The sequence below is a fragment of the Mucilaginibacter terrae genome (genome assembly GCF_042679325.1).
GTDB lineage: Bacteria > Bacteroidota > Bacteroidia > Sphingobacteriales > Sphingobacteriaceae > Mucilaginibacter > Mucilaginibacter terrae.
In genome coordinates this window covers 115,343-173,013 of sequence record NZ_JBHTMJ010000011.1, presented here as the reverse complement: position 1 = coordinate 173,013, position 57,671 = coordinate 115,343, and the positions used below count along the sequence as shown (strand labels likewise).

Annotated in this window: 52 protein-coding genes and 1 tRNA gene (1 of these 53 cut by a window edge); 27 read left to right on the top strand and 26 right to left on the bottom strand. The window is 40.9% G+C overall.

The genetic code is table 11. The features are described 5' to 3' along the window. Window positions 1–32 precede the first annotated feature (32 nt). The gene (locus tag ACFQ3S_RS10345; protein WP_377164031.1) at window positions 33–602 is read left to right on the top strand and encodes a thiamine diphosphokinase; all 570 of its coding nucleotides are present in this window, start codon (window positions 33–35) and stop codon (window positions 600–602) included. Window positions 603–704: 102 nt separating this feature from the next. Here the strand turns inward: ACFQ3S_RS10345 and ACFQ3S_RS10340 are convergent, their stop codons facing one another. Then, entirely contained in the window at window positions 705–1,457 is a 753-nt protein-coding gene (locus tag ACFQ3S_RS10340; protein WP_377164029.1) for a LytR/AlgR family response regulator transcription factor, read from the bottom strand. A 57-nt stretch (window positions 1,458–1,514) separates the two neighbouring features. Next, on the bottom strand, window positions 1,515–2,588 hold the full coding sequence (locus ACFQ3S_RS10335) for a sensor histidine kinase (RefSeq protein WP_377164027.1): 1,074 nt from the start codon (window positions 2,586–2,588) through the stop codon (window positions 1,515–1,517). A 310-nt stretch (window positions 2,589–2,898) separates the two neighbouring features. Here ACFQ3S_RS10335 and ACFQ3S_RS10330 point away from each other — a divergent pair, with 310 nt between their 5' ends. Continuing rightward, window positions 2,899–6,045 (top strand): SusC/RagA family TonB-linked outer membrane protein, encoded by a 3,147-nt coding sequence (locus ACFQ3S_RS10330; protein WP_377164024.1) that lies wholly within the window; start codon window positions 2,899–2,901, stop codon window positions 6,043–6,045. A 21-nt stretch (window positions 6,046–6,066) separates the two neighbouring features. Beyond that, entirely contained in the window at window positions 6,067–7,569 is a 1,503-nt protein-coding gene (locus ACFQ3S_RS10325) for a RagB/SusD family nutrient uptake outer membrane protein (RefSeq protein WP_377164022.1), read from the top strand. A 51-nt stretch (window positions 7,570–7,620) separates the two neighbouring features. Here ACFQ3S_RS10325 and ACFQ3S_RS10320 read toward each other — a convergent pair whose 3' ends face one another. The 3 genes from ACFQ3S_RS10320 to ACFQ3S_RS10310 form a co-directional block, all read right to left on the bottom strand. Continuing rightward, the gene (locus tag ACFQ3S_RS10320; RefSeq protein ID WP_377164020.1) at window positions 7,621–8,181 is read right to left on the bottom strand and encodes a DUF922 domain-containing protein; all 561 of its coding nucleotides are present in this window, start codon (window positions 8,179–8,181) and stop codon (window positions 7,621–7,623) included. 62 nt (window positions 8,182–8,243) lie between these two features. Continuing rightward, window positions 8,244–8,822: a hypothetical protein gene (locus ACFQ3S_RS10315; protein WP_377164018.1), complete on the bottom strand. Its 579-nt coding sequence runs from the start codon at window positions 8,820–8,822 to the stop codon at window positions 8,244–8,246. A gap of 103 nt (window positions 8,823–8,925) precedes the next feature. After that, window positions 8,926–9,861 (bottom strand): SPFH domain-containing protein, encoded by a 936-nt coding sequence (locus ACFQ3S_RS10310; RefSeq protein WP_377164016.1) that lies wholly within the window; start codon window positions 9,859–9,861, stop codon window positions 8,926–8,928. 82 nt (window positions 9,862–9,943) lie between these two features. On the opposite strand from ACFQ3S_RS10310, the gene ACFQ3S_RS10305 reads away from it, so the two are divergent. Next, complete coding sequence (locus tag ACFQ3S_RS10305; protein WP_377164014.1) at window positions 9,944–10,123, top strand: hypothetical protein; 180 nt, start codon at window positions 9,944–9,946, stop codon at window positions 10,121–10,123. 147 nt (window positions 10,124–10,270) lie between these two features. Here the strand turns inward: ACFQ3S_RS10305 and ACFQ3S_RS10300 are convergent, their stop codons facing one another. After that, on the bottom strand, window positions 10,271–10,831 hold the full coding sequence (locus ACFQ3S_RS10300; RefSeq protein ID WP_377164012.1) for a C40 family peptidase: 561 nt from the start codon (window positions 10,829–10,831) through the stop codon (window positions 10,271–10,273). Between the two features lie 276 nt (window positions 10,832–11,107). On the opposite strand from ACFQ3S_RS10300, the gene pdhA reads away from it, so the two are divergent. From pdhA to ACFQ3S_RS10285, 3 genes are all read left to right on the top strand, one after another. Further along, complete coding sequence (gene pdhA / locus ACFQ3S_RS10295; RefSeq protein WP_377164009.1) at window positions 11,108–12,103, top strand: pyruvate dehydrogenase (acetyl-transferring) E1 component subunit alpha; 996 nt, start codon at window positions 11,108–11,110, stop codon at window positions 12,101–12,103. A 46-nt stretch (window positions 12,104–12,149) separates the two neighbouring features. Then, window positions 12,150–13,850 (top strand): 2-oxo acid dehydrogenase subunit E2, encoded by a 1,701-nt coding sequence (locus tag ACFQ3S_RS10290; protein WP_377164007.1) that lies wholly within the window; start codon window positions 12,150–12,152, stop codon window positions 13,848–13,850. Window positions 13,851–13,932: 82 nt separating this feature from the next. Next, window positions 13,933–14,607, top strand: coding sequence for a hypothetical protein (locus tag ACFQ3S_RS10285; RefSeq protein WP_377164005.1), 675 nt, complete (start codon window positions 13,933–13,935; stop codon window positions 14,605–14,607). Window positions 14,608–14,963: 356 nt separating this feature from the next. On the opposite strand, the gene ACFQ3S_RS10280 is transcribed toward ACFQ3S_RS10285, so the two are convergent. Continuing rightward, window positions 14,964–16,883 (bottom strand): vWA domain-containing protein, encoded by a 1,920-nt coding sequence (locus ACFQ3S_RS10280; protein WP_377164003.1) that lies wholly within the window; start codon window positions 16,881–16,883, stop codon window positions 14,964–14,966. A gap of 85 nt (window positions 16,884–16,968) precedes the next feature. Between ACFQ3S_RS10280 and ACFQ3S_RS10275 the strand changes: the two genes are divergently transcribed. The 4 genes from ACFQ3S_RS10275 (at window position 16,969) to ACFQ3S_RS10260 (ending at window position 21,047) form a co-directional block, all read left to right on the top strand. Continuing rightward, window positions 16,969–17,541, top strand: a complete 573-nt coding sequence (locus ACFQ3S_RS10275) for an RNA polymerase sigma factor (RefSeq protein WP_377164001.1) — start codon at window positions 16,969–16,971, stop codon at window positions 17,539–17,541. Further along, window positions 17,531–19,105: a TonB family protein gene (locus ACFQ3S_RS10270; RefSeq protein ID WP_377163999.1), complete on the top strand. Its 1,575-nt coding sequence runs from the start codon at window positions 17,531–17,533 to the stop codon at window positions 19,103–19,105. Before ACFQ3S_RS10275 ends, ACFQ3S_RS10270 begins: the two co-directional genes overlap by 11 nt. 171 nt (window positions 19,106–19,276) lie before the next feature. Further along, window positions 19,277–20,002: a DUF885 family protein gene (locus ACFQ3S_RS10265; RefSeq protein ID WP_377163997.1), complete on the top strand. Its 726-nt coding sequence runs from the start codon at window positions 19,277–19,279 to the stop codon at window positions 20,000–20,002. Continuing rightward, window positions 19,977–21,047 (top strand): DUF885 domain-containing protein, encoded by a 1,071-nt coding sequence (locus tag ACFQ3S_RS10260; protein WP_377163995.1) that lies wholly within the window; start codon window positions 19,977–19,979, stop codon window positions 21,045–21,047. Before ACFQ3S_RS10265 ends, ACFQ3S_RS10260 begins: the two co-directional genes overlap by 26 nt. 221 nt (window positions 21,048–21,268) lie before the next feature. Here ACFQ3S_RS10260 and ACFQ3S_RS10255 read toward each other — a convergent pair whose 3' ends face one another. Continuing rightward, entirely contained in the window at window positions 21,269–22,288 is a 1,020-nt protein-coding gene (locus ACFQ3S_RS10255) for an aldo/keto reductase (RefSeq protein WP_377163993.1), read from the bottom strand. Between the two features lie 142 nt (window positions 22,289–22,430). On the opposite strand from ACFQ3S_RS10255, the gene ACFQ3S_RS10250 reads away from it, so the two are divergent. Further along, window positions 22,431–22,760: a hypothetical protein gene (locus tag ACFQ3S_RS10250; protein WP_377163991.1), complete on the top strand. Its 330-nt coding sequence runs from the start codon at window positions 22,431–22,433 to the stop codon at window positions 22,758–22,760. A gap of 152 nt (window positions 22,761–22,912) precedes the next feature. Here the strand turns inward: ACFQ3S_RS10250 and ACFQ3S_RS10245 are convergent, their stop codons facing one another. After that, window positions 22,913–23,893, bottom strand: a complete 981-nt coding sequence (locus tag ACFQ3S_RS10245; protein WP_377163989.1) for an acyl-ACP desaturase — start codon at window positions 23,891–23,893, stop codon at window positions 22,913–22,915. 57 nt (window positions 23,894–23,950) lie between these two features. After that, window positions 23,951–24,988, bottom strand: coding sequence for a glycoside hydrolase family 5 protein (locus ACFQ3S_RS10240; RefSeq protein WP_377163987.1), 1,038 nt, complete (start codon window positions 24,986–24,988; stop codon window positions 23,951–23,953). Window positions 24,989–25,176: 188 nt separating this feature from the next. Here ACFQ3S_RS10240 and ACFQ3S_RS10235 point away from each other — a divergent pair, with 188 nt between their 5' ends. The 4 genes from ACFQ3S_RS10235 to ACFQ3S_RS10220 all read left to right on the top strand — a co-directional run bounded on the left by ACFQ3S_RS10235 (window position 25,177) and on the right by ACFQ3S_RS10220 (window position 32,189). Next, on the top strand, window positions 25,177–26,526 hold the full coding sequence (locus ACFQ3S_RS10235; protein WP_377163985.1) for a sensor histidine kinase: 1,350 nt from the start codon (window positions 25,177–25,179) through the stop codon (window positions 26,524–26,526). A 21-nt stretch (window positions 26,527–26,547) separates the two neighbouring features. Then, window positions 26,548–28,626, top strand: coding sequence for a cellulose biosynthesis cyclic di-GMP-binding regulatory protein BcsB (locus ACFQ3S_RS10230; protein WP_377163983.1), 2,079 nt, complete (start codon window positions 26,548–26,550; stop codon window positions 28,624–28,626). A 93-nt stretch (window positions 28,627–28,719) separates the two neighbouring features. After that, window positions 28,720–30,627: a glycosyltransferase gene (locus ACFQ3S_RS10225; protein ID WP_377163981.1), complete on the top strand. Its 1,908-nt coding sequence runs from the start codon at window positions 28,720–28,722 to the stop codon at window positions 30,625–30,627. Continuing rightward, on the top strand, window positions 30,627–32,189 hold the full coding sequence (locus ACFQ3S_RS10220) for a hypothetical protein (protein WP_377163979.1): 1,563 nt from the start codon (window positions 30,627–30,629) through the stop codon (window positions 32,187–32,189). Before ACFQ3S_RS10225 ends, ACFQ3S_RS10220 begins: the two co-directional genes overlap by 1 nt. Window positions 32,190–32,344: 155 nt before the next feature. On the opposite strand, the gene ACFQ3S_RS10215 is transcribed toward ACFQ3S_RS10220, so the two are convergent. Then, entirely contained in the window at window positions 32,345–33,826 is a 1,482-nt protein-coding gene (locus tag ACFQ3S_RS10215) for a hypothetical protein (protein WP_377163977.1), read from the bottom strand. Window positions 33,827–33,956: 130 nt separating this feature from the next. Between ACFQ3S_RS10215 and yiaA the strand changes: the two genes are divergently transcribed. Beyond that, window positions 33,957–34,424, top strand: a complete 468-nt coding sequence (yiaA, locus tag ACFQ3S_RS10210) for an inner membrane protein YiaA (RefSeq protein ID WP_377163975.1) — start codon at window positions 33,957–33,959, stop codon at window positions 34,422–34,424. A 264-nt stretch (window positions 34,425–34,688) separates the two neighbouring features. On the opposite strand, the gene ACFQ3S_RS10205 is transcribed toward yiaA, so the two are convergent. The 4 genes from ACFQ3S_RS10205 to ACFQ3S_RS10190 form a co-directional block, all read right to left on the bottom strand. Beyond that, window positions 34,689–37,100 (bottom strand): TonB-dependent receptor domain-containing protein, encoded by a 2,412-nt coding sequence (locus tag ACFQ3S_RS10205; RefSeq protein WP_377163973.1) that lies wholly within the window; start codon window positions 37,098–37,100, stop codon window positions 34,689–34,691. A 55-nt stretch (window positions 37,101–37,155) separates the two neighbouring features. After that, complete coding sequence (locus ACFQ3S_RS10200; protein ID WP_377163971.1) at window positions 37,156–38,436, bottom strand: sensor histidine kinase; 1,281 nt, start codon at window positions 38,434–38,436, stop codon at window positions 37,156–37,158. Beyond that, window positions 38,433–39,107, bottom strand: coding sequence for a response regulator transcription factor (locus tag ACFQ3S_RS10195; protein WP_377163969.1), 675 nt, complete (start codon window positions 39,105–39,107; stop codon window positions 38,433–38,435). The genes ACFQ3S_RS10200 and ACFQ3S_RS10195 overlap by 4 nt, the downstream gene beginning before the upstream one ends. Window positions 39,108–39,275: 168 nt before the next feature. Then, window positions 39,276–39,350, bottom strand: a tRNA-Val gene (locus ACFQ3S_RS10190). Between the two features lie 254 nt (window positions 39,351–39,604). Here ACFQ3S_RS10190 and ACFQ3S_RS10185 point away from each other — a divergent pair. Both ACFQ3S_RS10185 and ACFQ3S_RS10180 read left to right on the top strand, forming a co-directional pair. Further along, window positions 39,605–39,844: a hypothetical protein gene (locus tag ACFQ3S_RS10185; protein WP_377163967.1), complete on the top strand. Its 240-nt coding sequence runs from the start codon at window positions 39,605–39,607 to the stop codon at window positions 39,842–39,844. 77 nt (window positions 39,845–39,921) lie between these two features. After that, window positions 39,922–41,010 carry an AI-2E family transporter gene (locus ACFQ3S_RS10180; protein WP_377163965.1) on the top strand — a complete coding sequence of 363 codons (1,089 nt, stop codon included), beginning with the start codon at window positions 39,922–39,924 and terminating at the stop codon, window positions 41,008–41,010. Here the strand turns inward: ACFQ3S_RS10180 and recO are convergent. Together recO and ACFQ3S_RS10170 are read right to left on the bottom strand one after the other, a co-directional pair. Beyond that, a complete protein-coding gene (recO, locus tag ACFQ3S_RS10175) occupies window positions 41,007–41,732 on the bottom strand; it encodes a DNA repair protein RecO (protein WP_377163963.1) in 726 nt (241 codons plus the stop codon). The genes ACFQ3S_RS10180 and recO overlap by 4 nt on opposite strands. Beyond that, on the bottom strand, window positions 41,722–42,132 hold the full coding sequence (locus ACFQ3S_RS10170) for a diacylglycerol kinase family protein (protein ID WP_377163961.1): 411 nt from the start codon (window positions 42,130–42,132) through the stop codon (window positions 41,722–41,724). Before ACFQ3S_RS10170 ends, recO begins: the two co-directional genes overlap by 11 nt. A 126-nt stretch (window positions 42,133–42,258) precedes the next feature. Between ACFQ3S_RS10170 and ACFQ3S_RS10165 the strand changes: the two genes are divergently transcribed. Then, entirely contained in the window at window positions 42,259–43,035 is a 777-nt protein-coding gene (locus ACFQ3S_RS10165; RefSeq protein ID WP_377163959.1) for an SDR family NAD(P)-dependent oxidoreductase, read from the top strand. Between the two features lie 19 nt (window positions 43,036–43,054). On the opposite strand, the gene pnuC is transcribed toward ACFQ3S_RS10165, so the two are convergent. The 4 genes from pnuC to ACFQ3S_RS10145 form a co-directional block, all read right to left on the bottom strand. Continuing rightward, the gene (pnuC, locus tag ACFQ3S_RS10160) at window positions 43,055–43,687 is read right to left on the bottom strand and encodes a nicotinamide riboside transporter PnuC (RefSeq protein WP_377163957.1); all 633 of its coding nucleotides are present in this window, start codon (window positions 43,685–43,687) and stop codon (window positions 43,055–43,057) included. A gap of 719 nt (window positions 43,688–44,406) precedes the next feature. Continuing rightward, window positions 44,407–45,030: a gliding motility lipoprotein GldD gene (gldD, locus tag ACFQ3S_RS10155; protein WP_377163955.1), complete on the bottom strand. Its 624-nt coding sequence runs from the start codon at window positions 45,028–45,030 to the stop codon at window positions 44,407–44,409. Beyond that, on the bottom strand, window positions 45,003–45,803 hold the full coding sequence (locus tag ACFQ3S_RS10150) for a shikimate dehydrogenase family protein (RefSeq protein ID WP_377163953.1): 801 nt from the start codon (window positions 45,801–45,803) through the stop codon (window positions 45,003–45,005). Before ACFQ3S_RS10150 ends, gldD begins: the two co-directional genes overlap by 28 nt. A 62-nt stretch (window positions 45,804–45,865) precedes the next feature. Beyond that, complete coding sequence (locus tag ACFQ3S_RS10145; protein ID WP_377163951.1) at window positions 45,866–46,627, bottom strand: phosphosulfolactate synthase; 762 nt, start codon at window positions 46,625–46,627, stop codon at window positions 45,866–45,868. Between the two features lie 205 nt (window positions 46,628–46,832). Here ACFQ3S_RS10145 and ACFQ3S_RS10140 point away from each other — a divergent pair, with 205 nt between their 5' ends. Next, the gene (locus ACFQ3S_RS10140) at window positions 46,833–47,894 is read left to right on the top strand and encodes an AI-2E family transporter (RefSeq protein ID WP_377163949.1); all 1,062 of its coding nucleotides are present in this window, start codon (window positions 46,833–46,835) and stop codon (window positions 47,892–47,894) included. A 108-nt stretch (window positions 47,895–48,002) separates the two neighbouring features. Then, window positions 48,003–48,392 (top strand): DUF6804 family protein, encoded by a 390-nt coding sequence (locus ACFQ3S_RS10135; protein ID WP_377163947.1) that lies wholly within the window; start codon window positions 48,003–48,005, stop codon window positions 48,390–48,392. 71 nt (window positions 48,393–48,463) lie between these two features. On the opposite strand, the gene gltX is transcribed toward ACFQ3S_RS10135, so the two are convergent. Next, a complete protein-coding gene (gltX, locus tag ACFQ3S_RS10130; protein WP_377163945.1) occupies window positions 48,464–49,984 on the bottom strand; it encodes a glutamate--tRNA ligase in 1,521 nt (506 codons plus the stop codon). 170 nt (window positions 49,985–50,154) lie between these two features. On the opposite strand from gltX, the gene ACFQ3S_RS10125 reads away from it, so the two are divergent. Continuing rightward, on the top strand, window positions 50,155–51,378 hold the full coding sequence (locus tag ACFQ3S_RS10125) for a sensor histidine kinase (protein ID WP_377163943.1): 1,224 nt from the start codon (window positions 50,155–50,157) through the stop codon (window positions 51,376–51,378). After that, entirely contained in the window at window positions 51,378–51,890 is a 513-nt protein-coding gene (locus ACFQ3S_RS10120) for a DinB family protein (protein WP_377163941.1), read from the top strand. Before ACFQ3S_RS10125 ends, ACFQ3S_RS10120 begins: the two co-directional genes overlap by 1 nt. A gap of 140 nt (window positions 51,891–52,030) precedes the next feature. Here ACFQ3S_RS10120 and ACFQ3S_RS10115 read toward each other — a convergent pair whose 3' ends face one another. After that, window positions 52,031–52,414 carry a DUF6249 domain-containing protein gene (locus ACFQ3S_RS10115; protein ID WP_377163939.1) on the bottom strand — a complete coding sequence of 128 codons (384 nt, stop codon included), beginning with the start codon at window positions 52,412–52,414 and terminating at the stop codon, window positions 52,031–52,033. 261 nt (window positions 52,415–52,675) lie between these two features. Here ACFQ3S_RS10115 and ACFQ3S_RS10110 point away from each other — a divergent pair, with 261 nt between their 5' ends. The 3 genes from ACFQ3S_RS10110 (at window position 52,676) to ACFQ3S_RS10100 (ending at window position 54,979) form a co-directional block, all read left to right on the top strand. Next, window positions 52,676–53,257: an RNA polymerase sigma factor gene (locus ACFQ3S_RS10110; protein ID WP_377163937.1), complete on the top strand. Its 582-nt coding sequence runs from the start codon at window positions 52,676–52,678 to the stop codon at window positions 53,255–53,257. Next, on the top strand, window positions 53,254–53,751 hold the full coding sequence (locus ACFQ3S_RS10105) for a hypothetical protein (protein ID WP_377163935.1): 498 nt from the start codon (window positions 53,254–53,256) through the stop codon (window positions 53,749–53,751). Before ACFQ3S_RS10110 ends, ACFQ3S_RS10105 begins: the two co-directional genes overlap by 4 nt. A gap of 379 nt (window positions 53,752–54,130) precedes the next feature. Beyond that, window positions 54,131–54,979 carry a DUF2911 domain-containing protein gene (locus ACFQ3S_RS10100; protein WP_377163933.1) on the top strand — a complete coding sequence of 283 codons (849 nt, stop codon included), beginning with the start codon at window positions 54,131–54,133 and terminating at the stop codon, window positions 54,977–54,979. Between the two features lie 141 nt (window positions 54,980–55,120). Here ACFQ3S_RS10100 and ACFQ3S_RS10095 read toward each other — a convergent pair whose 3' ends face one another. The 3 genes in view from ACFQ3S_RS10095 to ACFQ3S_RS10085 are tightly spaced (at most 6 nt apart) and all read right to left on the bottom strand, a layout consistent with a single transcriptional unit that may run on beyond the window. Then, complete coding sequence (locus ACFQ3S_RS10095) at window positions 55,121–55,999, bottom strand: glycosyltransferase family 2 protein (protein ID WP_377163931.1); 879 nt, start codon at window positions 55,997–55,999, stop codon at window positions 55,121–55,123. Next, entirely contained in the window at window positions 55,996–57,093 is a 1,098-nt protein-coding gene (locus ACFQ3S_RS10090; protein WP_377163929.1) for a glycosyltransferase family 4 protein, read from the bottom strand. Before ACFQ3S_RS10090 ends, ACFQ3S_RS10095 begins: the two co-directional genes overlap by 4 nt. A 6-nt stretch (window positions 57,094–57,099) precedes the next feature. Further along, window positions 57,100–57,671: the 3' portion of a glycosyltransferase family 2 protein gene (locus ACFQ3S_RS10085; RefSeq protein ID WP_377163928.1), read on the bottom strand. The gene runs 172 nt beyond the window's last position; only the last 572 of its 744 coding nucleotides appear in the window; its start codon lies beyond the right edge, outside the window; it ends in the stop codon at window positions 57,100–57,102.

Genomic DNA, 57,671 nt, shown 5'->3' with positions numbered 1-57,671 from the left:
CGGGTTAAAGCCCTAAAGTAACCTTTATAATTATGTCGTCTCATCATATTGTACGCGAAAAACAGGAGCCGGCCTTACTCGTATTAGGGTTGGCTCATTTTACCGATGACGAATTGGGCCAGCTTTTGGAGTGGAGCCCTACACTTATCACTTCTCCAGTATTAGCCGAACAACTGGCCGTTTACGGTATTAAGATAGACTATGTAGTGGCCGATAATGCTGGCGATATAAACCAATCAGATGTAAAATTAATCTCTTCTTATAAACAGCCACTATTACAAGCCGCGTTAAATCATTTGGTTTCACAAGGCTATCCAGCTGTAAATGTAGTGACCGATGAACTGGATTTGTTTGTATATGAACAGTATGCTACGCAGATCAACCTTGTGATTTTTTATAACCGGCAAAAGATCTACGCCATCAATTCGGCTTTTAGCAAGTGGAAACCGGCAGGAGAAATTATCCGAATCCTCACCCCCGATGTAGTTATTGAAACTGAAGGACTGAAACAACTATCTCCGCAAGAATATCAAACCGCAAGTGACGGTTTTTTCAATTTAACGTTTAATGAAACAGCGATATTTATTTCTGAAGAACAGTAAAGGAGAAAGTCTTGAGTCAAGAGTCCATAGTGGGAAATACACAGGAAAATAGTCAAAAGTATAAAATCTGTATTCTTGGTTCTGTACTCTTGACTCCTCCCACTATATATCAAACCGTTCCCTCAATGCTTCGCTATTAGAGCGGCTGGACGTAAGTTTGCTACCCGAGGTATTATTCATAATAAATACCAGCGCACCATTAAAGCCTTTGCGTATTTCTTTTATACATTCGGTATTAATAATGGTACTGCGGTGAATGCGTACAAAACGTTCGGGCAGTTTTTCTTCGAGGCCGGTAATCGTAAAATCGGTCAGATGTTTTTTGCCATCGCTGGTATGTAAAAAAACGTATTTCTCTTCGGCCTCTATAAAAACAATATCGTCCAGTTTAATCAGAAGGATTTTATCACCAATTTTTACGGTGAGTGTTTTAATATCTTTTTTCACCATGAGTTGCTTTATCAAAGCTTCGAGAGGTAATACGGCCGTAGGCTGCTGCATACTTTGCTGTAGTTTTTTAACCGTTTTTTCCAAACGCTCTGTTTCAACAGGCTTTAGCAGGTAATCTATCGTTTCTTCTTCAAAGGCCTTAATAGCGTATTGATCGTACGCGGTAGTAAAAACAACTTTGGGTTGATGCTGTAACCTGCTCAGCATTTCAAAACCATTGAGCATGGGCATCTCAATATCTAAAAATATAAGCTCAGGCTTTAACAGTTCGACCTGTTCCAGTCCATCGGCACCGTTAACCGCTTCGCCAATAATTTCAAATTCTTCAAAATTCTTTAGCAGGCGTTTAAGACGCTGGCGAGCCAGCTGTTCATCATCTATAATTAAGGTTTTCCAGGTTTTCATAGTTAGTTGATTGATTGCCGGGGGGATATGCATGTATTATATAAAGGTAAAAATTCCTTATAAAGCCAGAGAATTTGCAGGCAAGCTAATGTAAATGTGTTTGTGCGGTGTATTAATCAGTTGCATTTCATAATCATCGCCGTAAAGTAAGTTTAACTTATCATAGGTGCTTTGCATGCCGTAGCCCATGTTCAGTTCATCGGGGAAAGGGCTGCCATTATCGGCCACCTCAATAACAAGCCGATGGTTTTGCTGGCGCAGGTTAATATTGAGCGTACCGTTTTGTGCCGTGTGATTAAGGCCATGTTTAAGGGCGTTCTCTACCAGGGGCTGTATTAAGAAACGTGGAATTGACTTGTTTAATAAACTATTGTCTATAGATGAATTAAAAGTTATACGATCCCCAAAACGCACTTTTTCAATAGCGAGGTAAGTGTTCACAATCTCCATTTCATCTTTCACCAAAGCCATATTCTCCTGCTGCGAGTTAATGCTGTACCTGAAAAGTTTAGAAAGTTTCAATGTCATGTCTTCAGCTTTATCGGCATCTTCATGTATGAGGCTGGCAATAGAGTTTAGTGAATTATACAAAAAGTGTGGATTGATCTTAGATTGCAGGGTTTGCAGTTCGGCCTGTGTTTTGAGCTGTTTAATACGTACCAAATCCAGTTCCTTTTCTTTTAGCCGGGCGTTCATAGTGGCTTTTTGAGAATTGTAAAAGTAGATAATCGTTCCTACGATCAGTACAACAACAAACGTAAATTTATAATCGCTAAAGTGGGCCAACGGCACATACGAGGTTCTAAAAATAAGCGATACTATCATGTACGATACTTCGATACCTATCAGCATACCCAGCAAGTTACATCCGTAATACACTAATATAAATTGCCACAAATTAACCTTCTGAGGTTTTAAAAAACGCTGGTATAAAAATACGCTGTTGGTTATGCTTAATGAAATCACCATACTAAACAGCATATTAAGTAATACTCCCTTTAACGAAAGCAGCCGATCATTAAAAGCCGATTGAATTACGGAGATGATGACACCAACACCAATCCCTATTAAGGCATTTTGCTTGTTAATCCTAAAAAATGTGCCGCTAAAATATTTGTATTCCCCCTTCATGTAAAGCAAATCTGCTGAAAACTAAACATACAAATAAATAAATTTAGATGAATGGTTGATATTAAATGATGAATGGTGTTACGAAAAAACACTAAAAATTAACTTATTTTTATTGTTTATACACTTTCAATTTAAAAAAAGCAGCATAAAACCCAAAAATGTTCTGCTTTTTTTATTTTTTGTCTTAAAAAATGCCATGTTCTCTATTTTTACAGCAATAAAATGTGATTTTAATAAAATTTGTAAAAATTTATTGTGATTTACAGCTGAAAAGCTCTACATTGTTCACGATTAACTAAACTATTAACTAATGAAAAAAACTTTACAAAGATTTTTGTGGGTTTTACTGCTTATAAGCACACAAGCTTATGCACAAACCCGCACCGTAACTGGAACCGTGACCGGAAAAGATGACGGACTTCCTATTCCAGGTGTAAGTGTAATGATTCAAGGTTCTAAGTCTGGAACACAAACTGGGCCCGATGGCTCTTATTCTATTAAAGTAGAAACCGGACAAGCCATCGTATTTAGCTATATTGGTTTTACAGCCCAAACAGTTACCCCATCTGGCAACAAGCTCGATGTATCTTTGGTAGGTTCGGCCAGTACATTGAATGATGTAGTGGTAATAGGCTACGGTACACAGCTTAAAAGAAATGCCGCCGGTAGCGTTGGAAACATTAAAGGCGATGCAATTTCTGATGTACCCGTACAAAACTTACAACAAGCGTTAGGCGGTCGTGTGGCAGGTGCCCAAGTAAGTATTCCCAATGGCGTTCTTAACTCAACACCTGTTATCCGTATTCGTGGTACTAACTCCATTAATGGTAGCTCTCAACCCCTTTATGTAATTGATGGTGTTCCCAGTTATAGCGGTGATTTTGGTGGTACCGCAGCAGGTAGTGCATTAGGATCTATTAACCCTGAAGACGTTGAAGATATTCAAATTGCAAAAGATGCGGCCGCAACAGCTATTTATGGTAGCCGTGCATCTAACGGTGTTATTTTTATCACCACTAAAAAAGGTAAAAAAGGTAAAACTACCGTTAGTTTGGATAGCTGGTTTGGCATGAATAAGCCTTTTGGTTTGCCAGAAATGCTAAATGCTTCGCAATACAATGAAATTAAGAACGAAGGTTTGAGAAATGCTGGCGTTTATCAAAATACAGGTGCAACAAATGACAGGTATTATGCTACTCAAATTGGTGGGCCAGACGGTCAACCTGTTGACACGAAATGGTTTGATTACATTTACAGAACAGGTTACTCTCATAGCAATACAATGAGCCTTTCGGGTGGTACGGATGCTACTAACTATTATGTATCTGCCAACTATACTGATCAAAATGGTTTACTTAAAGGTAACAGCTTCACCCGCAAAAATGTACTGGCAAATATTAACCATAAGGTTAGTAAATATTTAACCCTTGGTGCTAAATTATCTTATGCTAATACTGATAACAAAGCTACCACCAGTTCTGGTTCACAAAACGGTGAGGCTTTTGGTATTACAGGTTTAGGACGTATTGGTATGGTATTGCCTCCAAACATTAGCCCATACAATGCCGATGGTAGTTATAATGTAAATGGTAATGCTTTAGGTTTAGGTGCTAACAGAGGTACTGCAATTGGTTATTATAACATTGCAACTTTAATGGATCTTAACCGTTCAAATAACGAGTTAAATCAAATAGCTTCAAACATATATATACAGGTTAAGCCTGTATCATGGTTAACCTTCAAATCGCAGTATGGAATAGATTACATATACCGTGATTTTGATACATTCCAAAATCCTTTACAGGGGGATGGGGCCCCAACAGGTTCGGCTACTGGTACATTTAGTAAGAGCAAGCGCTGGGTGTGGGATAATACACTACAATTTGACTATGTACTTGCGGGTAAGCATACATTTAGCTTATTATTAGGTAACGAGCAGCAAAGCAGTAGTAACCGTGGTTTTGGTATTAATCGTACTGTGATTTCTGAGCCAGCCTTAAATGTTATACAAGCAGGTTTTGGCACCAACGTACCATCAGGCTTAGCTTACGGTGAAAATTACCTGGTATCATTCTTCGGTCGTTTCAATTACGATTTTGACAAAAAATATTTTTTGAATGGTACTTTAAGACGTGATGAATACTCTGGTTTTGGTGCAGGTAACAAAAGCGGTTATTTCCCAGCCGGTGAGTTTGCTTACGAGATTGCCCGCGAAAAATTCTGGAGCGATATAAAATTTGACAAAATTTTCAGCAGCTTTAAATTACGTACCAGCTACGGCCGTGTAGGTAACCTGAATGCTGTAGGTGATTATGATTCTTATGGTTTATATGCAAGTGGTTTATATAATGGTTCTGCTACATTAGCATTTAATCAAACAGGTAACCCTAACCTGGGCTGGGAAACAATCACAAAATTAGATATTGGTGTAAACTTTGGTTTATTTAATGACCGCCTTACAGGTGAGGTAACTTATTATAAAAGTGATATTAAAGATCTGATCCTGAATCTTCCGGTTTCACCATCTGCAGGTTTACCTTCAAGCCCAGCCATTAACGTCGCTTCAATGTATAATAAAGGTTTAGAAATTGCATTAAATGCTGAAGCTATACGTACAAAGGATTTTAGCTGGAGTCCTTCGTTTAACATAGCTTTCAACCGTAACCAGTTAACTTCGTTGGCTGATGGCGTGCCTCGTTTAACCACATCAACATCGGGTACCGAAACTACTAACATTAGCGAAATAGGCCACTCCTTAGGTAGCTTATACATTGTACGTACTGCTGGTGTTGATCCAGCTACAGGTCGCAGAATATTCTTGAATGCCGCAGGCCGCGAAGTACTTTATCAGCGTGTCCCTGCTACAGGGCGCTTTCAATGGGAATATACTGATGGTACACGTGCACCGGCAATTACTCAAAACGATGATGCTGTTAATTACAGACAAACTCAACCAAAAGCTTTTGGTGGTTTTAGTAATACATTCCGTTATAAAGCTTTTGATGTAAATGCATTGATGACTTTCCAGGTAGGTGGATGGAATTACTACGGTACCCAAGCAGGTTTACGCGATCAGCGTTTTTGGAACAACTCGACAGATATAATTAACCGCTGGACCTCTCCTGGTCAGGTTACCGATATTCCACGTTTAGTTGCTGATGATAACGTATCAAATGGTTCATCATTACCTATTTCAGCTAACGTTTATAAAGGTGATTTCTTAAAACTCAAGAGCTTTGCTGTAGGTTACACTCTTCCTAAAACTTTTGTAAGCAAAGCTGGCATATCAAATCTGCGTTTTTATGTAAGCGGATTTAATTCTATCATTATCACTAAATATCCAGGCCCGGATCCGGAAGTATCATCAAACGGTACAAGCAACACGGCTCAAGGTGTAGACAGAAATACTGCAGGTAACTCAAGAACATTTACAGCAGGATTTTCAGCTAAGTTTTAATTATTTAATTGAATTAAAAGAATGAAAAAGAAGATATTACTAATAATAGGTTTAGGAGTTATGCTTAACTACTCTTGCCAAAAAGATAAACTCTCGCCTGTAAGTCAAACACAGGTTGAGGAGACTCCTGCGGAGTTATATAGTACACCTGCCAGGGTTTTAAGCCAGTTATTAGGTTTATATGGCGCGGGAGTAAGAGGTATCGGTGGTTTTGCCAGTTTTTACAGTGGCCGTGTGCAGGTTTACGGCGATATTAAAGCTGAAAACTGGATTAATACATCAGGTAACCAAATTACAGGCTCAAATACCTGGTCTCAAAACGTTAACACTACCAGTGATGAAGTTTTAAACATTTGGCAACAAGGTTATTATGCTATTAACAATGCAAACCAGTTTATTGAAGGTATGGCTGCGTATGGTACCACTACGGTAAATAACCCTGTACTAGCAGCAAGCTATGTAGGTGAGGCAAAATTTGTAAGGGCGTTATCATACTACACCCTGTTACAGTTATATGCACGCCCATATGCTGATGGTAACGGAGCGCGTCCTGGTTTGCCGTTGCGCCTTACTGGAAACAGGGTATTTGCAAATTTTGATATGGCAAGAAGCACTGTAGCCCAGATTTATGATCAAATTTTAAAGGATTTGAACGAAGCCGAAACTGATGTGCAGTTGGCTTACTCAACTGCAGCGTTAAATACTACACGTGCTCACCGTAATACAGTTATTGCTTTAAAGGTACGTGTACTTTTAACTATGGGCCGCTATGCTGATGTCATTACTGAGGCTAACAAAATTGTTGGTACAACTACATTTACAGCAACAGCCGGTACAGGCCCTACAGGCCGTGTTGCGAACGCTTTGCAACCAAATATTGTGAATGTGTTCAGAACGCCTTATACTACTACAGAGTCGATTTTTTCTTGCCCATTTGTTGCCGGTACTGAAAACCCTGGTACACAAAATGCCCTGGCTTACTATTTTTATCAAAATGGTAACACACCGGGCGTATCGGAGTTTTACCTTAATCCGGCAGGTGCTCTTAGCGATCCTAACTGGAAAGCTACCGATGCCCGTAAAACAGGTTTAACATTTACCAACGCTACCAACAGCCGCGTATTTATCACCAAGTTTAACTCTATTAGCCCTTACCCGGATTGGGCTCCGGTTTTACGGTACTCTGAGGTGTTGTTGAGCTTAGCTGAAGCTATCGCACGTACTTCTGGTGTTGATGCACGCGCTATAGCATTATTAAACGCTGTACGTGGCCGTTCAGATGCCACTACTGTATTTACAGCTGCGAACTTTGTAAATGGCACAGCTTTGGCAGATGCTATAATTCAAGAAAGAAATATCGAATTTTTGGGTGAAGGTTTACGCAACATCGATTTGATGCGTACATTAAGAACAATTCCTGCTAAAGGTTCAACTGTTCAGGCTATACCTACAACAGATCCAAGATACATTTGGCCTATCTCTGGTAACGAGCTGTTATATAATAGATTAATAGTAAATAATTAAAATAATAAAAAACCCCCGGAAGCAAAACACTTCCAGGGGGTATTTTATGCTTTACTCATTCATAGCCAAGTTACCGGCTAACGCTAATTCCCGGTTGAGATAGGTTGCCCAGGCATCTTGCTGCTTGCGGTTTTGCATGTGTTGGGTGTCATTATCATAGTCGGTGTTCATTCGGCGGTATTTATCATCAATGCGGTTAAACACATTGTTGGCCTGGCGTTGATAATCGCCCGTATAGCGTTGTAGGTTAAGTTCACTGATCATTTCCTGCTGCATTAAATAGGCAATCTGATAATGCCCTTGCTCGTGGCGTAAAACCTCGGCCATCATATCGGTGTTGGTAATCATTTGCCTGTTAAGCCACGAACGGTTTGGATTAAATTGTAGCCGTATATTAAAGACAATTTTATAATTACCTTGTTGCTGGCGGCGTACATCGTAATTCATGGTCACATTACAACTTGTATGCGCTACGTAAAAGCCGCTTCCTTGTGGTACCTGGCCGGTAAAATCATTAGGAGTTAACTGTTGGTAGGGTTGAGCTGTAGCAGCTATAGAAGCTGTAAGGCAAAGTGCCAGTGCACATATCAATCTCACGTATCGTAGCTTCATTATTAGATAGTAATTTATATTTTGACTGTGTGGATAGGCCGTTGGTTTAATGGGTATTTAAATTATGCAACCCAATGTAAAGCTATTATAATGATCCATTGCCCATTTTGGTTCTTAAAAATATAAGTGCAACCTTGTCCAGCTTCATCTACCTTAATTAACCCATATTGTTTGTTTGATGTAAACACAGGTTTGGAAATAACATAAAAGTTTTTTTCCTCTTTGGGACGTTTATTATAAGCAGCAATCCACTTTTTTATTAATTTTTCTGCTTTTTTTGAACGGGTATTTGGTTGTGTGCGAATTGGTATGATACCCCTTTTTTCTAAACTATCTATAATGTATTGGTCGGTGCTTGCAGGTACATATTTGAAAACGCGGGTAAGGCTTACGTTTTTTGGTAAGTGATAGCGGTCTACATATCTTGCTTTAGGTAATGGATAGCTACTCCATTTGAACGGCAATGTATCTCTATTGATAACGGTCAGAAAATTATTGAAAGGAATGTTTTTAAATTCGTTAGGTATGCTCCGTTTAAAATTATCCAAGGCATCCAAGTCAAGCTTTAGTATTTTAGCCTCATCTAACACATAGTAATATTTATACGAAGTATCTATTACCTGTTTATAAATGTTATTCATAAACTTCACTATGGTGCTATCTGTGGCATAAGCACAATTGCACCATAACAATACTATAATTAAAGCTAATCTTTTCATTAGCAATATTTAATGAAATAGTTACTTACTTCACATCCTTAACCGCATCGGTCTGCAAACTGTGCATGGCCATCATTTCTTTCATAGTTTTTTGCATATTATCGGCCGATCCGTCCAGGAAAATCACATTACCCTTGGAGTTTTCGGAGAAATGCTTAATGGCCTCGGTCCACATGGTGAACAGGATTACCGAGGTATCCATATTGGCCTGGTGCATTTCTTTGGCAGCAACGGTCATACCTTTGGCCACTTCCTCCCGGAAGAGAGCCACACCTTGTCCGCGTAATTGCGATGCCTGACGCTCTGCTTCAGCGGCTATCTTAATGGCGTTACCCTCGGCTTCGGCAGCTTTGGTTTTGGTAATTAGCAGGGCTTGTCCTTCGTTTTCGGCAGCGGCTTTCAGGTTATTGGAGGCAACCACCTGGCTCATACTTCTCATAATTACATCATCGAAGGTAATATCATTCAACTGCAGATCTTGCAGATGATAGCCCCAGCCTTCTAAAATATTATCAATCTGATCTTTTACGTGTTCTACTATTTCGCGGCGCAGTATCAGTACATCACTCTGGCGTTTGGTGGCTACATAAGCACGGATGGAACCTTCTACTGTGCGTACCAGCGCCTGCATGAGGTTGCGTTCGTCTACAAACTTAAATGCTACAGCTTTAATGGCTTCCTCGCTTTGGTCAAAAACCGAATACAATATCATGGCTTTAAAGTACACATTGGCCTGATCTACCGTTACAGCCTGAAATTCCAGCTCTACCGAACGGTTTTGAATAGAGATACGCGATTGCAGAACTTCTATCAATGGGATCTTAAAATTTAGTCCCGGCAACAATATGCGGCGGTATTTTCCAAAAATAGTGACCACCCCAACGGTGCCTTGTTTAATGGTTACAAACGAGGTAAACGCTATAACTATTAAAATAAAAATAATAATCCAAACGGCAATCATAAAAATGTGTTATATAATCCAATAAATATAAATGTTTATTATCTCTTAAAGCACTCACACTCTAAAAATAATTATTATGAACATGAAACGTACTTTTGGTGGCGTACTCACGGTATTGGGTATTATTGGCCTTATTTATACTGGCATACAAGTTATTAACCATACCGGCAATACTACAACATTAATTGTAGTAGGCTTAATTTCCATATTATTCTTTTTTTCGGGCATTGGCCTGGTAAAGAATACTAAGGATGAAATGTAAGAAAGATCCCCTCCCAACCCTCTCCGGGAGGGAGGGGATTTGTATTTAAACAGAGGCGACATAAGGTATTGTGCCACTTCGTGAGTATTACTCACAAAAAAGCCCCCGTTCGTTAAAACGGGGGCTTAGTAATGGATATTCAATAGTTTAATTGTTTTGGGCAGTTTGGGTGGAGGTTTCGGCCAATAAGCGGCCTCCTTTGTAATAATAACGGGTCCAGTATGGATCGGCCAGGTAACTGATCATTACACCTTTGCTCGATGAAGCATGTGCAAATTTACCGTTACCTATATATACACCAACATGAGTAATGGCGCGACTGTGAATTTTAAAAAAAACTAAGTCTCCTTCCTTCAATTCCTCTTTACCAACCGGGTTAACCATACTGAAAATATTTCGGCTGTTATTACCAATAGCTGTGTTAAATACCTTAGTATAAAGCTGATAAGCAAACCCTGAACAATCTATACCGCGTTTGGTATCGCCACCTAAATGATATGGAGTACCTATCCAATCATAAACAAATTGAAAGAGTTTAACGTTTGACGTAGCAGACATAGCTACACCCATTATTTGCGAGAAGTAATCTTTAGCTAAGGTTTCGTCTTCGTCCACCTCTTTGGTAGCCTGGTTTGGAACGTTTTTTGTTTGGGCCTGAGTGGCTAAAATACTCAGAGTTAGGGCAATAGCTAAGGACAATTTCTTCATCTAATCAACAGTTTTCAGGGTTGTAATAGTTGCTTGTTTATTAAAATGGACACTGGTGTCTATTGTTGAATACAAAGCTATATAATATTTTGAAAAAACCAAATGTCGAAAAATATTTTTTTCCAAATTAATTTTACTGTGGTTAAAGTTAATTGAAGCCGGGTGAAAGCCGGCTCGATATAAATTATTTTGAACAATTATGTTCCAAAATCGATTTTTTTCAAGGATATAATTAGATTTGTGCATCCCAAAAAACAGTAATTGATTCTTTAATAAATGAGTTCAATCGAAATAACTAAAGACACCTACCTGATGTGGTACGAACTAATGCTGCTGATGCGCAAGTTCGAAGAGAAAACAGGCCAGTTATATGGCCAGCAAAAGATCAGGGGATTTTGCCACTTATATATTGGCCAGGAGGCTGTATTAGCCGGAGCCGTATCGGCCTTGCGTCACGAAGACAGTATGATCACCACTTACCGCGATCATGCTCATGCATTAGCTAAAGGCACTTCACCAAGTGCCATCATGGCCGAAATGTATGGTAAATCTACCGGTATCTCTAAAGGTAAAGGCGGGTCGATGCACATGTTTGACAAAGCCAACCACTTTTACGGCGGCCACGGTATTGTAGGTGGCCAAATCCCGTTGGGTGCCGGTATTGCATTTGCCGAAAAATATAAAGGCACCGAGTTTTTAAATGTATGCTACATGGGCGATGGCGCCGTACGCCAGGGTGCTTTGGGCGAAACATTTAATATGGCCGCTCTCTGGAAACTGCCGGTTATTTTTGTTTGCGAAAACAATGGTTACGCCATGGGTACTTCGGTAGCCCGTACTACTGCCGATGTGGATATTTATAAATTAGGTTTGCCTTACGGTATCCCTTCATCGGCTGTTGATGGAATGGACCCGGTTGCGGTACACAACGCCATGGACGAAGCCGCTCAGCGTGCCCGTGCCGGCGAAGGACCAACTTTCCTGGAAATGCGTACGTACCGCTTTAAAGGTCACTCTATGAGTGATCCTCAAAAGTACCGTACCAAAGAAGAGGTAGAAAGCTACAAAGCAAAAGACCCTATTGAAATAGTAAAACAAGCTATTGAGAAAAATAGTTATGCTGATGAAAAATGGTTTGAAGAAATTGCAGCCAAAATAAAAGCACAGGTTGATGAGGCAGTGCAATTTGCCGAAGATTCACCGTGGCCGGAGGCTACTGAGCTTTACACTGATGTGTACGTTCAAAGCGATTATCCGTACATCCGCGACTAACCCTTATTAAAAGATATTAACCCTATACTATTCATTAATACTATATATGGCCGAAGTAGTTAAAATGCCCAAAATGAGCGATACCATGACCGAAGGGGTCATCGCTAAGTGGCATAAAAAAGTTGGCGACAAGGTAAAATCCGGCGATTTACTGGCCGAGGTTGAAACCGACAAAGCCACTATGGATTTTGAATCGTACCAGGACGGTACCTTACTTTACGTAGGTATTGAAGAAGGTAAAGCTGCTGCCGTTGATGCCGTTATTGCCGTTATTGGTAATGAAGGTGAAGATTACAAAGCACTATTAGAGGGCGGCGATGCTGCACCTGCTCCTAAAGAAGAAAAACCAACTGAAGATAAAGCACCACCTGCTGCTCCAAAAGAGGAGAAAGCGCCTGCCGCTGCCGAGCCTGCCGTTGATTTGTCGAGCATACCTGCTGCCGTTATTCGCATGCCGCTTTTGAGCGATACCATGACCGAAGGCATCATCAACAAATGGAACTTTAAAGTTGGTGATACTGTTAAGGCTGATGATTCACTAGCCGATGTAGATACCGATAAGGCAACTATGGAAGTAGTGGGTTACGAGGAAGGTACCCTGCTTTATATTGGTGTTGAAGAAGGTAAAGCTGCACAAGTAAATGATATTATTGCCATAGTAGGTAAAGAAGGAACTGATATTACGCCTTTGTTAAAAGGTGGAAGTGCTGCTCCTGTTGCTAAGAGCGAAGTAAAGCCGGAAGCTGCTGCTGAAGAAGCTGCTCCTGCTGCAGAAACTGCATCTTCGTCTCAAGACGATAGCCGTGTGAAAGCATCGCCGTTAGCACGTAAAATAGCTAAGGATAAAGGCATCAACTTAAACGATGTAAAAGGCAGCGCCGAAGGCGGCCGCATTGTAAAAAAAGATGTAGAAGGCTTCACACCGTCTGCTAAATCATCATCTGCCGATACAGGGGTATCAGCCTCTTTACCAGAAGTACAGGCCGAACAAGCTGCCAGTGCAAATGCTAAGGAAGGTGCTGCTAAAGCTGGCCCTACCATTACTTTAGCTCCTTTTGTAGGCGAAGAAAAATATACCGAGAAACCGGTTACTCAAATGCGCAAGGTTATTGCCAAGCGTTTATCTGAAAGTTTGTTCACTGCGCCCCATTTCTATGTAACCATGTCTATTGATATGGAAGCTGCAACTGTGGCTCGTGGTAAAATGAACGAGGTATCTCCGGTTAAAATATCATTTAACGATTTAGTGGTTAAAGCTTGTGCGGTTGCTTTAAAACAACACCCGGTTATTAACTCTTCATGGTTAGGCGATAAAATCCGCTTTAACGAGCACGTAAACATTGGTATTGCCGTAGCGGTTGATGAAGGTTTACTGGTACCGGTTGTACGTTTTGCCGATGGTAAATCGCTAAGCCGCATTAGTGCCGAGGTTAAAGACTTTGCTAAAAAAGCAAAAGATAAAAAATTGCAACCGAGCGATTGGGAAGGTTCAACCTTTACTATATCTAACTTAGGTATGTTTGGTGTTGACGAGTTTACCGCCATTATTAACACACCCGATTCTTGTATATTAGCCGTTAGCGGCATTCAGCAAATTCCGGTTGTTAAAAACGGTGCAGTAGTACCAGGTAGCATAATGAAAGTTACCTTGAGTGCCGATCACCGGACGGTTGATGGCGCTTCGGCAGCTGCGTTCCTGAACACGGTTAAATCATTACTGGAAGAACCGGTAAGATTATTGATCTGATAATTTATTACTTTTGTAAGCACAAAGCCCTTTGGTGAAAACCAAAGGGCTTTTTATTATAGAAGCCAATTGTAATTTCAACATGAAAGGGATAATAACATTTATAATTATAAGCTGCTGCACGGTGGGTGTACTCGGTCAATCGCAGCAGGCACAGCTCCAAAAAATACTGAGCCGTAAAGTACCCTGCCTTTTTGAAGGCAATACCATTAAATTGGATACGGCTTTATATGCCGATAGTCGGAGTGTATCGTATAGTTACAGTTATTATTACCCTAAATACTTTAAGGAAATTTGGCCTAAAGAAGAGGTAATAGGCGAAGTACGCAAAAAAACCGATACCTACATTGATACCGTAACCTATGTGAGTCCAGATCAGCAAGCACAGTTTAAAATCTTTGCCGGGCAGGTGGTTCCCTTCCCTTTAGGCACTAAGCGTCAGCTTAAAGCAGCTGATGTAATGTCCGTTGAAAAAGCGGTCGACGATTATATCAAGATTATTAAAGCCGGTAAAGACAAAGAACTGGGCAAGGTTAAAACCACGTTTGTGGGCAAAGGCATTAACGGTTATAATTTCAGTATTTGTGTAAAAGCCTGGAAAGGCCAAACGCAGTATCTTTATAAAATAATTGTAGCCGAATTGCCTGCCACTGGTGAACTCATATTTTCGCACTTTTTATACCAGTATAACGCTGCGGTAAAAGCCAAGTATGAAGCTTTAGGAAATACGCTGGCTAATGGATTTAACGCAGATTAAAGAGGCTGAATGCTTTAAAATTGATTGTGATTTAGGGTGATAACGAGAAATATTATTGGCTATTAAAAACGGCACGTTATTAATAGTGATAACATGATTTTCTTTGAATTGAGCATGTTAGTTAGCTTGTCGGAGACTTATTCACTTTGAGGTTCTTAGACAAGCTCCTGACAATAGATTACATAAATTTCAAATACAGCGATAATGATAAGTTTTATAAGCCGTTAAAAACGCTGAAATTCATTGCAAGGAGCGATAGCAACGTGGCAACCACACGCATGCATATTTAAAAACGCGTTCGATTGCCACGCTATCGCTCGCAACGGCATGTTTTTTAAAATTAAGCTTGTCGGTTTTTACTCCTCCACAGCAGCCAGCGCACTTTTACTAAGTAGTTTGGCGCTTTCGGCAAGCCTTACAAATTCGGCGCGGTAGCCTTCATGATCGGTACCTTTGGCGGCGCGGGCTATGTTAATGGCCTCTTCATATTTGGCGTTTTGTTTAAATTCCGAATCGCGCAGCAGCATCCCAAATTCGGCAACCGCGGCCGCGAAACGGAAATCTATCGAGGTGCTTTTAAAATCAGCAGGCTTATCGTTCACCGTGGCCTGGGCCATTTTACTTACCGATCCGTTAGGTTCTTTGTAGCGAAACTTAATCGTTAGCATATCTGCCGAAGTAGAACTCGTAGTCGCTTTCTCGTTCTTTTGATATTTCAGCGGATCAACGCTGTTGGTAAACTTGTCTTTCACCCCGGCAGGTATAATCTCATATAAAGCCGTTACATTATGACCTGCACCCATATCGCCGGCATCTTTCAGGTCGTTATTAAAATCTTCTTTGTTGAGCATGCGGTTTTCGTAACCAATTAAGCGGTATGCTGATACCTTGGCCGGATTAAATTCCAGTTGCAATTTCACATCTTTAGCCACAGTAAACAAGGTGCCGCCAAATTCGCTGACCAAGGTTTTGCGTGCTTCGGTAATGTTATCAATGTAGGCATAATTGCCGTTACCCTTATCGGCCAGGGTTTCCATTTTACTATCCTTGTAATTACCCATACCATAACCCAGCACCGATAAAAACACACCGCTTTTACGTTCCTGCGCAATAAGGTGTTCCATGTCACTGTCTGAAGATGCACCTACGTTAAAATCGCCGTCGGTAGCCAGTATCACCCGGTTATTGCCGCTTTTTAAGAAATTTTGTTTGGCGGTTTTGTAAGCCAGCCTTATACCCTCGCCACCAGCGGTAGAACCTCCGGCATCCAGGCGGTCAATGGCATCTTTAATGGTCGTTTTTTCGCTACCGGCGGTAGACGGCAGTACCAAACCTGCTGCACCGGCATATACCACAATAGCCACCTTATCTTGCGGGCGCAATTGATCAACCAGCATTTTAAGCGACGACCGTACCAAAGGCAATTTGTTAGCATCCGACATAGAGCCTGATACATCAATTAAAAAAACAAGGTTTGAGGCAGGCAATTTATCGGTTTGTACCACACGTGCTTTTAGGCCAATGCGCAGTAAGCGGTGCTGCGGGTTCCAGGGTGCGGTAGATAGCTCGGTATGAATAGCCACCGGCTCGTTGTTGGTTGGAGCAGGCAGGTTATAATTAAAGTAATTAATCATTTCTTCAATTCGCACGGCATCCTTGGGTGGTAGTTGTCCGTTGTTTATAAAACGCCTTACATTACTGTAAGAGGCGGCATCCACATCTATAGAGAAGGTAGACAGCGGATTGTCTTTGGGGTTATGAAAGCCATTCTCGGTAATGCCCTTATAACTTTCTTCCTGTTGAGGTATAGGTGAAGCAATACCCCTGATCATCATTCTTGGAGAGGCTACTGACATGCCTGCAACGCGGCCCTGTTGGGCCTGGTCAAACTGAGAAGCGTTTACCTTAGCTATGCTGCCGGTAATATCCTTTTTATGTTCTGTTTCGTAGCCCAATACCACAACCTCATTTAACAACCTTGCAGATGCTTTTAAGTAGACGTTGAGCTTGCTTTCCTTTTTAAGCTTTATTTTTTGCGTTTCAAAGCCAATATATGTAACTAACAAAGTTTGATATTCGTTAGGCACAACTATACTGAATGCACCTATGAGGTTGGTTTGAGTACCTGTATTAGCGCCTTCTACCTGTATGGTAACACCCGGCAAGGGCTGCTTACTGTCTGCATCGTAAACGTTTCCTGTAATGGTGCGGCTGCTTTGTGCCTTAACCGTAGTAAGGCAGGTGAGCATCAATAGTAATAAGATGACCTTTTTCATGGTTTTTTATTTTGATTTGTACTAAGGATGCAGCCGGAGATGAATTTCCATAAGCCAGATAAAAAAATTATTTTACAGGCCTTACATGACTTGGTTCAGCAAAAAAGATAAGCCGGATGAGGCGGGCGATGATGCCTTGCTGCAAAGCTACCGCGCAAGCGGCAATCTGGCTGTGCTGGGTGAACTTTATCAAAAATATATGCCGCTGGTGTACGGGGTTTGTTTAAAATATTTGCAGGACGAAGAGCAGAGCAAAGATGCCGTAATGCAGATTTTTGAAGAACTGATTGTAAAGGCTACCCGGCATGAGGTGAAGCAGTTCAGGAGCTGGCTTTATGTGCTGAGCCGTAATTTTTGTTTGATGCAGCTGCGTGCTAATAAAAAGATGGAAACGTTAAGTATAGATAACATTATGGAATTGCCGTTGGTTTTGCATCCTGAAGATAACAGTAGCGAGGCCAGTTTGCAGCAACTGGAAAAATGCATGCAAAAGCTATCGGCCGAGCAGCAGCGGAGCATCGACTTGTTTTATATTAAAGAGAAGTGTTATAATGAGGTGGCCGAACTAACGGGCTATACCCTGAAAGAAGTAAAAAGCTATATACAAAACGGAAAACGTAATTTAAAAATTTGCCTGGATAATAACCGTGAGCACTAACAAAAACGACATATTGCAGATCAGGAAGTATCTTAACGGAGAGCTTGATGCTCATGCTATGCACGAGTTGGAACGGCAGGCGCTTGATGATCCGTTTTTGATGGATGCCCTGGAAGGTTACGGGCAGGCAGGTAGAAATCAGCAACCTCATTTAAACGAACTGCAAAACCGCTTACAGCAACGCGTTACTCCGGCTAAAAAGCGGTTGACTTTGTGGCCTGTAATGGGCATTGCAGCATCGGTAGTACTATTTTTAAGCGTAGGGGGCTGGTGGCTGCTCAACTACCGAGCCCCAGCCAATAAACCCGATGGTATGCCTGCCGATAAAACTGAAGTGGTTGTACGTCCTTTGGTTACTGATACTAATAAATTACAGCCGCAAATTAATGATGTTACGGTTAGGCAAAGCGGTACGCCAGTAGCCAAGTCAAAGCCAAGTGCGGATTGGGCAAACTTAAATAGGGCAAAAACCCAGGCGTTAAGTGAAGATCGATCTGTTGCCCCCGCGTTTAACAATAACGAGCCGGTAGCCAATGCTCCCGCGTTACCGTTAGTTCAACCAGGTAGGGTTAACGATAGCTTAGCACTTGCCAATACTTTTGGTAAAGCGGAAAAGCAGATCCGTATTCGCGGAGCGAGGTCCATTACCGCCGACAGTAAGCCGTTGTACGTTGTAGACGGTAAAATATTTAACGGAGAACTTAAAGATCTTAAAGCTGCGGATATTGAAAACTTATCTGTAATTAAAGATGCGTCGGCTGCAGCTATATACGGCTCGAGAGGTGCCAATGGCGTAATTGTGGTCACCACTAAAAAAGGGAAAACCGGTAATAAAATTATTGATTCTAACCTGATGGCCGGTAATAAGTTAAATGAGGTGGTTGTAGTGGGTTATGGTACGCAGTTAAAAAAGGATATTACCGGTAGTGTTACCAGTGTTAAACCCGCTTCGATAGATCAGGCTTTACAAGGCAGGTTAGCAGGAGTAAGTGTTACCAGTGAAAGTAAAACACCTTTAAAAACAGTAACCGGGCAGGTGTTGTCTCAAAGCGATGGCAAACCACTGCCGGGTGTAAGCATAATGATTGCCGGTAAATACCGTGGTACACAAACCGATGCTAATGGAAAGTTTAATATAGCGGCTACCGATAAAGACGAATTGGATATTCAATACATTGGCTATTTGGGCAAGCGATTAAAAGTAAAAGGTAATGATAGTTTGAAGGTAGCTTTAGAAAATAACAATCAATCTTTATCTGAAGTGGTGATAGTAAGCAAGGCTAAAGCTATAAAGCAAATCAAGGAAGCTCATCCCCAAAATGGTTGGGCAGCGTTTCAAAAGTACCTGAATATGAAAGCGGATTCTACCGGTGAAAAGGGGTTGGTAAGGGTAAGCTTTGTGGTTAACCCCGATGGCAGTTTAAATAATTTCAAAGTATTAAAAAGCCTGAAAACCGATATGGATGAAGAAGCCATAAACATTATTAAAAATGGTCCCAAATGGGTGCCCAATGTAAACGGGCAGCCCGAAACGGTTAAGGTTAAAATTACGTTTAAAGAGTAGAAGCAGCTTTCACCAAAGTATTTATAAACCGTGCTTCACGAAGCTGCAAAAACTTGACTCAAATAAAGAAAAATGAAGTTTTTTGAAAAGAAACATAATACTTCACCCCGAACACTTTCTGCAGATCTAATTTATTGCAACCCGTCCTCAAATATGCTTACTTTTAACTGCATGATGATGAAAAGATTTGGTTTAATGGTTTGCGGAGTTCTTTTGATGGCTGCCTGCAAACAAGCAAAGGAATCGAACCCCAATTTTGGCAAACTGCTAGAGAGTTATTATGAAGACCGGCTGGTGCTTTATCCTTTTGAAGCTACCGCCATAGGCGATAACCGCTACAACGATAAGCTGCCCAACGATGGATCGGCTGAGTTTATGAAGCAGGCGCAAAACTTCTACAAGATCTATATTAACCGGTTACACAGCTTTAAGCGCGATGATTTGAGCGAGCAGGACAAACTATCATACGATGTGTTAGATTACCAAATGCGAGTACAACTGGATAGTTATAATTACCCGTTTGAGCAAATGCCTTTTAACCAGATGTTCTCTTTGCCGCTTACTGTGGGGCAGTTTGGTTCGGGTGCATCCGCACAGCCTTTTAAGACTGTTAAAGATTATAATAACTGGCTTAAACGCTTATCGGCTTTTCAAATATGGGCCGATACTGCCGTAGCTAATTTTCAAAAAGGTGTGAAGGCAGGTATTGTAATGCCGCATGCACTGGTTATAAAAATGATACCGCAAATGGAAAGCATGGTGGTTAGCGATGCCACTAAAAGCCTGTTTTACAAACCGGTGAAGAATATGCCTAAAGGCTTTTCGGCAGCTGATAAGCAAACGCTGACCGAGGCTTATAAAAAATGCTATCTTGACTGTAGTTGTTCCTACTTATAAACAATTAGGTAGCTATCTTAAAAACAATTACCTGCCACATACCCGCAGCACATCGGGCTATTCATCATTACCTAACGGTACGGCTATGTATGCTTACCTGGTTAAGCAAAATACTACTACCGATAAAAAGCCTGAAGAAATTTACCAGTTAGGTTTAACCGAAGTAGCACGCATTCGCAGCCAAATGGATAGCATTAAAAATAAGGTAGAATTTAAGGGCGACCTGAAAGCCTTTTTTGAATACATGAAGACCGATAAGAAATTTATGCCTTACAAAACGCCTAAAGAGGTTTTAGATGCTTTTGAAAACATTCATAAGCGTATGGAACCTAACTTGAAAAAGATGTTCAATCGTACGCCTAAAACACCTCTCGAAATTCGCCAAACCGAAGCTTTTCGTGCGGCATCGGCCAGTGCCGAATATAACCAGGGCAGTGCCGATGGCAGTCGTCCGGGTGTGTTTTATGTACCCATTTTAGATGCAGGCACTTTTAACACCACATCAGGTATGGAATCGCTGTTCTTGCATGAAGCTATTCCGGGCCATCATTACCAAATTTCATTAACGCAGGAAAACACATCGCTTCCTAAATTCCGCCGCTTTACGTATGATAATGCTTATGTAGAAGGCTGGGCTTTGTACTGCGAATCTTTAGGCAAGGAACTGGGCTTGTACGCCGACCCTTACCAGCACATGGGTGCCTTAGGTGATGAGATGCACCGCGCCATCCGTTTGGTAGTAGATGTGGCCATCCATACCAAAGGCATGACCCGTGAGCAGGCCATTAAGTACATAATGGATAATGAAGCCATTAGCGAGCAAGGTGCCACTGCCGAAATTGAACGCTACATGGCCATTGCCGGTCAGGCATTAGGTTATAAAATTGGCGCCCTTAAAATACGCGAACTGCGCACCAAAGCCGAAAAGGAATTAGGCAGCAAATTTAATTTAGCTGAATTTCATGATGAGGTATTAAAAGATGGTTCGATGCCGCTAAGTGTACTGGACGCTAAAATTAATGCCTGGATTGCTGCTAAAAAATAGTTAATAGTAGCGGTCGCTAAATAGTTCACGCCCGGCCAAAACCGAGGGTGGGCGAAAATATGTTTAAAATAATAAGTTGATTGTAATCCATTCAAACATACACAATTTCTAAGTGTGTTTTTCGAAGCGTAAACATCTGAAGGTTTGTTGAGATTGCTCATTTTCAACTACCGTGCCCTTAACTTGACATAGTTTTTAAAACTTTCAGCAAAAAATACATACTATCGCTTCTCCACCTTATCATAAAACCCACCAAAGGAGTTTACCTTTACGTTGTCTTCATTAAAGAAATCGCCTGGAAAACCTAAGGTTATTTTGCTGACATCATTAAGTTTTGTGATGTGTTCGCTACTCAATATTAAATCGGCGGCTTTTAAATTATCTTTTAGCTGCTCTACATTGGTAGCACCTACAACCGGTATGCACGAAAAACCTTGCTGGGTTGTCCAGGCCAGGGCCACATGGGCGGGAGTGGCACCAATTTCATCGGCAATGGCCATAACCTGGCGAGTTATGCGTTCGCTGTTCGCATCGCGGCGGTTACTTTCGGCTTTTACACGGCCGCTTTCGCCACGCAGGTATTTACCGGTTAAAGCGCCTCCACCTAATGGGGCCCAGGGGGTAACCGTCATGCCAAAGTGTTTAGCCATGGGTATAAGTTCGCGCTCAGGGGTACGCTGTATGAGGCTGTATTCTACCTGCAGGGCTATCAGCTGGCTCCATCCCATCAGTTCGGCCAGGGTATTTCCTTTAGCTACTACCCAGGCGGGGGTATCGCTAATGGCGGCATAATTTACCTTACCCTGGCGTATTAAATCATCCAGCCCCCGCATTACCTCATCTATAGGTGTAATATGGTCCCAGATGTGGAGGTATAATACGTCAATAAAATCGGTTTGTAAACGCTGGAGGCTTTGCTCTACGCTGCGCATCATGTTTTTACGGTTATTGCCCGATGCATTAGCATTAGTGTTGTTATCTTTCAATGTGTATTTAGTAGCTATTACAAACTGGTCGCGATCGTGGTTAGTAAGATATTCACCAATAATCTTTTCGCCGGTGCCCAGTTTATACACGTTGGCCGTATCTAAAAAATTACCTCCGGCATCGGCATAGGCGTCCAGGATCTCAAAGCTGGTTTCCTTATCGGCACCCCAGCCGCCTTCGGTACCAAAACCCATGGTGCCCAAACATAATTGCGATACTTTAAGGCCGGAGCGGCCTAATAATTTGTAGTTCATAGGTATAGTATTTTGCTCTTTAACAAATGTACAAGAATAACTGTTTAACCTAAATGCTGCTGATTTTTAATAGTACCCCGCATGATCAAACAATACGACCAAATTACTTGTAACATCTTATACCATCATCAAATCATATTTCATGAAAATCATTCAAACTAAAGTGCCGGTTAATGCTAATGAACTGAAGAACTTTTTAGAAGAAAAACTAAGTCCACTGTTTAAAGAACAGCGCCAGGCCGATATTGATTTTGTGTTTACCCAAACCCCGGGTGGCGTGCAGATTACACAGCCAGACTTGTATGAAGATTTCTTATTTCAAATTGATGTAGTAACCGATACGGAACTCCACGTAACCAAATCGGAACATTACACGGATGACGTTAACGTACTTACATTAGAAAACATAATTAACAATTTGTTTATGGATTATCCGGGGCGTAATAATGTTATTCATACAGCAAAGGAGTAAAAAGAAGCCCCTCCCAACCCTCCCCGGGAGGGAGGGCTTTTGAACAGCATAGCCGCCAATTACGGGCAATAAAAAAAGGTGATCCATTGTGTGGGTCACCTTCTATATTTTAAAGCCCTCCCTCCCGGGGAGGGTTTGGGAGGGGCTCGCTCTTATCCGTATATCCAGCTAAACTTGTATTCAAGCATCGGGTTTTTCATACGTTCGGCTACACGTAATAAACGGTCTGGCAACCTTACAATATAATCACGCGCTTTCTCACCAGCTTCGTTCAGTTCGGTCATGCTTTCTATTTGCCAGTCGTCAATTAAGGTTTTCAGGATATCCACATAATCAACCGCGGTGTACACGTTCAAACGTTCTGCTGCATCGGTAAAGTGACCAAAGGTTTGGCCTATTTTTAAACCAACTTCGCGCAGGAAGTGGGCCGGCATAACTATCTTTTTACGCATCATATCTTCAAAGGCCAGCATTGCTTCGTTAGCGTCAACCTCAAAAATCTTGCTAATGAAGTGCTTGTATGCTTTAGCATGACGGGCTTCATCGGCCGCTATAACGCCGCACATTTTTGACAATAACGTATCACCATCCCTTTTAGCTAATGAAGCCACCCGGCGGTGCGATACATTGGTAGCCATTTCCTGAAACGAGGTATATATAAAATTACGGTAAGGATCCGTACCGGTACCTATATCGAAACCATCGGCAATCAAATATTGCGTTGATACTTCCATGGCGCGCATATTTACACGGCCCGATAGGTAAAGGTATTTGTTCAGCAGATCGCCGTGGCGGTTTTCTTCAGCCGTCCAGTGACGGGTCCAGGTCATCCAACCATTATGCTGATCTTTATCAACACCCTCTACCATGCTTAACCACGATTCGTAAGTTGGCAGGGCTTCTTCGGTAATGGTATCTCCAATTAAAACGGCAACTAAATCATATGATAAACCTGCAGCGCTTTCCTGCAATTCTTTAATTTCCGTAAAAAAAGTATCACGGGTAGAATCGGGCAAAAGGTCTGACGGCTGCCAGATCTCATCGATGGGCTTTAAAAATTCATGCATCTTTTCGAGCATGTATTTTTCAATATGCTTCATCACTTCGCGGCGCTTTTCTTCAAAAAATTTCATAATCGTAGTTAGTTTGCAAATATACTCATAAAAATTGTTGTATATATTATTTTATCGTTACTTTTTAGGCGCGTAGCCTATGGCCTCTTTCATACAATCGGGTAAGGTTATCAGGCTTGGCTTACCTTTAAATATAGAAAAATTACCATCGTAATCCCACAACATACCCGGTATTTGCATTTGCTTTAAGTTAGTGCGTACTGCTTTAATATATAGGCATCGGCTATCCAAATCGGCATATTGGTTATACACACCGTACTCGCTGCATATTACAGGAACGTAATACCTGACCGACCAGTTTTTAACTATTTGTAATTTATCTTTTACTGATTGTTCGTTGCCATCCGTTTTATATTGGTAATAGTTAGTTTCGCCCCAGGTTGCTTTTGCTTTTGGGTTAAGTACTGGAAAATTTTCTACGTTATAGGGAAAAGGAACCCCGGTTGTTGCCACTTGATTGCCAACCCAGGCTGCTCCCTGATGCGTAAAGAAAAAAGGTTCATAAAAATGAAAAGTGTAAATCAGGTTTTCATCGGGCAGGCGTACCAGGCGGCTCAACTCGTAAATACTGTTATAATTAGATGCCCCTACCAGCAGTGTACGCTTCTGATCTATCTTACGTATAGCGTTTATAATATTGTAAGCGGCGTCTTTCCATAACTGGGGGTTCATGGGTGGCGGCTCATTATACAGTTCAAAAAATAGTTTATCGGCAGGTACTTTAAGGTAATGCTTAGTGAGCATAACCCACGTTTTAATGATTACCTGCGTTTCTGCTGTGTAATTGGTATCATTCAGGCTGCCGTAGTGGTAATCTATCACCAGTTTTAAGCCATTATTATTGCAGTTTTTCCATACCTCATCAATACGGTTTAATACTGTAGCAATAGGTATTTTTGTTTTGGCAAAGTGCTCAAAAGCAACCGGTAGCCTTACACTTTTAAATCCTAATACTTTAAGCAACTTAAAATCTGCAGCTTTTATCCTGTTACTGGTAATGGCTTTAGGGTTCCAGGTTTGTTCCAGCCATGATATGCTTACCCCGTTATTTAAACTGGTGGCGCGTTTAAATGCCGTGGCACGGTCTTGCCCCAATGTTGGTGTGCTTTTTGCAACAATTAAGCAAACTAATACAAGTAATTTTGGTAAATGTTTGAAAATTATGGGTGCAGTATTACTAAATTTATAATTTTCTATATTTAACATCAAAATTTTTAATAGTTTTAACAAGCTTAATATTATTCGAATAATTTTAAACTATTGCTAAATATTTATACCCATCGATGGTTGCCCAAATTAATAAAGAAGAGTACATTAAAGAAACCCGGAAAAAGGCCTGGTTCCTTACCAATAACATTATCTGGACTACTATTTTTTTATATCCTTTATTAGGCATTATTGACTTTGTTTACACTCCTAATTTCTGGCTAACAATTTTAGTTGCGCGTATTGTTACCGTAATGATTATTTACGGTGTTTACAACTTCTTTCAGAGCAACAAGCTCGACTACCGATTGTTGTTGCACATTACCTTTTTTTTGTTATCGGCATTAATGGCCTTTTTATGTAGTATAGTTGACATTAGCCATCTTACCATATATTTCCTTATGTACTCGGTAATCATCCTGTTTTTTAACCTACAGGTATTTTGGGAGCCGGTAAACTCGCTTATCCAATCATTAGTGGCCATTGTGCTGCTGGCCATATTTTACAACATATTTTGCGAGTACAGTTTGGATATGTTTATTAGTAACGGCGGACAGTACTTCTTTATTATAGCTTTACTATCGTGCCTTATACCAACGGCACGTTATAAAGTGATACAACGGGAGGTTGCTTCACAATTACTCATCGAACAATCAAACGAGCAACTGAAAGCGCAGAACCGCGATATTTTAGAAAAGAATAGCATAATTGACTTACAATACGATAAACTGCGCAGGTTAGACGAGCAAAAGAACAGCTTTATTAATATTGCCGGTCACGATCTTAAAAACCTCATTGGCTCCATTGTAATGAGTAACAATATGATCCGTGAAGAAGATTACCGCCTGAGCGACGATCAAAAAGAGTTTGCACATTACATCAGCGAATCGGCCGATAAGATGCAATATCTGTTAAAGACCCTAATGGATGTAAAAGAGATCGAATCGACCGAGATCAAATTTAACATGGAAAACTTTGATGCCAATGAGGTAGTGCAGCAGGTATTTAAGGGTTTGGTTGATACGGCCAATATGAAAAATGTGCATCTGATTAATAATATTTTAAAACTGCCGCTTAATGTAAGGCTCGATAAGGTATTTACCAGCCAGGTTTTTCAAAACCTTTTATCGAACGCTATAAAGTTTTCGCAAACCAATAATAACATACGTGTGGTTACCAGCCTGCAAAAGCAAAAATTTGTTTTTGAGATAATTGATGAAGGAATTGCCATAGGCCAGCAAGAGTTAGACCTGATGTTTAACCGCCTTAAAACATTGAACGATGCCTCGGGCTCGGCTGCCGAAAGCCGATTAGGCCTGGGCCTATCAATTGCTAAACTAATGACCATAGAAATGGGCGGTGAACTCAATTACCGCAGCGATGATAACGGAAACTATTTTAAAGTAGAATTTTACGCCATAAATTAAAAATATAACCTGCAACTTGATATGAATAAATTTTTGACCCTCTTAGTTTTAGCAACAACCTTGTTTGCAAAGGTCACGTTGGCTCAAACCAACATTTCCTTTAAAACCTACGGCCACGATGACGAAGTGATTTATGGTATGAGCGGCGTAAGCTCCTTTTATTTTAGGATGGACCCGCTTATTGATATGAACCAAAGTAAATTAGTACTTTACTTTGAGCCCTCACAGGCACTCATAAAAAACCTATCGTATATTAATATAATAATTGCCGATAAGCCTGTATTTAGCGGACGCATGACCCAAGACTCGGTACAGCGGCTGGTTATACCTTTAAACAGCAGTTATTTAACCGATAACAGGCAATTTTTAAAGGTGCAGGTTAAAACTTTGCTCACCATAACCGATAACAAGTGTAAGGATTTGGATAATCCTGCTATGTGGATTAAGGTAAAGAGCAACTCTTACCTGCAATTGGTTAAAAGTGCTAAAGATGTTTCTAACCGTGTTAACATCAGCAATTCTTTTGAAAGTAAAACAGCTATAGTATATCCAACTAACCCCGGCCTGCACGATTTAAAGGCCGTAGCTTGGGCATATAATAAAATAAAAAGATCATTAGCCGTAAGCGACCTGCGTGTTTACCCAGCCGACAAGGTACCTGATAGTATCAGAAACTATGTTATGGTTGGTAATCTCGATCAGTTACCTGCTGATAAACGCAGCTTGATTTCAGTAACACCTCAAGGCGGCCAGGGTTTAATCTATTTGTACAAAGGCCCGGCCGATTCGGCTGCTGCACGTTTCCGTACAGTTAACTCTATATCTGCGGCCCGTCAGGCTTTTTCAAACAATGAGATTTTATTTATAACAGGCCCTGATGATGCCGGTTACGAAAAAGCGATTACCGCTATGGGTAATTACAACGTATTAAACTCGGCGTTTGGTAATTACCTGGTAATTAACACCGCCGATAACGACCGCGCTAAAAACCTGAACCAGCAACGCACCAAATTAACCTTCCGCGATGTAGGTGGCGTATCTAACTTCATGTCGGGCATTGGTTCGTTAAGGAGTGTTTACAACTTTAAAAACAGCGATTTTAGCTTTACACCTAAAGAAGTGGAAATGCATTTTGTAGGTACTTACAGCGGTATGAGTGCTAACGATCGTGGTTTCTTTAACATATACCTTAACGGTATGCTCATCAGCAGCGAAAAGTTAAATGAATCGGGCAAATTAAACACCTCGGTTGTAGTTAACCGTTACCAACACCGTAAATACAACTCTTTAACTGCCGAGTTCAGGTTCTATCCTGCAAATGGTAATTGTCAAAATAGCTTCCTCAATTTCTTTGGTGAAATGGATGTTGATAAATCTTACCTGGAATCGAGAAACCCGTTTGTGAACAATACGCTGAGTTTCTACCAATATCCTGAAGCATTTAACGAGGGTAGCACCCGTATTGTAGTAAGCAAAAGCTTTGCTAAATACGCAGCAGGCGCAGTTGGCGAAGTAGTTTACGAATTAAATAATAACTTAAACAGTAATAATTTCCCTGAGTTCGCTTATTCGGACGAGATAACCGATGGTGACCTGAAAAAATACAACGTAGTAGCCTTATTGTCTAAAGACGATCCGCTGATGGAAAAATTTCCTGATGCGCCTATCCGTTTTGACCGTGCTTTCCGTTTATACAGTAACGAGGACAACAAGCTGGTTTATGCCCTGTCCGACTCGGTATCGAACGGTTTAGCCCAGATATTTTATGGTAGGGGCAGCAACAACGCCATATTAGTTATAACTGCTACAGGTCAGCAATTGGCCGAAGCATTCCTATCGGCATCAAAAGCTATTACCGAACAGTTATCAACTTTAAACAGTAACGTAAGCGTATCTGATTTAAATGATAATAAATACCTGTTCAACATTGATAAAACAACAGATAACGTACGGTACACCGATGCAAAAAGTGGGTTAGCCCGTTTCTGGGAAAATTATAACCTATATGTATTGTTAGGAATACTGGTACTTATCTTACTGGCCTTTTTGTATGTACGTTCAAAGGTACAAAGGTCACAAGACATGCTGGGCGAACAATAGCTTACAGCCCTCCATAACGTAAAACAATAGCAGGAAATAGCATTATTTTCTGCTATTGTTTATTCATAATTACTTATCGTATTTTATATACTTATGCGCAATACCCAAGGTGATGGTTTGATTCAAAGTGATCCTGAAGGAATATATTCCGGTACACGCAATTCCACTATTTTCCAATTACTTGTTAAAGACGAATTTTTAACACAAGAAGATTGTGATAACATAGATGCCTATTCGGCAAAAATAGGTTCATCAACTGCTAAAATTGCCCTCAACTTCGGCTTTATCTCACGTAAAAACTACGAACGTTCATTAACAAATGCAGGTTATGTGTTTGAGCAAATACGCGAAGAAGCTTACGATGAGGAAGTTTTGGCAAAAGTAGAATTAAAGTTCGCCAATGATCACATGGCTTTGCCTTTGCGCATTGAGAACAACCGGGTAGTAACCCTAATGGCCGACCCCGATGATCAGTTGTTTATTGACTTTGTGCGCCTTACCTATAACCTGGAGCCACTTATTATAATAGCGTCAGATCTGGATATTGCCTGGTTAAGTCATAAGCTGCTCGGTCAGAAGTATGTTAAGTCGGCCGTGTTTGAGCTTTTAAACAGCGATAAAAACAGTTCGGCCTTAACCACTTTTACATCCAAACAGCTTGTAGTTATATTTACCTTTATTGGTTTGATGGCTTGTGGTTTGGTTTTAAATTTCAAAATCACCTCCATAATCTTAAACATATTTTTAAGTACCTTTTTTTTACTTACCATTACCTTTAAGCTTTTTCTTTCACTGGTAGGTTCTAAATTTGAACTATACCAGGCCGTAACAAAAAGCGAAATCAAAAACATTGTTGATGCTGAACTGCCGGTGTACACCATTCACTTACCGGTGTATAAAGAAGATAAGCTGATCAAGAAACTGGTTTGGAACTTACAAAGCTTAGATTACCCACGCGATCAGCTGGATATTAAGCTACTGATTGAAGAAGATGACGATAAAACCCTGAATGCGGTACGCGACCTTGATTTTCCGGCTATATTTGAGGTTATTGTAGTTCCTTTCCACATGCCTAAAACCAAGCCTAAAGCTTGTAACTACGGCCTTCACTTTTCGAGGGGTACTTATTTAACTATCTACGATGCTGAAGATATCCCCGATACCGATCAGCTGAAAAAAGTGGTAGCCATGTTTAACAAGCTACCCGAAGAATATATTTGCGTGCAATGCGCCTTAAACTACTTTAACCGTAACGAAAATTTCCTGACCCGTATGTTTACCCTGGAGTACTCATACTGGTTTGACTATGTATTACCCGGACTGGATACCCTGGATATCCCTATTCCATTGGGCGGTACCAGTAACCACTTTAAAATGGCCAGCTTAATAGAATTAGGTGCATGGGACCCGTTTAATGTAACCGAAGATGCCGATCTGGGTGTACGTGCGTATGCGAAAGGCCACAAGATCGCTGTTCTTAATTCTACTACATACGAAGAGGCCAATAACGATTTCTTTAACTGGATCCGTCAGCGTTCACGCTGGATTAAAGGTTATATGCAAACTTACCTGGTACACATGCGCGATCCTGCTGCTCTTATTCGCAAAATTGGGTTTAAGGGGTTTTTAGGCTTTACCTTCTTTGTAGGAGCCACGCCTATCATGTTCCTTATTAACCCTATTCTTATTCTTATTTTTATAGCATACGTGGTATTTGACCTGGGTATTATACGAACCATTTTTCCAGATTGGGTACTCTTCATATCCATATTCAACTTAATGGTGGGTAATATATTAATGATCTATGTGAACATGATGGCGGTATTCAAACGCCGTTATTATGAACTTATACTTTTTGCTATTGCTAATCCCATATATTGGTTAATGCACTCCATATCTGCCTACAAAGGTTTGTACCAGCTTATTGTGAACCCTTTTTACTGGGAAAAAACCAATCACGGTTTAAGTAAAGTGAACAATCAAAACAACGCGGCTAAATAATGAAACGGTCTAAAAATTTCTATCTCATTCTCATTACGCTAATACTGGCTGTTTACTATATATTTATTGGTGTATATCTGAATAAGTTAGGTTACACTAATCACGAGTCGTTATTTTATATTGAAAAAGGAAAGATCATATCTTACGGCTTAGGTAATAAATTAAGGGTAATGGGTTTAACCTCTCCCCTATTACCTTTTTATGGCGCTTACATATTTAGCTTTATCAACGCCATATTGGCTCCGGTAATAGCTTCTGGAGTTGGTACAGCGGTATTATTTTATATTATGGCTACCTCTATGGTTAAGCGTAATAAGGATAATTTTTACCTCTCCATACTGGTAATATTGTTTGCGCTGCATCCGGGATTAATTTATACCGCCTGCTCGGGCAAGGGCATTTACATGGTGCTTATCTTCTTTTTCCTGTTCTTTTTAAACATGCTCAGGTTTTACAACTCTAATACTACGTACCACATTTCGGTGGCAAGTATATGTTTTGTGTTGCTTGTTTTTTCTGATTATAAGTGCATCTGGTTGGCTCTGTTTTTTATCCCTCTGGTACTATCCATTTCATTGCATAGTTTAAACCTGAGTGAAAAAGAATCGGTATTCCGGCTTCACATGAGCTTCAATAACCCTTCATTACGTCGTAAGCTTGTTAACAAAACGTTTTCCATCTACAGTATCATCTTCATATTGCCAATAGCTTCTGTAGCTATTTATAAGGTGTTAAACCTTACACACGCCGATGATTTAAATTACTTTTTAGAAAGCCCTTACGCAACCTGGAATATCATAGCCGATAAGTTTGAATACAGTGCAACACAGGTAGCCAGTAAATTTGATATACCCGAAATATCGGTACTGGTATCCTTAAAAGCTATCATTTTTTGTCCGATGATAGTGCTGGCTATTTACCTTTTTAAACAAAACACTTACCAAATTTTAACCCTTCTTACGCCATTTGGGTTAATTGAATTTTTAAAGGTGAAATACGATAGTGTAAATTTAACTTATGAGTACTATTTGCTCTTCCTGATTTTAGCATTACTATGCATCATATTCAGGGTACGTTTTATCAAGAATCAGCGAATGCTCAAGGCTGGGTTAGTTATTGTAGTAGCAGTTCAGCTCTATATCGGGTTCGTATTTTTAAGTAAATCATATATTAAAGAAGAAAGCAATTTTTCTAAGATACTGTTAGATCGTACCAGCAATAAAGTAGATGAAGAGAATCATGAACTGGCCGACTATATTAACAGCATGCGTGATACCGACGATCCCATTCTGGTAGATGATGCAGTGGCCTATAGCGTTGCTTGTTATGTTAATAATATTCAGAAACTAACAATGCCATACCAAGAGAGCTACCTAAGCGCTATTGAAGCACCTGAGAAGTATAATGGCTATGTGTTAATTGCCAATGAAAACAACCCAACATTGGGTTACACGCAACTTACAGACTTTTACTTAGATGGAATAAAGCGCAAGAATCCAAGACTATACATCTATAAAATATATGTAACTGATTACTGGACATTGTATAAGATCATAGATTAAAGTTTCTATCGTATGTGAGGTATCTTCGGGAGATTTGGCATGTATCGCCTATACTTTTGAACGCAGACTACAACCTGGCAGCATTCTGCCGGGCCTTTGCCTCAACTAGCCACTCTTAATGAGACAAGCTACATTTATCTTAACATTATTTCATTTCAGATGAGTGTAAGAACTACTTCATAAGCCGTTTTTTTCTCCCAGCGCGCTATAAGCCAAGCGATAAAACTTAAGGTAAAGATGTCATTATTCTCCTTCGTGCTTGCGAGGCTCAAAACCGCCTTTCTATACGCCGGCTCTGATGTCACATTTGGGTTCATCAAATATTTTTCTACCAGCTTCAAATACATCAACACTCGTTCCTCCGATGTTTTGAGCAGATACTTCTTATACCTACGACGGAAGCTGGTCAGCCTCGACATGGCCAGTTCAATGTTGGAGAACTGTGCCTGAACTATAATTTCCATCAAATTTTTCCGGATAGTCCATAGCATGCCCATCTTTTTCTCATACCATGCATCTGTTTGCGTAAGTAGCGACAGCTGTTTCAAGCTTCCACGGTCGTTACAGAGTGCTAAAAACATGGTCAAACAAATTCGTATATCCTCAATATCTTCTACCTTGGAAGCTGGCTTTATACCAGAGAGTGCTTCCTGCATTAGCGCGATCGCCTCCTCCGCAAAGCCTGTAAAGAACAGGTTTAAAGCAGAGAGTAACTGATGCCGTAAATAGAAAAGTGGATAATAACGATTATCAACCAATATTAAATCCATCATTTCCTTAAGATAAGATGTGCTTTTCGTGAAGTCTTTTTGCCGCAGATGAAAGTTTGCCAAAAAGTACAAGATGGAGATATGATAGAAAAGATAGGGCTCTTTAGTATAAACCTGGCGCTGTATAAACTGATTGGTCCGGTTAACATAGCGCTCTATCAAGCCATAATTCTGCTGAATAGCTGCATATTCATTTGCAATAAAAAGAATTTGGTAAATAGCTTTATAGGTCATTAAATCCTGCACGGAAATTTTGTATTTCCGAATAGTTGTTAGCATCAAGGCAGTCAAATTAACAACCTTACCTTTCAGGTGTATTTCCTGCAACTCCTGCCTCAAAAAGGCATAGGCAATATTGAGTTTAGCCTCGCGCTGCATGTTTAACTGGTTGCGCTCAAAGCGGGTGGTTAAAGTATCGAGGTCTTCTGCGCCGGACAAATGAGCATATTGCAGTTTTAGCAGCAAGAGCTCATTCAATAAATTAAATTGCTCTAAATATTCGGCTAAACGCTCTGCCTTGTCCAGACATTTGAACGCTACCTTAACCACATAGTTTTCCAGCAAAAAACGCCCTACCACCACAAGGCGCAGCGCATCATAGGTATCCGTATGATTGCTCTCAAACGTTTTCTGCGACAAGAACAGTAGTAAATTATCCTGCAGCCTTTTACGTAAGGCATGGTAAGCATCCTTGTTTTTTTCAGAGTTATAGAGCTTATTTATGCCACTGATATCGTCAGTTTCAATTAAATCAAGTAACTGCAAATTTTTAACATCACTTCTTTTGTTTTTCCGTTCCAAAAACTGCTTAAACAGCTTCTTGTCCTGAACTGTAAGCAGATTAATCAACTCTGATAGTGAATCCATAACGATATATAGTACTTGTAAAGGTAGAACACTGCTAATAATATCGTCAGTATTTTCGATAATATAACTTTTTGGCAGATGCTTTACCCCCCATATTTGCTTCCATATTAATCATCAAAACAAAACAAACATGGAACCGCTACAAAACAAAACAGACGAAAATTCACCGATTGTAAAACACGGCGAGAGCATCAGAAATCCATTTAAGCCTACCGGCGCATTTATAGGTGCCTCCTGGTTTGCCTTATTAGCAGGAACGGTGGGCTATTGCATTGGCTTATGGAATGCAAGTATGCAGTTGAACGAAAAAGGCTACTATTTCACCATCCTGTTATTCGGTTTATTTGCCGTTATCTCCGTACAAAAAAGTGTGAGGGACCGGGCCGAAGGATTAGCCGTTACCGATCTTTACTACGGACTGAGCTGGTTTGCTACCATTGCTGCCATGATCTTGCTAACCATCGGTCTTTGGAATGCAGGTATAGCCCGGAGCGAAAAGGGCTTTTATGCCATGGCATTTTGCCTGAGCATGTTTTCGGCCATTGCTGTACAAAAGAATACCCGCGACGCCAAGCTGATTGGAGATAAAGAACTGTAACGTAGCGGTTACCACCCCCGCAGCGTCTTGCCTGGCAAGCCTGCGGGGTTTATTTACTCAACCTAATTATATGAAGCCAACAGGTTTAAAAACCTACATTCAACAAAAAACCCCTCAGAATTGAAGCTGAAGGGTTTATGTAGTGGTGGCGACTTTACAAATCTCGAACTATTTCCTGTCTGATTTGCGTTTAATAGCCGATTTAGACTTATAGTTTATTGTGGTCACTTAATCAGTAGAAAAACACGAGGACATACTATTCACTTAAAATTTATAACTGTAACCTACCCTGAAAACCTGCGTTTCATAGTAATCTGTAGTTATAAGCCTGAAGCCGTTACCATTTACTTCTTTTTTGATATTTAAGGTATTAAGCAGGTCGTTACCATTAAAGAACAGCTCACCTCTGCCGTTCTGTATCTGCTTTTTCAGACCAAGATCAATGGAAAACCGTGACCCAACTTTACCTTGTGGGATAATATCCGGTGCGAGGTAAACGGCGGTTAATTGTGCCTCCAGCTTTTTAGGAAACTTAAACATACCATTGAACTTGATGTTACCTGATGTAAGCTCTTGCTGTGTGGCTGTAAACACCGTCGGTACGGGGTATTTATTCTCCACCGTAAAAGCACTTATGGTATTACGGTATATATTCACATTTGTGTTAAAACTGAACCATTCAGTCAAGCTTTGTTGATAAACCAGCTCGGTGCCGCTATTGTAGCTTCGTCCGGCATTTTGGAACACATTATAAATGATCAAGCTGCCGGGTACCTGTGTAGCTATTCGTGTTATGGTGGCATTAGCGATCCGGTGGTAAACTGCCGAATAGAAGTAACCCTTGTCCCATCCTTTTTTATAGCCCAGTTCAAAAGAACTGGTGAATTGCGGGCGTAGCGCAGGGTTCCCCACTTTTAACACTTCGGGTTCATCATATTTAGGGAATATACGGATGTCAACTTCATTAGGACGATCAACCCGGCGATTATAAAATGCGGATAGTTTACTGTTGCTATTAAACTTGTAGCCCAATCTCAAGCTTGGAAAAGGCTGCGCATACTTATAACCATCGCTTTTATAGGTATTATGATCAGGATTCACCTCGTAATCTACTTTTACATATTCTACACGAAGACCTGTTTCCAATTCAAACTTTTCACTTTCGAGTACGTAATTTCCATATACTGCAGGAATGGTTTCTTTGTATTCTGCCAAACCCCCGGCGTCAAAATCTATTGGGGAATTCAAGCCTGGGAAAAACTGCATGTTGGCCGGTATATTTCTTTTTCTTAACTTAATTCCCCCCTCTATGCGACCGTACTTTAAGGGGCGTATATAATCCAGCGTAAGATCATAAACCTGCTCATCTGATAGTAGTTTAAAGGAGTCTTCGCCGGTAAAGGATGGCAAAATATTTTTGAAAAAATACTTTTCATCCTCACGGTGAAAGGTGTAGTTAAACCCGGCGTTAAGCACATGCCCCGGCTGTTTGAATTTGTGCTGATAGGATGCGGTTGCGGTAGCTGTATATTTCACCTCGTCTTCTAAAAACTGCCACAAACGTCTGCGGTTGGAAAGGTCGGTGTTAAAATAGGGAATATCGCCCCGGTCGATGATCTTTTCGCGGTTAAACAGGCCTGAAAAGGCAAACACATTCTGTTCATCCATGTTCCAGTCGATACCGGTTTTTATGGTGGCGTAAGAGGTGTTGCGGTTTCTTTTTACCTGCTGTCGTATCACATCACCATTGTCGTAAATTCGTTCGCCAAATTCGTTTCGATTAAGTGTTTCGGTGTAGAGCAGATCGCTCTGTAAAAACGCATTTACTTTATTTTTGCGGTAATTGAGCGATAGTGATGGATTGAGTTTAGGTGTCCGCTGATATTGTGGCCTAATACCGGGCAAATTTTGCTGCTTTTCCCAAAGCGCGCCTAAGCCTCCTGTAAACCCTATCTTCCCGTTAAAGCCCTCTTGTTTATTCTTTTTGTAGATAATGTTGATGATGCCAGCATTACCATTGGCATCAAACCTGGCGGACGGATTATTAATGATTTCAATGCGTTCAATAGCCGATGCAGGGATATTATCCAGCCCCGTCTGGCTGCCAAACCCGGTGAGTGCCGTTTGTTTACCATCAATAAGTACAGCAACCTTATCGCTGCCACGCAATTCAAGTTTACCGTCCTGGGTGGCCGTAATTCCGGGCAGGTTTTTCATGGCCTGTAACACCGAACCGCCACCCTGGCTGATATTGTCTGCTACCGCATAAGTTTTCTTATCCATCTTGCTGTTTAACCCATCTGCCTGTTGGGCGGTTACGACCACCTCGGTAAGCGCACGGCTGCTCACCTGCAATGCTATAGTTCCAACATCCAGAAAAGCGTTTAAACTTCCAAGCAGAACCGGCTGTTTTTTAATCTGATAGCCCATAGATGATATGACAAGAACATACTTGCCGCTGGGCACATCAGACAGGGTAAATCGTCCTTCATTGTTCGTTACTGTACCGGTAACAAAGGCACTATCCTTTTGAGTTTTCAACACAATGTTTGCAAAAGGCAGTGCCGCTTTAGTGCTGCCTTCAGTTACCTGGCCGGAAAGTGTTACTTTAGTGTTTTGGGCTTTTAATGTTACTGTTGCAGATAACAACAGCAGGATATATAGTATATTTCTCATTTTCTAAAGTATATGCTGGTGTAAATATGCATCCAGATTTAGAAGAAATTTTGAATTAAAAGATTAGCGTAAAAATATGCTGACTATCTTTAAAATGATATGCAATCTGCCAGTTATACAAACCAGCAATCTGTTTGACAATAGCTAAACCCAAGCCGCTTCCTTTAGCCTGATTAGAAACCGAACTGAATCTTTTAAAAAGTTTTTCCTCATTAAGTGGGTATGATCCTGTATTGGCGAATGTCAATTTGCCGGGAACAAGGCTGATAGTTATAGAACCATTATGAACGTTGTGATTAATGGCATTAATGAATAAGTTAGTGAGTAGTATCTCAGTAAGCGAGAGGTTGGATATTATAAGCACCAATGGTTCTATGTACTGAAGAAAAATGAGCTGTTTATTTGCCGTATGTTCCTGTAGCGCTTGGGTTAGCTCCATTAATACTTGACTCAAATCTATGCGCTCACTTTGGGCATACTGGTGGTTTTCTATTTTTGCCATTAACAGTAGGTTTTTGTTAATGCGCGAAACCCTGGCCAAAGCTCTACCAGCATTTTCTATTCCTGATAATTGCTCTTGGGTAAGCGATCTGCTTTGTAATAACAGGTCCAGCTGCGACTGCACAATAGATAGCGGTGTTTGTAGTTCGTGTGATGCATTTTCCGTAAATTCCTTTTGCTGTTTAAATACGGTGATGTTTTCTTTGATCAGTTCCCTCAGGCTGTTATTCAATTGTTCAAACTCCTGTATGTCGGAATGCCGGAACGCGGGGCTGGTTAGGCTATGCAGATTAAAAAGTTTTAATTGATCAAGCGTATGATAGAAAGGCCTCCACAAATTAATTGCGATCCGGCGCATTAGTAATATGATCCCGCCTAGCAAGAGCATCAGGAACAATACCGCAGCGAAAGCGATGAACATGATCGTTTCGTCCTGTTCTTCCATATTGGTTTGAACCAGCAGACGGTACACCATTCCATTGATCTTTACATAGGTAACCAAGCAACGAAACTGTTCTCGGTCATGCATAAAATCATCGTACCTGATTATGGAATAGGTACTGTCTCTTTTTATCCTGTTATCTTCTGTTTTACTAAATATGATCCCGGGTTCAATTTTGTTCCAGATCGCTATGGTTTGCATAATGGTAGTATCGGGAAGATTAAGTTTATTAAAACGGGTTTCAATTTTTGTTCTGAGTGCATAATGATGCTTATCCAGCTCATTGATCCATATCAGATCTACAATTAGATAATATACGGGTATGCTAAGCCCCAATACAAACAGCGAGTACAGGGCGATTGGTTGTATGGTACGGTTTAGCAGTTTGTTCATATTTCCCATTTATAACCACTGCCGTAAATCGTCTTCAGATAACCTGCGCAGCCTGCTTCGGACAGCTTGCGTTTTAGATTTTTAATATGGGCATACACAAAATCGTGATTATCCAGCATATCGGCAATATCGCCGGAAAGATGTTCGGCCAGCGCATTTTTGGATACGACCTTTTTTTGATTGCTGATAAAATACAGCAGCAGGTCGAATTCCTTACGTGTCAGTATCACTGGCGTTTGATGCACTTGTACAGTTTTCCCCAATAGGTCTATCCGAAGCTCTCCCTGTTGTATCACATTTACTTTTCCAAACTGCTTTCTGCGGATAATTGAAAATATACGGGCGGCAAGTTCGGGCAGGTGAAAGGGTTTTTCAAGGTAATCGTCGGCACCTGATTTCAACCCTTTGATCTTGTCGTCAAATGAGTTTTTTGCCGATATGATTATGATACCGTCTTTTCTGTTTCGTGTATTAAATTCTTCCAGCAGTATTAGCCCGTCGCCACCGGAGAGCATCAGGTCAAGTAAAATACAGTCGTAGGAGTGATCCGCTATTTTGCTTTGCGCTTCTGCTATAGTAGTGGCAAATTCGCAGAGGTAGTCCTCCTGAGCCAGGTAGTCTCCAATATTTTGAGCAAGTTCCTGTTCGTCCTCGATGATCAGTATTTTCATTATTGCGAAAGTACATGACAATACTGAAAAATTTCTGAATTAAGATTTTTAGGATTTAAAAGTTATAAAATTAACGGGCTATTAGTGATTGAGTTGATTTGTCGTTTTAGGGCTATAACAATATCGTTGAAAATCGTTCGCAAGTGTATCGCAACTTGCGAACGATTGTGGGAGCTACTGGGTTCGAACCAGTGACCCTCTGCTTGTAAGGCAGATGCTCTGAACCAGCTGAGCTAAGCTCCCTTGGTTCGCTAAATTTCTTTAGCAGGATTTGAGTTTTACAACTTGTATATAGTGTCAGGCCTTATGTCAAACAATCAGGCTGCGTTCCCTTGTTTTGGGACTGCAAACATAGGGTCTTTTTTTATTTTGTCAAAATATTTTTTCAAAATATTTTAAAGTGCCTGATTTTTTATGTAAATAAAGTATTTAAACATAATTATAGCTAATGAAACATCTTGGCGCATCAATGTGTTATTTAAATAAACACAACCATTATGACCGATAGCTTCAAAAATACCACTGATGGTAAATATGAATTTACCATCAATTACTCCGAACGCGAATTAACCTGCCACGTGGAACGCGAAGGCGATATATTGCATGTACACATGGATAATAATATGAATGCAGACATCGAATTACAGCCCGATGGCACGGCCGTACAGGTCTCTGGCGATGAACTTCCTGCCTCAAGCGTTGAGTTTATTAAAAAACAGGTGTTGGAGCAATCCTAAGCCATAAATTGTTATTTGTTAGTTTTGTAAAAAAAGCAGGGTTCCATTAGCCTTGCTTTTTTATTAATACCGCACCTATGCCACATTTATCCTCCGCCATTCGCTTATTATTGTTGTTCATCCTATCTGTAATAGTACTTTACTTTTCCAGTTCGGTGCTTATACCGCTAACGTTTGGCGGTGTATTGGCCATGTTGCTTATGCCGGCGAGCCGCTGGTTAGAAAGCAAAGGATTAAACCGAGGGCTTTCGTCTTTTGTTAGTTTACTGGCTTTTACCCTTTTTATTGTTGCCCTCATCCTATTACTGCGCTGGCAAATTGGCGATTTGCTTAAAGATTTTTCGAAGTTGCAGGAGCAGCTGGGTAAATTGCTGGAGCAGGTAAAAGATTATGTTCGGTCGGAATTTGGAATAACCAGTAGGCAACAGCAGCAAATATTAAAAGAACAACAATCGGGGGGAATGGAGAAAGCAGCGGGTGTAGCTATGGGTACCATATTTACCACGCTGAGTATGCTGGTGAGCACCATTCTGGTATTGGTTTATGTTTTTCTATTCCTATATTTTCGTGCACACTTTAAGAACTTTGTATTGCGCCTGGTATCAGCTACTAACATGCCCATTGCCGAAAAAGTTATGCAGAAAGCCAGCCGGGTTACCCAGCAGTATTTAAGCGGGCTGGGCATGATGATCGTGATGCTATGGATCATGTATGGCATTGGCTTTAGCATTGTAGGTATTAAAGGGGCCATTTTCTTTGCTATATTGTGTGGTATTTTAGAGATTGTGCCTTTTGCAGGTAATATTACCGGTACATCTGTTACCGTGTTAATAGCTTTTGCACAAGGCGGAAGCATGGATATGGTGGTTGGCGTGCTAATTACGTATGCCATTGTGCAGTTTACGCAAACCTATCTTTTAGAACCCTTAGTGGTAGGCAACCAGGTTAATATTAACCCCTTATTTACCATTTTAATTATTGTAGTGGGCGAAGCTATTTGGGGCATTGCTGGTATGGTGCTGGCTATTCCGCTGCTGGGAATGTTTAAGGTAGTATGCGATCATGTGGAGCCGCTCAAGCCTTACGGCTACCTTATAGGTACACAAAGCGCCAAAGAAGATAAAAGCATCTTTAAAAAGTTGTTTGGTGGCGGGGGTGATGATTAACCCAATACCTCTTCTAACACTTCGTGAGAGCGGATGAAACCAAAGTTTTCTACATGCAGGGCATAATAATCTAACAGGCGGGTAATTAGGTAGCGCCGCTCATTATTGCTCAGCTTAATTTCGTTCAAATCATCAAACCCCTTATTTAAAAGCAGAAAAAAGTTTTGTGTATGCGGGGGCGAAAGGTACTGGCTGCTTTCCGGCTTATAACGAGTAAATACGCCGTTGTGCATATCAAAATAATCGGCCTGGTTTGCAGCAACATAATCGGGGTAAAAACCCAGGTAGCGGGTAAGTCCTAACAAAAACACCAAATGGAAATTAGCAAGCCCTTGCTTTAAGTTATCCAGCAGTTCAATACTTCCAAAAACATAGCTAAACAATTGTTCATCGGCAGTTTGTTGCTTAACGGCTTTATACAGTACCTCGTTTAAGAATAGGGCTATGCTGCTCTTAACCACATTATAAGGTAAATGGGCAAGCAGCGGGGTATTCTTTAATTCTTTAATGCGTTGCACATTGCCGGTGTTTTTGTGATACACTACCATATCAAGCAAATGCAGGGGCTGTAACATATTGCGCCCAATTTTAGCACGCGGTTTTTTGGCACCGTTGATTAGGTATGACTGCAGCCCAAATTTTTCAGTAAATACCTGTACAATTACACTGGTATCGCCGTAATCGGTTAGTTTTAATACAATGCCGCGGGTTTTATACAACATGGTGCATTAGTTTTAAAAACTTAGGTAAAAATATAATTAACCCGTTTATTAAAGCGAACAATGCCGTTATAACTACGGCTCCGGCGGCTAAGTCTTTTATACGGCCTGCCTTCTCATTATACCCGGGCGATGCTAAGTCGGTCAGGGTTTCAATGGCGGTATTAAATAACTCAGCTACCAATACCAGCGTTATGCAAAGCATAATCCATTGCCATTCGTTTGCCGAAATATGCAGTGCAAAACCCAACATTACCGCCGCAAGCATGGCTACTAAATGTAGCCTGAAGTTGAGTTGCGTAGCAATTGCATAGCCTATACCCTTAAACGCATACCCAAAGCTGCGTATAAGTTTTTGCAGGCTGCTTGTTAAAGTTGCTTTACGTGGAGTGGGTTCGGTCATTAATAATTTATGCTGTTAGCTAAATAAATGATAAATATAGATAAACCATAGTAATGTAGCTTATTTGAATTTTTGCTGAAATTTTTAGTTGAAAAGGTGGATATTTAATGCCAGATAATAAATGCTATGGATCTGCATCTCACCAATAAAGTGGCCCTGGTACTGGCCAGCAGTAAAGGATTAGGTAAAGCTATTGCCATTACTTTAGCCGGGGAAGGTGCAAGTGTTGTAATTGCATCGCGAAACATAAATGAATTAAACAATGCAGCTCAGGAAATTGAAGAACTTACCGGCGCAAAAGTAACAGTTATTGTTGCCGACGTATCAAAAGCTGCTGATGCCGAAAATTTGATAGCCCAGGTAGCCCATAAATTCGGACACATAGATATTCTCATTAACAATGCAGGTGGACCGCCATTTAGCTTATTTGAGAAATTTGACGATGAGCAATGGCAAAAAGCATTTGAGTTAAACTTATTGAGCTTTGCGCGTTTAAGTCGTATGGTATTACCGCTTATGAAAAAAACAGGTAGCGGGCGTATTATTAACATTATTAGTGGATCGGTAAAGTCGGTATTGGCTAACTCGGTATTATCAACCAGTATGCGCATGGGCGTGGTGGGTATGGCTAAATTAATGGCCGATGAATTGGGCCCCTATAATATCACGGTAAACAATGTAGCTCCAGGCCTCATTCTTACCGATCGTATAAAGCATACCCTGCCGCCAGACCAGGATGCAGATGAAGCCATGAAACAACGAGCCGTCAGTATTCCTCTGCGCAGAATAGGCGAACCTAAAGAACTGGCTGCATTGGTAGCATTCCTGGTGTCGGATCAGGCATCATACATAACAGGCACCACCATACCTGTTGATGGCGGGTCCAGCCGCAGCATCTATTAATTTAATTTATTGAGATTAATTAAGGTATTAATGTTAATTGTTGCCTGTATTCTTTACGCCAGTCAATATAGCCAACCAATGCCAATATAGCGTAAATACCAAACATCAAAGCCGTTGGCTGCAGCCCTTTACTCAAGTAAATGCCCACATAAATAATGTCTACAAAAATCCAGATCAGCCAGTTCTCCAGCACCTTGCGGGCCATAAATACCTGTGCGGTGATACTTATAACCGTACAAAAACTATCAAGATAAGGTAAAGCTGCCGGTTGATAATGCAATAGCGGCGCAAGCTTAACCAATAAAAACCCGAGGCTTGGTGCGGCAAAAGCTGCAATGGATAACAAAGTAGCTAATTGCTGTTTCGTTATGCGTACCACGGGTACTTTGGGCGTATTAACCGGTTGGCGGCTCCAGTAATACCAGCCGTAAATATTAATAAGCAGCATGTAGGCGTTCTGCCCCATATCGGCATACAGGGCGGCTTTAGCAAAAACCCAAATATAAATAGCAGTGCTTATAATGGCAAAAGGCCAGTTCCAGATATTGTTTTTAGCGGCCAGGTACACACATAGCAAACCAGTAATTACGCCGGTTAATTCCAGCCGGCTTTGTTGTTGGAGCCAGTGGGCTATAGTTTCAAACAGTTGCATTTATGCAATATTACTATTCATTGAAGTCTGGCTATTAAAATACAAATTATTAGTTAAACAAGGCTGCAATCGTATTTTTATAACAATGTACAATTTAAAATACACTGAGAAGTACTTTTGTATGTTTTAATGGAATTGTGTGTAAAATAACACACTCAAGAATATTAATTAAAAAGATTATTAATAAAGTTATTAAATAATGGCGTGTTTGCTTAGTATAAAATGTAAAATAAGAGGTGTGTTTTGTATTGCTTTTTTAAATTCCTCTATTTTAAACAACTTGAGAAAATACAGTAATTAATTTGAATTATTTTTTACCAAGAGCAGTAAGTGAATTTATAAACACCTCATTATCAAATAAAAAAAGGAGTATTAATGTTTGCAAGCAGTTAAAATTTTTGTTTATACTATATTTTTACTCCCTAATATTACGCGTAAGCTACAGGCGTACATAATTATGGCTTCAATTTTGTACAACACAACATGACTCTGCATCTAAGTGAAAAATAATATAATGTAACATCTACCTATGTTACAACATTTGAAGGAGAATTCTCAGGCGCCCAAGTTGAGATGATTTTGTTCTTTGTTTTGGGTTTAATCAATAGTTTAAATTAATTAGGGGAAAGGGAGCTTCGAAAGTGGCTCTCTTTTTTTGTGCCTTTTTCTTGTGTACTTTTAGGGGTCGGACCGAAAAATTTAGGAATTTTTTTAAAATTCTATCGCCCGGTTGGTACGGGTAAATTCCAGGCAAAGCTCTTAATAAGCAGGTCCATGTCTTTTTTTACAAAATTAAGTACAGGCTGTATAGAGTCTAACCGGGGTTGGGTGTTAAAGTACAAGGCACCACGCAGGTAATGGTATGTGCTATCGGTTAAAAAGAATTGTGCCGATGAGGCAGCATTACCATCAATAGTATAATAAATGCCGTACACTTTTTTATCGGGGTAGCTAATAATACCCTCATCAATAGAAGTAGCTTTAACTGTATGCTTAAAAGCAAAAGTGTGTGCATCTTCTATGAGTTCGTTAAATTCTTTTTTGGAAGTAACGGGCTGGTAGCTTAAATGCAGGGTAGCATTAAATTGCGGTATTTGCAGGTTTATCCAGCAGGGGTTGGCACCGGCGGCTCTATCCTGCTCTACAACGGCATAGCTTGGATAAGTAAACGTATAAGGGCAGTTTGAGTTGTATTGCCGATACGCCCGTTTAGGAAAATAAATGCGATAATACCCCCTTGGTTTTGGAGAATATTCGGGCGTACCATTGCATGCAGCCAGGCAAAATAACAGTACAACCAGGCCCCCAGTTATCCTTAGGGACGTTTTTCTTTTTCGTTCCATATTTCCCATGATTTTTCGGCTTGCAGTATTAGCATTTCAGCCCCGTTTTTGGTAACCGCTCCTTGTTCGCGGCCTTTTTGCAGAAATAGGGTTTCGGCAGGGTTATATACAAGATCAAACAGTAAGTGCTCACTGGTTAGGGCATCGTAAGGTATAGCTGGGCACTTGTCAACGTTGGGAGCCATGCCAAGCGGCGTTGTGTTAATAATAAGTTTGTATTTATCCAGGTGTTCGGCAGTAAGATCATTGTAATTCAACCAATGTATATTATACTCGCGGGATACCGTGGTATTATAAATTTTTAATTTATTTAACACATATCTTACCGCTCTGGAAGCACCACCGCTACCTAATATCAGGGCTTGTGTATGCTGTGTTTGCAATAAGGGCTTTAACGATGTTTCAAACCCGTAAACATCGGTGTTATACCCTTCCAATCTAAATTCATGGTCTTTAATACCCACCTCGCCCGAGAAGGCCGCAGCAATGGGGCTTTCGGCTGTAATACGGATGCAGTTTACGGCATCTATTTCTTTAGCATCCGGGTGCACCCAATCCAGGTAAAACATCACCCCTATTTTATGTGGTACAGTTACATTTAAACCGCACAAATCGGGATTAGCCCTAAGCAATTCGGGAAAATTACTCAAATTATCAAGCTCATACAAGTCGTAAACATGATCTGTAATACCTTCTTTTTCAAACTTTTCAGTAAAAAACTTTTTAGAAAATGAATGCGTAAGCGGATACCCGATTAACCCGTAATATTTCATGGTAAATTGATGATCAATAATGCTGTAAAAGTGGCCTTTTATTTATTAACAGGCAACTCTCATTATTGATTTAAGAAATGGTCGAAAGTATCGCTGCGCAAACCCAATCGTAATGTTTCCAGCGGTATCATATCAGCAGGGGCAATATTACCCAGGTTAACGTTGCTCCCTAATAGCTTAATAAACCATACCTGCTGTGCTTTTTGCGGGGCTTCCCATATAATATCGTCGGCGGGAATTTGCGTGAGTATTTCATCAACCAAACCCTGCCTCACCTCTCCCGAATCGCGGTAAATACCTACGTTACCGCTCTCGCGTGCTTCGGCAATTACCTTCCACGACCCCGCTTCCATTTCGGCCTTCATCAGTTGAATCCATTTATAAGGCGCAAATATCTTTTGCACATCTTTTGACCCCACTTCAGATATTACGGTAACCTGCTGGCTCAACTTGCGGATGTATTCGCATTTTACATCGTGCTCAATAGTGATAGAACCGTCAGACACTTCGGCGTATTCTAACTGAAAGGTATCCAACATTCGGCAGTAATCATCATACTGGTTACGGATAATGAAAGCCTCAAACAAGGTGCCGCCAAAGTACACCGCAATACCCGCTTCGCGGTACAGTTTTAATTTATCTTTTAGGTTAGGGGTAACGTACGAGGTAGCCCAGCCTAATTTAACTATGTCGGTATAAGTTCCTGCTACTTCTAAAAAATCTTCTACCTGCCGTAAGCTTAAACCCTTATCCATTACCATCGTTATACCGCTTATACGGGGTTTTGGAGTACGTTGGGGTATTTGACTTAATGCGTAATTCATAATTAGCAGTTTGGTTATAGACTATAACTAAAAGTTTTAATGCTGCAAAGATTAAAATAATTGCGCGCATGTTAACCATTTCTGTATAAAATTTATGTTAGCCATATATAACGATTATGTATATTGAAATAAGATTGTAAGCCCATTCTTAATCAGGAATAAAACAAATCGGAAATTACAGGCTTGATAAATAAATAATATTCACATGTCCCCATTAAATGATCAAATAAAAAAGCAGGACAATTCGCTTTACCTGCAGAGAGTATTTATAGGTGCCGGAACTATTGCGCTATTGGTTATACTTATATTGATTTTAAGAGTAGCCTTTAATGTATTACTTATGGTTTTAGCAGGCACCTTAATTGCCGTATATTTTAATGGCCTGGCCGATACTATTGAAAGGCGTACCTCATTAAGCCGACGCATTTGCATGCTTATATCGGTAATAGGTACTTTTGCCATTATTGGTTTTTTGTTTTGGTTTATGGGAACCAAGATCCAGCATCAAATCAACGCGCTGAGCCAGGATTTTCCGGCATTGGTAAGCCGGCTCGAAGGCCAGGTAAGGCAGTTTCCGTTAGGTGCCAAAATGCTGGAAAATGTATCGGGCAGTAATTCGCAAAAGCTGGTAACTACAGTGCAAACCTTTTTTAGCACCAGCTTTGGCGTGCTGGGCGATATTTATATTATTATTTTCCTGGGAATATTTTTTACAGTAAGCCCGTCGTTGTACAAAAATGGCATTATTAAACTGGTGCCGCGTAAAGGCCAGCCTAAGGCTAAAGAAATTATAGACCGCCTGAGCCTTGTATTAAAAGGCTGGCTTAAAGGTATGATGATTGCCATGGTATTAATTGCCGTGTTAACATTTACCGGACTTAGCATTATAGGCATACCTATGGCACTGGCTTTAGCCGTTATTGCGGGTATCCTTAACTTTATACCCAACTTTGGCCCGCTCATGGCTATGGTGCCAGCCGTATTACTGGGCTTGGTTGATAGCACCCAAACCGCCATTATTGTAGCGGCATTATATATACTCATACAAACCCTCGAAAGCAATATCATTACACCCACCATACAAAAGCGCATGATTAATTTGCCGCCGGCGTTGTTAATTATCAGCCAGTTGTTAATGGGCACATTATCGGGCGCTTTAGGTATTATACTGGCTACACCTATGCTGGCCATACTTATGGTACTGGTAGAAGAGCTTTATTTAAAAGAGAACAATAGGGAAGACCTTGAATTGGTGGTTAAAAAGTAGATCCGTTTTTTGTTGAAAGCGCTACTACAACAGCCTTATTTGCCATTAACGAGCAGTATAACAGGTTTTATATTAAATTTGGAAAAGTATAATAGAAATAGCTGTACCATGTTTAAGATTTTAAAATGGATAAAACCGGAATATGTATTAATTACCATTAAGGCTTTTATTGCGGTACTGCTGATCATTTGTCTGTTTAACATGCCTCGTGGCTATTACCACTTTGTGCGGCTCAGTGTTTTTATATTTTGTATATGGCTGGCCTATACCGAATATTTTAAAGGTGTTTATGTTGCCGCTATCCCTGCCTTGCTGTGCGCTGTATTATTTAACCCTGTAGTTAAATTTTACATTCCTAAAAGAGACTGGCTATTGATTTACAGCGCATTGGCCATTTGTTTGGTGACCTGGATAGTTTACGATATATACTTGCTTGATAAAAATGGAGGCTATAAAAAGGTTGAACGGCAAGCTACTGTCGATAATCCTAACCCATAAACAGGCACTCGCTTATTTATATATATTGTGTAAGGCAATAAGCCAACAAATGATAACTGTAGCGTCCTCAATTAGGCTGTAAACGCGGCTAATGCTTTTTCTATCCTGGCTATCACTTCTTGTTTTCCTAACAAAGCAGCAATATCAAATACATGCGGGCCAAACTTGCCACCTACCAGCATTATACGGAAAGGCAGCATGGCATCACCTATTTTAAACCCTTTTTCGGTTAACATGGCTTTAAAGTTAGTTTCTAACTCTGCCGCATCCCAGTTTTCGGTTGCTTGCAAGTGTTGTATGTACTCCTGAAACAACACTGTTTTGGCATCGGTCCATTTAGGTTTTACGGCATTTAAGTCGTACTCTTCCGGCTGTTTAAAAAAGTACCAGGCATGCTCATATATATCGCTGGTTAGTACCAAACGGTCTTTAACCAGTTCGGTTGCTTTGTTCAGGTAGGTATCATCGGTTACCGTTATTCCTTTAGCGGTTAAAGCGGTTTTTACTTCTGCCATTAACCTTTCACCACTCACCTTCTTAATCCATTCGGCATTATACCATTTGGCTTTTTCAAAGTCGAATTTGGCACCTGCCTTGCTCACGCGTTCTATCGAAAACTTCTCTACCAGTTCGGCCAGCGTAAATATTTCCTGATCAGTACCATCGTTCCAGCCCAGCATGCCCAGTAGGTTAACAAAAGCTTCGGGCAAAAAGCCCAGCTCACGGAAACCTTCGGTTAGTTCACCGCTTTTAGGATCGGTCCAGCTCATAGCATACACCGGGAAACCCAAACGGGCACCATCGCGCTTGCTTAGCTTGCCATGTCCATCGGGTTTTAATATTAAAGGCAAATGCGCCCATTGCGGCATGCTATCTATCCAACCTAAATACTCCCACAACAGCAAATGTACCGGGGCCGATGGCAACCACTCCTCACCACGGAAAGCATGCGTGATCTTCATTAAGTAATCATCAATCACTACGGCCAGGTGATAGGTAGGCATACCATCGGCTTTTAACAATACCTTGTCATCAACCGTGTTGGTGTCAAAACTTACGTAACCGCGTATCATATCGTTAAATGTTACGGTTTCGTCTTCGGGCACTTTAATGCGGATCACGTGCGGCGTTCCGGCATCCAATAACTGGTCTACCTCTTGCTGTGGTAGCGAAATAGAGTTGCGCATATCCTCGCGGTAAGCCATGCCATACTGAAAGTTAGGTATAGCAGCGCGTTTTTGTTCAAGCTCCTCAGTGGTATCAAAGGCATAATAAGCATGACCGTGCATTACCAGTTTTTCGGCATACTCGCGGTAAAGCGATTTACGCTCGCTTTGACGGTAAGGCGCAAACGGGCCACCCGCCTGCGGACTTTCATCCGGCATTAAGCCACACCATTTCAAGCATTCTACTATATAGTTTTCGGCTCCATCCACATAACGGCTTTGGTCGGTGTCTTCAATTCGCAATACAAAAGTTCCGTTGTGCTTTTTGGCAAACAGGTAGTTAAATAATACGGTACGTACACCGCCCAGGTGCAAACCACCAGTAGGGCTTGGCGCAAAGCGTACTCTTACTTTTTGATCAGACATGAGGGCAAAGATAAGTTTTTAGTCTTTGAGTAGGTTAGCCTGTTAGGGGGAGAGCCGGTAAGTTGTGAAATTTGATATAAGCCAAACAAAAGGCCTGCTCCCAGCATTCCCACTAACGGACTAACCGACTCTGCAGACTTCCTGACTATTTTCTATCTTTGAACTAAATCATGAGTAACCCTTACTTACAAAAAAAGCGCTGGAAATACCTGTTAATGTTTTTTGCACTAATAATTGCGGGCAGTTCATTGCTGTACACGCAATACCTGGTTAAAAATATTGCCAAATCAGAGCGTACGCGGGCACAGGTGTGGGCACAGTCCATGAAACAGGTTTTTTCTACCGTAGATGAAAACCAACTCAACTACGTGTTTTTTGTGCGCGACAGCCTTACCGTACCGGCTATTGTAACCGACGAAAAGGGAGACTTTAAAGTAAGCCGCGGGTTAGATTCCATGAAGACTTTCATTAACATTCCGCCAGAGCCGGGTGTGGATCAAAAGAAGCAACCGGTTTACGATCTTAAATACTTTCAAAACGAACTGGCTACCATGGATTCTCAGCACGAGCCTATTAAAATTAAGATTGATGTGCCAGGATTGGGTGGCAACTATTGGCTGGTGCATTATAAAGAATCGCCGTTGTTAACGCAGTTGCGGGTTTTTCCATACGTGCAACTTTCTATTATAGCCGTATTTTTAACCGTGGCTTATTCAGCCTTCAGCTCATCGCGCAAGTCGGAGCAAAACCAGGTTTGGGTGGGTTTGGCCAAAGAAACGGCTCACCAGCTGGGTACGCCTATATCCTCATTACTGGCCTGGATAGAGCTGATGAAATCGAAATTTGACGCCGAAGACGACCCGCTGATTGCAGAAATGTCGAACGATGTAAAACGACTGGAAATTGTGGCCGACCGTTTTTCGAAAATAGGGTCGAAACCGGTATTAGAGCAACACTCGGTGTACGAGGTAGTAAAAGACTTTGTGGATTATTTTCGGGTGCGCGTTTCCGATAAAATAACGTTCGAACTCACCGGCGACCGCTTTTTACAAGCAGGCATCAACATTCCTTTATTTGATTGGGTGATAGAGAACTTGTTGAAGAATGCGGTAAATGCCATTGAAGGTCCAGGCAGTATTAAGGTAGATATTGCCGCCAGCAAAACCCGGGCGCAGGTATATATTGATGTGACCGATACGGGCAAGGGTATTCCGCGCTCCAAGTTTGTTACGGTTTTCAGGCCTGGTTATACTACCCGTAAGCGCGGCTGGGGGTTGGGTCTTTCGCTCACCAAGCGTATGGTAGAAAACTACCATAACGGGCAAATTTTTGTAAAAGACTCTGAGTTGGGCAAGGGAACTACTTTTAGAATTGTACTCAAAAACATAGACTAATGATTACTCAACCTCAACCGGGTGAGTTTGCACCCTTTTACGCCGGCTATGTAGCCCGCGCTGCCGAAGGAGATATTTTGCAAACCCTTACCCAATTAAAAGAAAGCACCTATACCTTTTTCACTATTATTCCAGCTGAAAAAGAAGACTTTGCTTATGCGCCTGGTAAGTGGACCATTAAGCAGGTGCTCAACCACATAATAGATACGGAACGGATATTTGCCTTTAGATTGTTATGCTTCGCCAGGCAAGATGCTAATGCGATGCCGGGCTTCGATGAAAATGCTTACGCCGACAGTGCCGATGTAAGCGCCCGTTCGCTCAGTGATTTGGCTACTGAATTTAAAGCTCTGCGGGAAGCCAACCTTTATCTGTACCGCTCTATTACCCCGCAACAATCTTTATACACAGGTATGGCCAGCGGTAAAGTAATATCCATTAGGTCACTACTTTACATTATTGCCGGGCACGAGTTACATCACCTGGCTATTTTAAAAGAACGGTATTTGTAACGGCAAAAAGCCGAAACCCCTCCTAAACGGCGTAGCCCTCATAAGTACATATTAACACAAACACTCACAAATAATCCTCCCCCGGAGGGAGGACTTTGGGTTTTTCAGCTCCCTCCCTCCCGGGGAGGGTTGGGTGGGGCTTATACCAGATCCTTTTCAGGTATATAAGTAGCCGGTGCTTCTTTTTCAATCACTTCCTTCTTTTCTATACGGTAAGACAGGAATAAGCCCAATCCACCAAATATCGCTATTAAGCTAAAGTAAAGGGCTTCGTTATCATCCATGTTTAAAAAGATGGTTTTGTCTAAAACAGAGGCTAAAAACAAACCTAAACCGGAGCCAATTAACAGTAATCCCCATTTCAAATTCTGGTAAGGGGCCGATTGTGGTTTGTAACGGCGAGGATCCATACCACGCTCTATCATGGCCATTTTTTCACGTTTTTGTAAATACACAATTCCAAAGATCATGGCAAAAAAGCCAAGTGGAACCATAATTGCGATTAATTCTTTAGGAAATTCCATAATATTAATTTTTAAAAAGTTGCTGATTTTTTGTTTGCTTCACCATTTGCGGTGATTTGTAGTGTATGACCACACATTTTTAAAGCAGGTTACAGGGGTAAGCACTTTTTTCTGTAAATATTTTTACCCCTTAATTTATTGATCCCTCTCTATATATAAGAGACATATATATAAGGTAATCCGCTGCTTCACATTTAATCCTTATTTTTATGCAATAACCTGTAACCTCAATCCTAAACTGGTAGTCATAGATGTTGTAAGATGCAAAGCAAGCTATCGGATATCGACCTCATTGAACAAACCCTGGCGGGAAACCAATCGGCCTATGCCGACCTGGTGAAACGGCACCAGCGTTTTGTTTTTACGCTGGCTATGCGTTTTACCAAAACCCGCGAAGATGCCGAAGAGGTAGCGCAGGATAGTTTTATAAAGGCTTACCGCAATCTACAGGCTTTTGCGGGGCAAAGCAAATTTACCACCTGGCTGTACAGTATTGTATATACCACCGCCATGACGTTTTTGCGTAAAAGGCGCTTAGATACCTCATCAATTGATGATGAAAACAATTTTATACAGGTAGAGAACCAAAATGCCGGGTTTGAAAATAATATGGCCGAAAATAAATCGCGGTCGTTTTACCTGAACCAAGCTATTGAGCAGCTCCCGGCCGATGATGCTACCATTATTACCTTATTTTATAAAGGCGAACAAAGTTTGGAAGAAATTGCCGTAACTTTAGGTATTGAGCCTAATAATGTTAAAGTGAAACTATTTAGAGCACGCCAGCGTTTGAAAGAAAAGCTGGTGCGCAATTTAAAACACGAAGTTAACGAACTGATATGAACAACATTGAGGAACAACTGTGGAATTATTTGGACGGTACCTGCTCGGCACAAGAGCAGGAGGCCATTGCCCATTTAATTGCTACCGATAAAACTTACCAGCAAAAGTACGAGGAGATTCTGGCGTTTAACCAGGAACTCGAAGCTATAGAGCTGGATGCCCCGCCCATGGCTTTTACCTACAAGGTAATGGAGGCTGTACGCGCCGAAGAAGCCAGCAAGCCGCTTAAAGCAGCTATTGATAACCGCATTATTAAGGGTATAGCCGCATTTTTTTTGTTAAGTATTATAGTATTATTAGGTATAGCATTGGCCAGTACCAACTGGAACAGCGGAACTACCAACAGTGTGCAAATACCGTTTAATTTTGAACTGCCGGCTTTAAAAAGCTATTTTAGCGAACCAGCACTAAAAGGATTCTTGTTTTTTGATGTGGTGCTCGCGCTGTTTTTGTTTGACGGATATTTACGTAGGCGCCAAATTCGGCAAGCTTAAAAAACTGACACTTTTGTACAAAATGCTGAACAATATATTAAGTAAGCAGAAACAAAATTATATTCTGTACAACCCAAGGGGGTACCGCAATGCCGTTAAGCAACAATGTAAAGTACAATTAAAAAAATATATGTTCTAACACAATTTTTGGTACAACAATTGTGTTAATATATATGAATTGGTAAACTTACCAATTTAATTGTGATAAGGTTTAGGTTGAAAGTCCCCCGGTGCAAGACTGGGGGGCTTTTTATTTTACAGCCTTTTTTTATTCTCTGTATCACACTTTTCAGCTATCATAATCCTGCTGTTTCAGCTATAGTTTTCAGGTTAACATTTCATATCTTTGATGTAGTTCAACCATAATCACCATCATTAAATGAAAAACTTATTTAGCTTGCTTATTGCCTTATTGGTTATAAGCAGTACATTGGTTACGCACGCGCAAACCAGCTTACAAATGCCTCAACCCAGCACTGCGCAAACTATTATACAAGAATTTGGCCTCGGAAAAGTTACTTTAAACTATTCGCGCCCCAATGTTAAAGGCCGTAAAATATTTGGTAGCTTACAACCTTACGGGCAGGTATGGCGTACAGGTGCCAATAATGCAACTGTAATTACTTTTACCGATGAGGTAAGCATTGAGGGTAACAAAGTGCCCGCAGGAGAGTACGCCCTATTTACTATACCCGATGCTCGGGAGTGGACTATAATCCTCAACAAAACCACCAAACAATGGGGTGCTTATGAATACAAACAAGCTGATGATTTTTTACGCTTTAAGGTAAAAGCCGACAAAATGACAGTACCGGTTGAAACCTTTACCATGCAATTAGCAAATGTAAAGCCCACCACTGCCAATTTGACTTTGATGTGGGAACGAACCTCGCTAACCCTGCACTTGACTACTGAGATAGACAACCGTATTATGAGCGGTATTGAGGAGGCCATGAAATCGGCCGAAAAGAAACCTTACTTTGCGGCTGCCCAATACTACTACGAAAACAATAAAGACCTGAATAAGGCTTTGGAGTGGATGACCGAAATAGAAAAAACCGCACCTAAGGCCACTTACTATAAATACTGGAAAGCCCGCATCCAGCTTAAAAAGGGTGATAAGGCTGCTGCCATAGCTACCGCGCAAGAAGGTGCCCGTTTAGCCAAAGCAGAAAAGAATGACGAGTATGTGCGTTTGAACGAAGGTGTTATTGCACAGGCGAAATAGTTTATTGAGTTATTAAATTGTTAAGTTATTAAGAGCCGTCATTAAGTTGATTAAGGGTGCAGTGTAAGTTTATTGAAAATTTAGCAAAGCGGCTAATGCTTCAACAGGCTCATCATAATTAACAAAAAATTAAACGCTTTACTACTTCACCAACTTATAATTCCGGTACTCACTAACCCGCCAGCCGGTCCAGTCTTCAATTTTTTGGAGGGTGCGGCGGCGGAAGTCCATTTTCTTTTTCAGTTGCTCGGGGTCAACTTCCAGTTTCCAGTTTTGGGCTTTAATGCGGCGATGCATTACGGCCGGGTGGGTATCGGTAAAGTTTAATAGGCGATCGGCATTCTTAAAGTCGAACTCAAAAGTTTCGGGCAGGTTTTCGGCCATCCAGTTATCGTCATGGTAAAACTGATTGAAGTTCCGCAGTTTGCTTTCCAATCCTTTAGGCGGTTTTACCCAGCCGTAGTGGTATATGTAAGCATCTATCAACCTTACATTGATCTTGCGGTTAGCCAGGCGAAAGCCCTGCGCATCGCGGTAGGCATGTATGTTCTTATTGTTGCGCAAAATGCGGATTTCGCGGCGGTACCAGCGGCGCGAATGAGCGTAATAATCATACGAGCCGTAAAAGTGAAGGTATTTAAACAACAAGCCTTCTACAGCGGTGTTATTTAAATTAGCTTCCATTTCTTGCTTAATCACCGGCAAATACTTTTCGTGTACTACTTCATCACCCTGAATATAAAACGCCCAGTCTGCATCGGGCAATATGGCGGCAAAGGCTTTATCGGTTTCGGCGGCAAAAACAGAGCCTCCCTCCCTTAATGATTCATCCCATGTGGTATGAATAATTTTTATTTTCGGCGAATTAATCCCCAAAATCAAGTCTTCGGTGTTATCATCGCTGTTACCCAGGGCAACTATAAACTCATCGCAAAGCGGGAGTATGGAGGTAATGGCCTCCACCACCGGGTAATCGTTTTTTATTGCATTACGAATAAAGGTAAAGCCAGCAACTTTCATACTTTAATTAAGGATTGATACACCTGCAAGGTGTTTTGTACACAGGTATCAAAGGTAAATAACTCCAATCTTTTAAGCCCTTTCTTTTTTAATTCTAACCGTAATTCTTCATCCTGAAGCACACGGGAGACCATTTGAAATAGATGATCGGGTTGGAGCGGATCAAAATATAATGCGGCGTTGCCTGCTATTTCGGGCATACAACTGCTATCACAGCAAATTACAGGGCACTCGTTAGCAAAGGCCTCAAGCAAGGGCAAGCCGAAGCCTTCATGCAAAGATGGGAATACAAATAATTCGGCCTGGCTGTATAACTGCTGTAATATTACATCGGTAACATCCATTTGAAGGCATTTACCGGCTATGTTATACTGTTCAAGGAGTGCTGTTTCATCGGCGGTGAAAGCCTTGCCGCCGGCACAAACCAATTTTAATTCGGGGCTGCTTGTCAACAAGCGGCTTATTCCTTGTACAAAAAACGGGAAATTCTTATAATGCCAACGCTCACCTACAAACAGGATGTATTTGGCAGGTAAAGTATGATCGGGCTCCGGCTGGCTTGTTAAACCCAGGTAACCGTGGTAAACCACCCTAATCTTATCTTTCATTTGCGGGTACACCTTTATCATATCCTGCCGGGTATATTCTGATATAGCTATCAGCAAATCAGCCCTTTCCATTACTTTTCTTTTGCGCGCTGTTACCTCTTGTGCATCGGCAAAATAGTGCGGATACAATTCATGCAACATATCGTGTACGGTTATTACACAAGGCTTTTTAAGATATTTTATAAAGTAGGGGTCATAATAAGTAGGATGAAACACATCGAACTTACGCAGCCTCAGGCTCCAGCGCGAAAAGCGCCTGTTCCAATTGTAAAGCCGTTTGGGTTTATTATTAAACAGTTTTTGCCCCACCGAGTTACTGAGTGCCATGTGCTCATTCTTAATATATTCGTTTTCGGAAAACAAAGACATGATGTATCCATATCCTTTTCCGCTTTTGTTTATACCCTTAATGAGGTTGGCGAAGTACCGCGATATGCCGCCGTATTTTTGCAATGAGAAGGTTTGATGATCGAACAGTATTTTCATGTGTTGTTAATAAAAATTGCTGCCAGGCCTGCTTTGTTCCTTACCGCGCTTGTATAAAAACCTAAGATACATTAACCAGCCCATACTATCTTTAATGAGTTTAGGTTTATCCTGTTTAAAAAGCTCATCGGCTGCAACAGCCGAAAAACCGGTCAAATTATACCAGGCTATATCAATATTCAGATATTCTTTTTTGATAGAGTTGTCGCCCCAGCATTGCAGGTTAAGGGCATAATCGGCATATACGCGGTACTTGGTATTATAGGAATATTTTTCAAAAACCCTGGCCGGGTAAAATATAGCTTGGTGGCATATAGCATATTTAGCAATTCGGTAAGCTGAATATATACCACCTAAGATTGAGCTGTCGCTTATGCAATTGCCATAATACAGTGTATTATCGTGATGCAAATGCTCACACATTTCACTAAAGCCATCAAGCAAACGATCGTCGGCTCCTAAAAAGTAAATCCACTTACCTTTAGCCATTTTAATAGCCTGATTCATGGCATCATAAATACCACTATCAGGCTTACTTTCAAACCATGCAAGATAATGTTCATTATTTTTTATAATTG

Coding starts and splice junctions, on each gene's coding strand:
- ACFQ3S_RS10345 (WP_377164031.1), top strand. CDS start 33: ATGTCGTCTCATCATATTGTACGCGAAAAACAGGAGCCGGCCTTACTC.
- ACFQ3S_RS10340 (WP_377164029.1), bottom strand. CDS start 1,457: ATGAAAACCTGGAAAACCTTAATTATAGATGATGAACAGCTGGCTCGC.
- ACFQ3S_RS10335 (WP_377164027.1), bottom strand. CDS start 2,588: ATGAAGGGGGAATACAAATATTTTAGCGGCACATTTTTTAGGATTAAC.
- ACFQ3S_RS10330 (WP_377164024.1), top strand. CDS start 2,899: ATGAAAAAAACTTTACAAAGATTTTTGTGGGTTTTACTGCTTATAAGC.
- ACFQ3S_RS10325 (WP_377164022.1), top strand. CDS start 6,067: ATGAAAAAGAAGATATTACTAATAATAGGTTTAGGAGTTATGCTTAAC.
- ACFQ3S_RS10320 (WP_377164020.1), bottom strand. CDS start 8,181: ATGAAGCTACGATACGTGAGATTGATATGTGCACTGGCACTTTGCCTT.
- ACFQ3S_RS10315 (WP_377164018.1), bottom strand. CDS start 8,822: ATGAATAACATTTATAAACAGGTAATAGATACTTCGTATAAATATTAC.
- ACFQ3S_RS10310 (WP_377164016.1), bottom strand. CDS start 9,861: ATGATTGCCGTTTGGATTATTATTTTTATTTTAATAGTTATAGCGTTT.
- ACFQ3S_RS10305 (WP_377164014.1), top strand. CDS start 9,944: ATGAAACGTACTTTTGGTGGCGTACTCACGGTATTGGGTATTATTGGC.
- ACFQ3S_RS10300 (WP_377164012.1), bottom strand. CDS start 10,831: ATGAAGAAATTGTCCTTAGCTATTGCCCTAACTCTGAGTATTTTAGCC.
- pdhA (WP_377164009.1), top strand. CDS start 11,108: ATGAGTTCAATCGAAATAACTAAAGACACCTACCTGATGTGGTACGAA.
- ACFQ3S_RS10290 (WP_377164007.1), top strand. CDS start 12,150: ATGGCCGAAGTAGTTAAAATGCCCAAAATGAGCGATACCATGACCGAA.
- ACFQ3S_RS10285 (WP_377164005.1), top strand. CDS start 13,933: ATGAAAGGGATAATAACATTTATAATTATAAGCTGCTGCACGGTGGGT.
- ACFQ3S_RS10280 (WP_377164003.1), bottom strand. CDS start 16,883: ATGAAAAAGGTCATCTTATTACTATTGATGCTCACCTGCCTTACTACG.
- ACFQ3S_RS10275 (WP_377164001.1), top strand. CDS start 16,969: ATGACTTGGTTCAGCAAAAAAGATAAGCCGGATGAGGCGGGCGATGAT.
- ACFQ3S_RS10265 (WP_377163997.1), top strand. CDS start 19,277: ATGATGATGAAAAGATTTGGTTTAATGGTTTGCGGAGTTCTTTTGATG.
- ACFQ3S_RS10255 (WP_377163993.1), bottom strand. CDS start 22,288: ATGAACTACAAATTATTAGGCCGCTCCGGCCTTAAAGTATCGCAATTA.
- ACFQ3S_RS10250 (WP_377163991.1), top strand. CDS start 22,431: ATGAAAATCATTCAAACTAAAGTGCCGGTTAATGCTAATGAACTGAAG.
- ACFQ3S_RS10245 (WP_377163989.1), bottom strand. CDS start 23,893: ATGAAATTTTTTGAAGAAAAGCGCCGCGAAGTGATGAAGCATATTGAA.
- ACFQ3S_RS10235 (WP_377163985.1), top strand. CDS start 25,177: ATGGTTGCCCAAATTAATAAAGAAGAGTACATTAAAGAAACCCGGAAA.
- ACFQ3S_RS10230 (WP_377163983.1), top strand. CDS start 26,548: ATGAATAAATTTTTGACCCTCTTAGTTTTAGCAACAACCTTGTTTGCA.
- ACFQ3S_RS10225 (WP_377163981.1), top strand. CDS start 28,720: ATGCGCAATACCCAAGGTGATGGTTTGATTCAAAGTGATCCTGAAGGA.
- ACFQ3S_RS10220 (WP_377163979.1), top strand. CDS start 30,627: ATGAAACGGTCTAAAAATTTCTATCTCATTCTCATTACGCTAATACTG.
- ACFQ3S_RS10215 (WP_377163977.1), bottom strand. CDS start 33,826: ATGGATTCACTATCAGAGTTGATTAATCTGCTTACAGTTCAGGACAAG.
- yiaA (WP_377163975.1), top strand. CDS start 33,957: ATGGAACCGCTACAAAACAAAACAGACGAAAATTCACCGATTGTAAAA.
- ACFQ3S_RS10205 (WP_377163973.1), bottom strand. CDS start 37,100: ATGAGAAATATACTATATATCCTGCTGTTGTTATCTGCAACAGTAACA.
- ACFQ3S_RS10200 (WP_377163971.1), bottom strand. CDS start 38,436: ATGAACAAACTGCTAAACCGTACCATACAACCAATCGCCCTGTACTCG.
- ACFQ3S_RS10195 (WP_377163969.1), bottom strand. CDS start 39,107: ATGAAAATACTGATCATCGAGGACGAACAGGAACTTGCTCAAAATATT.
- ACFQ3S_RS10185 (WP_377163967.1), top strand. CDS start 39,605: ATGACCGATAGCTTCAAAAATACCACTGATGGTAAATATGAATTTACC.
- ACFQ3S_RS10180 (WP_377163965.1), top strand. CDS start 39,922: ATGCCACATTTATCCTCCGCCATTCGCTTATTATTGTTGTTCATCCTA.
- recO (WP_377163963.1), bottom strand. CDS start 41,732: ATGTTGTATAAAACCCGCGGCATTGTATTAAAACTAACCGATTACGGC.
- ACFQ3S_RS10170 (WP_377163961.1), bottom strand. CDS start 42,132: ATGACCGAACCCACTCCACGTAAAGCAACTTTAACAAGCAGCCTGCAA.
- ACFQ3S_RS10165 (WP_377163959.1), top strand. CDS start 42,259: ATGGATCTGCATCTCACCAATAAAGTGGCCCTGGTACTGGCCAGCAGT.
- pnuC (WP_377163957.1), bottom strand. CDS start 43,687: ATGCAACTGTTTGAAACTATAGCCCACTGGCTCCAACAACAAAGCCGG.
- gldD (WP_377163955.1), bottom strand. CDS start 45,030: ATGGAACGAAAAAGAAAAACGTCCCTAAGGATAACTGGGGGCCTGGTT.
- ACFQ3S_RS10150 (WP_377163953.1), bottom strand. CDS start 45,803: ATGAAATATTACGGGTTAATCGGGTATCCGCTTACGCATTCATTTTCT.
- ACFQ3S_RS10145 (WP_377163951.1), bottom strand. CDS start 46,627: ATGAATTACGCATTAAGTCAAATACCCCAACGTACTCCAAAACCCCGT.
- ACFQ3S_RS10140 (WP_377163949.1), top strand. CDS start 46,833: ATGTCCCCATTAAATGATCAAATAAAAAAGCAGGACAATTCGCTTTAC.
- ACFQ3S_RS10135 (WP_377163947.1), top strand. CDS start 48,003: ATGTTTAAGATTTTAAAATGGATAAAACCGGAATATGTATTAATTACC.
- gltX (WP_377163945.1), bottom strand. CDS start 49,984: ATGTCTGATCAAAAAGTAAGAGTACGCTTTGCGCCAAGCCCTACTGGT.
- ACFQ3S_RS10125 (WP_377163943.1), top strand. CDS start 50,155: ATGAGTAACCCTTACTTACAAAAAAAGCGCTGGAAATACCTGTTAATG.
- ACFQ3S_RS10120 (WP_377163941.1), top strand. CDS start 51,378: ATGATTACTCAACCTCAACCGGGTGAGTTTGCACCCTTTTACGCCGGC.
- ACFQ3S_RS10115 (WP_377163939.1), bottom strand. CDS start 52,414: ATGGAATTTCCTAAAGAATTAATCGCAATTATGGTTCCACTTGGCTTT.
- ACFQ3S_RS10110 (WP_377163937.1), top strand. CDS start 52,676: ATGCAAAGCAAGCTATCGGATATCGACCTCATTGAACAAACCCTGGCG.
- ACFQ3S_RS10105 (WP_377163935.1), top strand. CDS start 53,254: ATGAACAACATTGAGGAACAACTGTGGAATTATTTGGACGGTACCTGC.
- ACFQ3S_RS10100 (WP_377163933.1), top strand. CDS start 54,131: ATGAAAAACTTATTTAGCTTGCTTATTGCCTTATTGGTTATAAGCAGT.
- ACFQ3S_RS10095 (WP_377163931.1), bottom strand. CDS start 55,999: ATGAAAGTTGCTGGCTTTACCTTTATTCGTAATGCAATAAAAAACGAT.
- ACFQ3S_RS10090 (WP_377163929.1), bottom strand. CDS start 57,093: ATGAAAATACTGTTCGATCATCAAACCTTCTCATTGCAAAAATACGGC.